The organism is Sphingomonas sp. (assembly GCF_013812825.1).
Classification (GTDB): Bacteria; Pseudomonadota; Alphaproteobacteria; order Sphingomonadales; family Sphingomonadaceae; genus Sphingomicrobium.
In genome coordinates, this window is sequence record NZ_JACCSU010000049.1 from 1 (window position 1) to 44,419 (window position 44,419).

General features: G+C 63.6%; 43 protein-coding genes, 1 tRNA gene and 2 pseudogenes. 27 read left to right on the forward strand and 19 right to left on the reverse strand.

Annotation, left to right across the window (positions count from 1 at the left end):
* Positions 1 to 149 (reverse strand): annotated as a pseudogene (locus H0T81_RS06635) (methylmalonate-semialdehyde dehydrogenase (CoA acylating)); the annotation flags it as partial.
* Positions 150 to 248: 99 nt separating this feature from the next.
* Here H0T81_RS06635 and H0T81_RS06640 point away from each other — a divergent pair.
* The 4 genes from H0T81_RS06640 (at position 249) to H0T81_RS06655 (ending at position 5,018) form a co-directional block, all read left to right on the forward strand.
* Positions 249 to 1,634: a M20/M25/M40 family metallo-hydrolase gene (locus H0T81_RS06640; RefSeq protein WP_294011160.1), complete on the forward strand. Its 1,386-nt coding sequence runs from the start codon at positions 249 to 251 to the stop codon at positions 1,632 to 1,634.
* A 138-nt stretch (positions 1,635 to 1,772) separates the two neighbouring features.
* Positions 1,773 to 2,078, forward strand: a complete 306-nt coding sequence (locus H0T81_RS06645) for a DUF559 domain-containing protein (protein ID WP_294011239.1) — start codon at positions 1,773 to 1,775, stop codon at positions 2,076 to 2,078.
* Positions 2,079 to 4,358, forward strand: coding sequence for a VacB/RNase II family 3'-5' exoribonuclease (locus tag H0T81_RS06650; protein WP_294011162.1), 2,280 nt, complete (start codon positions 2,079 to 2,081; stop codon positions 4,356 to 4,358). It begins immediately after the preceding gene.
* A gap of 33 nt (positions 4,359 to 4,391) precedes the next feature.
* Positions 4,392 to 5,018, forward strand: coding sequence for an NAD(P)H-dependent oxidoreductase (locus tag H0T81_RS06655; protein ID WP_294011163.1), 627 nt, complete (start codon positions 4,392 to 4,394; stop codon positions 5,016 to 5,018).
* On the opposite strand, the gene kynU is transcribed toward H0T81_RS06655, so the two are convergent.
* Positions 5,015 to 6,241 (reverse strand): kynureninase, encoded by a 1,227-nt coding sequence (gene kynU, locus H0T81_RS06660; protein WP_294011165.1) that lies wholly within the window; start codon positions 6,239 to 6,241, stop codon positions 5,015 to 5,017. The two genes, H0T81_RS06655 and kynU, sit on opposite strands and share 4 nt — an antisense overlap.
* A 1-nt stretch (position 6,242) precedes the next feature.
* The gene (gene dcd / locus H0T81_RS06665) at positions 6,243 to 6,797 is read right to left on the reverse strand and encodes a dCTP deaminase (protein WP_294011167.1); all 555 of its coding nucleotides are present in this window, start codon (positions 6,795 to 6,797) and stop codon (positions 6,243 to 6,245) included.
* A gap of 195 nt (positions 6,798 to 6,992) precedes the next feature.
* Between dcd and H0T81_RS06670 the strand changes: the two genes are divergently transcribed.
* Positions 6,993 to 8,507, forward strand: a complete 1,515-nt coding sequence (locus H0T81_RS06670) for a replicative DNA helicase (protein ID WP_294011168.1) — start codon at positions 6,993 to 6,995, stop codon at positions 8,505 to 8,507.
* A gap of 21 nt (positions 8,508 to 8,528) precedes the next feature.
* On the opposite strand, the gene H0T81_RS06675 is transcribed toward H0T81_RS06670, so the two are convergent.
* The 7 genes from H0T81_RS06675 to H0T81_RS06705 all read right to left on the reverse strand — a co-directional run bounded on the left by H0T81_RS06675 (position 8,529) and on the right by H0T81_RS06705 (position 17,028).
* Positions 8,529 to 10,037 (reverse strand): L,D-transpeptidase family protein, encoded by a 1,509-nt coding sequence (locus H0T81_RS06675; RefSeq protein WP_294011170.1) that lies wholly within the window; start codon positions 10,035 to 10,037, stop codon positions 8,529 to 8,531.
* A gap of 56 nt (positions 10,038 to 10,093) precedes the next feature.
* The gene (gene astD, locus H0T81_RS06680; protein WP_294011172.1) at positions 10,094 to 11,536 is read right to left on the reverse strand and encodes a succinylglutamate-semialdehyde dehydrogenase; all 1,443 of its coding nucleotides are present in this window, start codon (positions 11,534 to 11,536) and stop codon (positions 10,094 to 10,096) included.
* Between the two features lie 33 nt (positions 11,537 to 11,569).
* The gene (locus H0T81_RS06685; protein ID WP_294011174.1) at positions 11,570 to 12,982 is read right to left on the reverse strand and encodes a protein adenylyltransferase SelO family protein; all 1,413 of its coding nucleotides are present in this window, start codon (positions 12,980 to 12,982) and stop codon (positions 11,570 to 11,572) included.
* A gap of 54 nt (positions 12,983 to 13,036) precedes the next feature.
* Positions 13,037 to 13,471: a spore coat U domain-containing protein gene (locus tag H0T81_RS06690; RefSeq protein ID WP_294011176.1), complete on the reverse strand. Its 435-nt coding sequence runs from the start codon at positions 13,469 to 13,471 to the stop codon at positions 13,037 to 13,039.
* Positions 13,468 to 15,798 (reverse strand): fimbria/pilus outer membrane usher protein, encoded by a 2,331-nt coding sequence (locus H0T81_RS06695; RefSeq protein WP_294011178.1) that lies wholly within the window; start codon positions 15,796 to 15,798, stop codon positions 13,468 to 13,470. Before H0T81_RS06695 ends, H0T81_RS06690 begins: the two co-directional genes overlap by 4 nt.
* Positions 15,767 to 16,438: a fimbria/pilus periplasmic chaperone gene (locus H0T81_RS06700; protein WP_294011180.1), complete on the reverse strand. Its 672-nt coding sequence runs from the start codon at positions 16,436 to 16,438 to the stop codon at positions 15,767 to 15,769. Before H0T81_RS06700 ends, H0T81_RS06695 begins: the two co-directional genes overlap by 32 nt.
* Positions 16,439 to 16,506: 68 nt before the next feature.
* Positions 16,507 to 17,028, reverse strand: coding sequence for a spore coat U domain-containing protein (locus tag H0T81_RS06705; protein ID WP_294011182.1), 522 nt, complete (start codon positions 17,026 to 17,028; stop codon positions 16,507 to 16,509).
* A 576-nt stretch (positions 17,029 to 17,604) separates the two neighbouring features.
* On the opposite strand from H0T81_RS06705, the gene H0T81_RS06710 reads away from it, so the two are divergent.
* The 3 genes from H0T81_RS06710 to H0T81_RS06720 all read left to right on the forward strand — a co-directional run bounded on the left by H0T81_RS06710 (position 17,605) and on the right by H0T81_RS06720 (position 19,278).
* The gene (locus H0T81_RS06710; RefSeq protein ID WP_294011184.1) at positions 17,605 to 17,859 is read left to right on the forward strand and encodes an SWIB/MDM2 domain-containing protein; all 255 of its coding nucleotides are present in this window, start codon (positions 17,605 to 17,607) and stop codon (positions 17,857 to 17,859) included.
* 503 nt (positions 17,860 to 18,362) lie between these two features.
* Positions 18,363 to 18,773 (forward strand): hypothetical protein, encoded by a 411-nt coding sequence (locus H0T81_RS06715; protein WP_294011186.1) that lies wholly within the window; start codon positions 18,363 to 18,365, stop codon positions 18,771 to 18,773.
* 277 nt (positions 18,774 to 19,050) lie between these two features.
* Complete coding sequence (locus H0T81_RS06720) at positions 19,051 to 19,278, forward strand: hypothetical protein (RefSeq protein WP_294011188.1); 228 nt, start codon at positions 19,051 to 19,053, stop codon at positions 19,276 to 19,278.
* A gap of 394 nt (positions 19,279 to 19,672) precedes the next feature.
* Here the strand turns inward: H0T81_RS06720 and H0T81_RS06725 are convergent, their stop codons facing one another.
* Positions 19,673 to 20,062, reverse strand: a complete 390-nt coding sequence (locus H0T81_RS06725) for a WGxxGxxG family protein (protein ID WP_294011190.1) — start codon at positions 20,060 to 20,062, stop codon at positions 19,673 to 19,675.
* Positions 20,063 to 20,255: 193 nt separating this feature from the next.
* Between H0T81_RS06725 and H0T81_RS06730 the strand changes: the two genes are divergently transcribed.
* The 3 genes from H0T81_RS06730 (at position 20,256) to H0T81_RS06740 (ending at position 22,862) form a co-directional block, all read left to right on the forward strand.
* The gene (locus H0T81_RS06730; RefSeq protein ID WP_294011192.1) at positions 20,256 to 20,558 is read left to right on the forward strand and encodes a hypothetical protein; all 303 of its coding nucleotides are present in this window, start codon (positions 20,256 to 20,258) and stop codon (positions 20,556 to 20,558) included.
* Between the two features lie 117 nt (positions 20,559 to 20,675).
* A complete protein-coding gene (locus tag H0T81_RS06735) occupies positions 20,676 to 21,869 on the forward strand; it encodes an META domain-containing protein (RefSeq protein ID WP_294011194.1) in 1,194 nt (397 codons plus the stop codon).
* Positions 21,870 to 21,956: 87 nt separating this feature from the next.
* The gene (locus H0T81_RS06740) at positions 21,957 to 22,862 is read left to right on the forward strand and encodes a hypothetical protein (RefSeq protein ID WP_294011196.1); all 906 of its coding nucleotides are present in this window, start codon (positions 21,957 to 21,959) and stop codon (positions 22,860 to 22,862) included.
* 40 nt (positions 22,863 to 22,902) lie between these two features.
* Here H0T81_RS06740 and H0T81_RS06745 read toward each other — a convergent pair whose 3' ends face one another.
* Positions 22,903 to 23,187: a hypothetical protein gene (locus H0T81_RS06745; protein ID WP_294011198.1), complete on the reverse strand. Its 285-nt coding sequence runs from the start codon at positions 23,185 to 23,187 to the stop codon at positions 22,903 to 22,905.
* Between the two features lie 104 nt (positions 23,188 to 23,291).
* Complete coding sequence (locus H0T81_RS06750; RefSeq protein ID WP_294011200.1) at positions 23,292 to 23,903, reverse strand: tyrosine-type recombinase/integrase; 612 nt, start codon at positions 23,901 to 23,903, stop codon at positions 23,292 to 23,294.
* 329 nt (positions 23,904 to 24,232) lie between these two features.
* On the opposite strand from H0T81_RS06750, the gene H0T81_RS06755 reads away from it, so the two are divergent.
* From H0T81_RS06755 to H0T81_RS12765, 3 genes are read left to right on the forward strand one after another with little or no spacing between them, the layout of a single operon-like run.
* The gene (locus H0T81_RS06755; RefSeq protein WP_294011202.1) at positions 24,233 to 25,582 is read left to right on the forward strand and encodes a DNA methyltransferase; all 1,350 of its coding nucleotides are present in this window, start codon (positions 24,233 to 24,235) and stop codon (positions 25,580 to 25,582) included.
* Positions 25,579 to 26,019 (forward strand): DUF5681 domain-containing protein, encoded by a 441-nt coding sequence (locus H0T81_RS06760; protein WP_294011204.1) that lies wholly within the window; start codon positions 25,579 to 25,581, stop codon positions 26,017 to 26,019. The genes H0T81_RS06755 and H0T81_RS06760 overlap by 4 nt, the downstream gene beginning before the upstream one ends.
* 58 nt (positions 26,020 to 26,077) lie before the next feature.
* Positions 26,078 to 26,497 (forward strand): DUF5681 domain-containing protein, encoded by a 420-nt coding sequence (locus tag H0T81_RS12765; protein ID WP_366474094.1) that lies wholly within the window; start codon positions 26,078 to 26,080, stop codon positions 26,495 to 26,497.
* Here H0T81_RS12765 and H0T81_RS06765 read toward each other — a convergent pair.
* Positions 26,458 to 26,991 (reverse strand): hypothetical protein, encoded by a 534-nt coding sequence (locus H0T81_RS06765; protein WP_294011206.1) that lies wholly within the window; start codon positions 26,989 to 26,991, stop codon positions 26,458 to 26,460. The genes H0T81_RS12765 and H0T81_RS06765 overlap by 40 nt on opposite strands.
* A gap of 107 nt (positions 26,992 to 27,098) precedes the next feature.
* Between H0T81_RS06765 and H0T81_RS06770 the strand changes: the two genes are divergently transcribed.
* From H0T81_RS06770 to H0T81_RS06785, 4 genes are all read left to right on the forward strand, one after another.
* Complete coding sequence (locus H0T81_RS06770; RefSeq protein ID WP_366474093.1) at positions 27,099 to 27,299, forward strand: helix-turn-helix transcriptional regulator; 201 nt, start codon at positions 27,099 to 27,101, stop codon at positions 27,297 to 27,299.
* Between the two features lie 154 nt (positions 27,300 to 27,453).
* Complete coding sequence (locus H0T81_RS06775; RefSeq protein WP_294011209.1) at positions 27,454 to 27,705, forward strand: DUF3489 domain-containing protein; 252 nt, start codon at positions 27,454 to 27,456, stop codon at positions 27,703 to 27,705.
* Entirely contained in the window at positions 27,702 to 28,121 is a 420-nt protein-coding gene (locus H0T81_RS06780; RefSeq protein ID WP_294011211.1) for a DUF2924 domain-containing protein, read from the forward strand. Before H0T81_RS06775 ends, H0T81_RS06780 begins: the two co-directional genes overlap by 4 nt.
* A complete protein-coding gene (locus tag H0T81_RS06785; RefSeq protein ID WP_294011213.1) occupies positions 28,118 to 29,767 on the forward strand; it encodes a recombinase family protein in 1,650 nt (549 codons plus the stop codon). Before H0T81_RS06780 ends, H0T81_RS06785 begins: the two co-directional genes overlap by 4 nt.
* Before the next feature lie 86 nt (positions 29,768 to 29,853).
* Here H0T81_RS06785 and H0T81_RS06790 read toward each other — a convergent pair whose 3' ends face one another.
* Positions 29,854 to 30,306: a hypothetical protein gene (locus H0T81_RS06790; protein ID WP_294011215.1), complete on the reverse strand. Its 453-nt coding sequence runs from the start codon at positions 30,304 to 30,306 to the stop codon at positions 29,854 to 29,856.
* A gap of 188 nt (positions 30,307 to 30,494) precedes the next feature.
* Positions 30,495 to 30,638: a hypothetical protein gene (locus H0T81_RS06795; protein ID WP_294011217.1), complete on the reverse strand. Its 144-nt coding sequence runs from the start codon at positions 30,636 to 30,638 to the stop codon at positions 30,495 to 30,497.
* Positions 30,639 to 30,877: 239 nt separating this feature from the next.
* Between H0T81_RS06795 and H0T81_RS06800 the strand changes: the two genes are divergently transcribed.
* From H0T81_RS06800 to H0T81_RS06815, 4 genes are all read left to right on the forward strand, one after another.
* The gene (locus H0T81_RS06800) at positions 30,878 to 31,831 is read left to right on the forward strand and encodes an XRE family transcriptional regulator (protein ID WP_294011219.1); all 954 of its coding nucleotides are present in this window, start codon (positions 30,878 to 30,880) and stop codon (positions 31,829 to 31,831) included.
* Positions 31,832 to 31,882: 51 nt separating this feature from the next.
* A complete protein-coding gene (locus H0T81_RS06805; protein WP_294011221.1) occupies positions 31,883 to 32,716 on the forward strand; it encodes a DUF3800 domain-containing protein in 834 nt (277 codons plus the stop codon).
* Between the two features lie 476 nt (positions 32,717 to 33,192).
* Positions 33,193 to 33,330 carry a hypothetical protein gene (locus tag H0T81_RS06810; RefSeq protein ID WP_294011223.1) on the forward strand — a complete coding sequence of 46 codons (138 nt, stop codon included), beginning with the start codon at positions 33,193 to 33,195 and terminating at the stop codon, positions 33,328 to 33,330.
* A gap of 313 nt (positions 33,331 to 33,643) precedes the next feature.
* Positions 33,644 to 36,286: an AAA family ATPase gene (locus tag H0T81_RS06815; RefSeq protein WP_294011225.1), complete on the forward strand. Its 2,643-nt coding sequence runs from the start codon at positions 33,644 to 33,646 to the stop codon at positions 36,284 to 36,286.
* 282 nt (positions 36,287 to 36,568) lie between these two features.
* Here the strand turns inward: H0T81_RS06815 and H0T81_RS06820 are convergent.
* Positions 36,569 to 36,642: transfer RNA gene (locus H0T81_RS06820), tRNA-Cys, on the reverse strand.
* Positions 36,643 to 36,839: 197 nt separating this feature from the next.
* On the opposite strand from H0T81_RS06820, the gene H0T81_RS06825 reads away from it, so the two are divergent.
* The 4 genes from H0T81_RS06825 to H0T81_RS06840 are packed head-to-tail and all read left to right on the forward strand — an operon-like array spanning position 36,840 to position 42,201.
* A complete protein-coding gene (locus H0T81_RS06825) occupies positions 36,840 to 37,496 on the forward strand; it encodes a protein-L-isoaspartate O-methyltransferase (protein WP_294011227.1) in 657 nt (218 codons plus the stop codon).
* A 5-nt stretch (positions 37,497 to 37,501) separates the two neighbouring features.
* Positions 37,502 to 38,974, forward strand: a complete 1,473-nt coding sequence (locus H0T81_RS06830) for a TolC family outer membrane protein (RefSeq protein ID WP_294011229.1) — start codon at positions 37,502 to 37,504, stop codon at positions 38,972 to 38,974.
* A gap of 44 nt (positions 38,975 to 39,018) precedes the next feature.
* Positions 39,019 to 39,411, forward strand: coding sequence for a DUF2497 domain-containing protein (locus H0T81_RS06835; RefSeq protein WP_294011231.1), 393 nt, complete (start codon positions 39,019 to 39,021; stop codon positions 39,409 to 39,411).
* Between the two features lie 57 nt (positions 39,412 to 39,468).
* Positions 39,469 to 42,201, forward strand: coding sequence for a valine--tRNA ligase (locus H0T81_RS06840; RefSeq protein ID WP_294011233.1), 2,733 nt, complete (start codon positions 39,469 to 39,471; stop codon positions 42,199 to 42,201).
* On the opposite strand, the gene H0T81_RS06845 is transcribed toward H0T81_RS06840, so the two are convergent.
* Positions 42,184 to 43,107, reverse strand: a complete 924-nt coding sequence (locus tag H0T81_RS06845; RefSeq protein ID WP_294011235.1) for a YegS/Rv2252/BmrU family lipid kinase — start codon at positions 43,105 to 43,107, stop codon at positions 42,184 to 42,186. The two genes, H0T81_RS06840 and H0T81_RS06845, sit on opposite strands and share 18 nt — an antisense overlap.
* Positions 43,108 to 43,170: 63 nt before the next feature.
* Here H0T81_RS06845 and hemB point away from each other — a divergent pair, with 63 nt between their 5' ends.
* Positions 43,171 to 44,175 carry a porphobilinogen synthase gene (gene hemB, locus H0T81_RS06850; protein WP_294011237.1) on the forward strand — a complete coding sequence of 335 codons (1,005 nt, stop codon included), beginning with the start codon at positions 43,171 to 43,173 and terminating at the stop codon, positions 44,173 to 44,175.
* Positions 44,176 to 44,179: 4 nt separating this feature from the next.
* On the opposite strand, the pseudogene H0T81_RS06855 reads toward hemB, so the two are convergent.
* Positions 44,180 to 44,419 (reverse strand): annotated as a pseudogene (locus H0T81_RS06855) (hypothetical protein); the annotation flags it as partial.

A 44,419-nucleotide genomic window follows, 5' to 3' on the forward strand; every position in this document is an offset into this window, starting at 1 on the left:
CGCGCCGCCTCCATCGCCCGCTCGAGGTCGGCCGCGGTGCCAAGCCGGACCCGCGCCTGGACGGCGCCCTGGTTGGGGTCGAATACTTCGCCTTCACGCCCCTCGGACGAGTAGCTGGAGCCGCCGATAAAATGATCGATGTCACGCAACATAGGAAAGCGTCCTCAAGGGTGAGTCTGGATCGCCGCTCCACTAGACCCGAGCCGGCGCAAATGCCAGTTGGAGCAAAGCGGAAGAGGAGACGAGCGATGCGCACGCTAGCCTTGATTCCATGCCTGCTGCTGGTCGGCAGCGCGGCCATCGCCCAGCAGCCCGCTTCCCCCGATGCGAAGCTCAAGCGGATCATCGCTCCGGTCAGCGGCGCGCAGATGAAGCGCACCATCGAGCGGCTGGTCGGCTTCGGCACGCGCCACACCCTGTCGTCGCAAACCGACCCCAAGCGCGGGATCGGCGCCGCGGTGCGCTGGGCCGAGGCGGAGATGAAGCGATACGGCCTTCGGACGCTGCAGGCGTGCGATACGGTCACCGGCCGGCGCATCCCGGCCCCGACCAGGGTGTGCAACGCGGTCGCGATCCAGCGCGGCACCGAGCGGCCCAACGACGTGGTGATCATCACCGGCCACATCGACAGCCGAGTCACCGACGTGATGAATGCAACGGCCTTCGCGCCGGGGGCGAACGACGACGGCTCTGGAACGGCGGCGGTGATCGAGGCGGCGCGGGTGCTGTCGAAGCACAAGTTCCCCGGCACGATCGTCTACGCAGCGCTGTCGGGCGAGGAGCAGGGGCTCCACGGCGGCAAGATCATGGCCGATTACGCCAGGGCGCAGGGCTGGAACGTGGTCGCCAATCTGAACAACGACATCATCGGCAACAGCTGCGGCTCCGATGGAGTGTGCAACGCCCGGCAGGTGCGGGTCTTCTCGGAAGGACCGCGATGGCAGGGACGCGAGGAGCTGGCCGGCACAATCCGCAGCCGCGGCGGCGAGAATGACGCCCCGTCGCGCAACCTGTCGCGCTGGCTCGACACCCTGGCCGACCGGCTCAACATCGGCCTCGACGTGATGCAGATCTGGCGCAACGACCGCTTCGGCCGCGGCGGCGACCACACCGAGTTCCTCAACGCCGGCTATCCGGCGGTGCGCATGTCGGTCGCGGTCGAGAATTACAGTCACCAGCACCAGGACGTGCGGGCCGAAAACGGCATCGAATATGGCGACACCATCGACAAGATGGATTTTCCGTACCTCGAGAAGGTGACCAGGCTGAACGTCGCCGCGCTGGCCGCGCTCGCCAGCGCTCCGCCGCCGCCCGAGCCGACGGTCGAGGGGGCGGTGAGCACGGATACGAATTTGAAGTGGCCTCGGGTCGAAACCGCGGCAAAATACATCGTTAGGTGGAGGCGCACCGACGCGAACAATTGGGAGCAACGCAAGACCGTATCTGCTGCTGATGTCGAACACACATCGGCAGACACCGTGACGGGGTACGGAACAACGTTGAAAGGAATCCGTGTCGACGACTGGGTGTTTGGCGTTTCGTCTGAGAGCGCCGACGGCTTCGAAAGCCCGGTCGCATCGGCGGTGCCGGGCGGGGCGTTCAAGCCGTGGGTGGCGCCTGCGGGGGAAAAATGAGCCCCTCCCCTCGATGGGGAGGGGTTGGGGTGGGGTGATCTTCGTCGTAAGGCTCAGCGGTTGAAGCATCACCCACCATCAGGTGCGGTTCCACGGGCTCGCCGGCTCCGTCGCGACATGACTGACGCCGAGCAGGCCATGTGGCGGTTGTTGCGCGAACAATTTTCTGGCTTCCACTTCCGCCGTCAGGTTCCAATCCGCCACTTCATCGCGGACTTCGCCAGCCATCGGGCGAAGCTGATCATAGAAGTCGATGGCGGGCAGCACGAAACCGAGGCGGACGCTCCTCGTTCGGCGAGCATGGAAGCTGAGGGTTATCGGGTGATCCGATTCTGGAACAATGAGGTGCTTGGCAATCGCGAAGGTGTCTATCTCGCGATCGCTGCGGCATTGCGCGGAGATCACCCCCACCCAACCCTCCCCCATCAAGGGGGAGGGCTATAGGTGCCCCGCAAACGCTCCGCTGGACTGCCCTCGCACAAGCAGATCCTCGACTTCATCGCGACCTCGGACCAGCCGGCCGGAAAGCGCGAGATCGCTCGCGCGTTCGGGCTGTCCGGGCAGGACAAGATCGCGCTCAAGACGCTGCTCAAGGACATGGCCGACGAGGGGCTGATCGACTCGGCGCCGGGCCGCGCATTCCACAAGTCCGGCGGAGTGCCCAAGGTCACGGTGCTGAGAATCGTCGAGGCCGACGACAGCGGCAACGTCTGGGGCGTGCCCGAGCAATGGCAGGCGGAAAGCCCGCCGCCGAAGCTGCGGATCCTGGAGCGGGGGCGGCGGGGAGCGCTCGGCATCGGCGACCGGGTGCTGGCGCGGACCGAGGAGCGCGGGGCGGGCCTCATCGCCCACCCGATGAAGAAGCTCGCGAAATCGGCCGAGCTGGTCTTGGGAGTGATCCGCAAGGAGGGCGAGCGGTTCTGGCTGACCCCGGTCGAAAAGAAGGAGCGGCGCGAGCTTGCGGTCAGCGAATTGAAGGACGCCGAGCCCGGCGACCTGGTGCTGTGCGAACTGTCGGGCCGGCCGCCGCGAGTCACGGCGCGGGTCGACGCGGTGCTCGGCGACCCGTTCGCGCCGCGCAGCTTCAGCCTGATCGCGATCCACAAGCATGGCCTGCGCCACGAGTTCCGCGACGAGGCGATCCAGGAGGCGCACCGCGTCTCGAAACTGCCGCTCGGCGAGCGCGAGGACCTCACCCATCTGCCGATCGTCGCCATCGACCCGGCCGACGCGCGCGACCATGACGATGCGATCTGGGCGGCGCCGGATGTCGACCCGGGCAACTCCGGTGGCTGGAAGGCGATCGTCGCGATCGCCGACGTCAGCTTCTACGTTCGGCCGGCTTCCGAGCTCGACCGCGAGGCCCGGGCGCGCGGCAACAGCGTCTATTTCCCCGACCGGGTGGTGCCGATGCTGCCCGAGGAATTGTCGGCCGACATCTGTTCGCTGAAGGCCGGGAAGCCGCGCGCGGCGTTGGCCTGTCACCTGACAATTACGCGCGACGGAACGCTCAAAAGCTGGCGTTTCACGCGCGCGAAGATTTGTGTCGCGGCAAACATTGCCTATGAAGATGCGCAGGCCGCGATCGATGCCGCCGCGCCGGACCGGGTCGAGGTTTCCTCCCCGACCTGCGACATGCCCGAGGTGGGCGGCCCGGTCCCGAAGCAATTGGTCGAGACCGCGCTGATGCCGCTGTGGGCGTGCTGGCGGGCGCTGCTGGCCAGCCGCAACAAGCGTGAGCCGCTCGAGCTCGACATCCCCGAGCGCCGGGTGATGCTCGACGAAAAGGGCCGCATCCTGTCGGTCGCGCCGCGCGACCGGCTCGACGCCCACCGGCTGGTCGAGGACTATATGATCGCCGCCAACGTTGCCGCGGCGCGGGCGCTCGAGGCGAAGAAGGCGCCGGTGATGTACCGGGTCCACGAGCCCCCCGGGCGCGAGAAGCTGGTCGCCCTGAAGGAGAATCTGGCGACGTTCGGAGTCGAGTTCGCACTTGGCCAGGTGATCAAGCCGGCGACCTTCAACCGGATCATCGAGCGGGTCGGCGACGACGACGCCCGCACCGAGATCATGGAGATGGTCCTGCGCACCCAGATGCAGGCGCGCTACGGGCCCGAGCGTCTCGGCCATTTCGGCCTGGCGCTTTCGACCTACGCGCACTTCACTTCGCCCATCCGCCGCTACGCCGACCTGCTCGTCCACCGCTCGCTGGTCAGCGCCTATCGGCTCGGCGAGGGCGGGCTGCCGCCGGGCGAGGACGGCAAGTTCGTGGCGATCGGCGAGGCGATCTCGATGCTCGAGCGGCGCGCGATGGAGGCCGAGCGCGACACCATCGATCGCTACGTCGCGGCCTTTCTTGCCGACCGGGTCGGTCAATTGGTCGAATGCCGGATCACCGGCGTCCAGCCGTTCGGTTTCTTCGCCACCGTCACCGACCTGGGCGGCGACGGGCTGGTCCTCGCGCAGACTCTCGGCCAGGAATATTTCCGCTACGACGAAGCGGCGCGCCAGCTGGTCGGCGAGCACAGCGGCGAGACGTACCGCATCGGCCAGAAGCTGACGCTGCGGCTCGCGGAGGCCAACCCGGTGTCCGGATCGCTGCGTTTCGAGCTGCCCGAGGGGTCGTACGGCGGCGGCGCGCGGCAGCGATCGGACCGAGTGCGCGCCGGTCCTCGCCGAGGGCGCCCCGCCAACATCCGCCACCAGGGCCGAGGCAAGCGCTGAGCAACCTCGAGCGTGCTCGCGCATTGGGTTGTCATGACCCGCTACAGAATCGCCGTCGTCGTCGGCAGCATCCGCGAAGCCTCGCTGAACCGCAAGATCGCGCAGGCGATGTGCGCCGCGACTCCCGACAGCCTCGACTGCCGGATCGTCGAGATCGCCGACCTTCCGCTCTACGACCCCGATCTCGACGACAATCCGCCCGACGCCTGGATCCGCTTTCGCGACGACATCGCCTGCAGCCAGGGAGTGCTGTTCGTGACGCCGGAATACAACCGCTCGATGCCCGGTCCGCTCAAGAACGCGATCGACGTCGGCTCGCGGCCGTACGGTGAGAGCGTGTGGGCGAAAAAGCCGGCCGCGGTGGCGACGGCTTCGCCGGGCGGCATTGGCGGGTTTGGCGCCAACCACCATCTCCGTCAGTCGGCGGTGTTCCTCGACATGCCGATGATGCAGCAGCCCGAAGCCTATTTCGGCGGAGTTTCGGATGACAAGTTCGCCGACGACGGAAGCATAGCGGATGAAGGCCTGCGCAAGATCGCCGAGTCCTTCGGCCACGCATTCGCCGGCTGGATCGACCTGATCCACAAGGGCCGCCACCTGCTCGCCTGCGACCCGGCCGGAAGCGACGGCGAGCGCCCGGCGATCCCGCTCAGCAGTTAGGTTACGCGGCTCCGCTCGCGAAAGCGCGGCTGGTCCCAGCTGCCGTCCCGAAGAATCTCGGCCATCGTCTCGGCGGCGCGAAGCACGTCGACGAAGCCGTTATAGAGCGGCGCGAAGCCGAAGCGCATCAGGTCGGGGGCGCGGAAATCGCCGACCACGCCGCGCTCGATCAAGGCCTGGATCACCGCGTAGCCGGCCGGGTGGGCGAAGCTGACGTGGCTTCCGCGCCGGCTGGGCTCGCGCGGACTGGCGAGCTGGACTTCGCTGCCGCAGCGCGCCTCGACCTCCTCGATAAACCGTTGCGACAAGGCTGCGGCCTTCGCTTCGATCGCCGACATCGGGATCCCGGCGAAGCTGTCGAGACCCGCCTCGAGCGCCGCGATCGCCAGGATCGAGGGAGTGCCCGTGAGGAATTGCGCGATACCCTCGGCCGGCCGGAAAGCGGGCTCGAACGCGAACGGCTCGGCGTGCGCCATCCAGCCGGGGAGCGGAGAGCGAAGCCGGCCCTGCAAGTGCCCGGCGGCAAACAGAAAGGCCGGGGCGCCCGGGCCGCCGTTCAGATATTTGTACCCGCAGCCGACGGCGAGATCGCAGCCGTCTCGTTTGAGGTCGATTTCGATCGCTCCGGCGCTGTGCGACAGGTCCCACAGGGTGAGCGTACCCCGGGCACGGGCAGCGGCATTGATACTTGCCAGGTCGAGCCGCGCAGCGCTCCGGTAATCGACCTGGGTGAGCATCACGACCGCCGTGTCTTCGTCGATCGCGCTTTCGATTTCGCCTGCCGGCACCGTCCTCAGTCGGATGTGGGGCAGGAGCTCGGTGAGCCCTTGCGCGACATAAAGGTCGGTCGGGAAGTTGCCCTCTTGCGAGAGGATGGTCGAGCGGCCGGGCTGCGCCTGCACCGCGGCCGCGAGCAGCTTGAACAGGCACACCGACGTCGATTCGGCGATCAGCAACTCGTCCACATCGGCTCCGAGCAGAGGCGCGAGCTTGGCCGCGACGCGCCTTGGCGCATCGATCCAGCCGTGCCGGGTCCAGCTTGCGATCAAGTCCTCGCCCCATTGGTGCTCGACCGTTTGCACGAGACGCGCCGGCGTCGCCGCGGGCAGCGCTCCGAGCGAATTGCCGTCGAGGTAGATCGTGCCGTCGGGCAGCCGGAAGCGGTCGCGGGCATGCCGGAGCGGATCGGCCGCATCGAGCGCCTGCGCTTCCTCCAGGGTCATTTCACAGCTTCGGCAAGGTGACTCCGCGCTGGCCCATATATTTGCCGGCGCGGTCGGCGTAGCTGGTCTCGCACGGCTCGTTGCCCTTCAGGAACAGGAACTGGCACGCGCCCTCGTTGGCGTAGACCTTGGCCGGAAGCGGCGTGGTGTTGGAGAATTCCAGGGTCACGTGGCCCTCCCAGCCGGGCTCGAGAGGAGTGACGTTGACGATGATCCCGCAGCGCGCATAGGTCGACTTGCCCAGGCAAATCACCATCACGTCGCGCGGCACCCGGAAATATTCGACCGTGTGGGCGAGCGCGAAGCTGTTGGGCGGGATGATGCACACGTCGACCTCGCGGTCGACGAAGCTGTTGGCGGCAAAGTCCTTGGGGTCGACGGTCGCCGAGTCGACGTTGGTGAAGATCTTGAAGTGGTTGGAGACCCGCGCGTCGTAGCCGTAGGACGACAGGCCGTAGCTGATGCAGCCCTCGCGCCGCTGGGCCTCGACGAACGGTTCGATCATCGCGTGCTCAAGCGCCTGCTCGCGAATCCAGCGGTCCGATTGGATGGTCATGGGCGTGGGGTAACGGCCGCGTTGCTGCCCTTCAATCGGGCAGGAACGGCCCCCTTCTTTTTTATGTGGATGAAGGCATTGAGCCGGATTGCCGCTTTCGTCCCAACGGCGGAGCCATTCGGCTCACAGCCTATCCACAACCGTCCCCTTTCGTTCTCGTTTGGAGCAGCGCGGCAGTTGCCGTAGAACATTGCCATGGCCGACATCCTTCGAATTGCCGAGCCGGCAGCCACCGGCGGAAGCCCCGCTCTCCCCCAGAACGTCGAGGCCGAGGCGGCGCTGCTGGGCGCTCTGATGATCGACAATCGGCTGGTCGAGGACATTCAGACCCGGCTCCACCCGCATCATTTCTTCGAGCCGCTGCACGGCCGCATCTACGAGTCGATCCTGCGGCTCACCGACCGCAACATGATCGCCAACCCGGTGACGCTGCGGCCGCTGTTCGAGGCCGACGAGGGCATCAAGGAGGTCGGCGGCCCGGCCTATCTGGCGCAGCTCACGGGCTCGGGCGCGGCGGTCATCGGAGCGCGCGATTTCGCCGCTCAGATCTACGACCTGGCTTTGCTTCGGGCGCTGATCGGGGTCGGACGAGAGCTCGTCGAAAGCGCTCTCGACACCAGCGAGGAAGTCGCTCCGATCGCCCAGATCGAAAAGGCCGAGACCGAGCTTTACAAAGTCGCCGAGGAAGGCGGCGCCGAAGGCAAGGCGAAGTCGTTCGGCGAAGCCACCAAGCTGGCAATCGAAATGGCCGAGCGGGCGCTCAACAGCGGCGGCCATTTGTCCGGAATCACCACCGGGCTCGACACCTTGAACTCGAAAATCGGCGGCTTGCACGCGTCCGATCTCATCATCATCGCCGGGCGACCGGGCATGGGCAAGAGCTCGCTGGCCACCAACGTCGCCTTTGCCGCCGCGCAGCGCTTCCTGCGTGACGCCGAGGACGGGATCGAGCCCGGCAAGGGGGCGGGGGCCGCGGTCGCGCTGTTCAGCCTGGAAATGTCGGCCGACCAGCTGGCGACGAGGATCCTTGCCGAGCAGTCGGGCATCAGCTCCGAAAATCTGCGCATGGGGAAGATCAGCAAGCAGGAGTTCCGCCAGCTGGCGCGGGCCGCGGGCGAGCTTCAGAGCCTGCCGCTGTACATCGACGACACTCCCGGACTGACGATCGCCGCGCTTCGCGCCCGCGCCCGGCGGCTGAAGCGCCAGAAGGGCATCGGCATGGTGATCATCGATTACCTGCAATTGCTCCAGGGCACCGGCCGGAACAACAACGAGAACCGGGTTCAGGAAATCTCCGAAATCAGCCGCGGCCTCAAGCAATTGGCCAAGGAGCTCGACCTGCCGGTGGTCGGACTGTCGCAATTGAGCCGAGCAGTGGAGAGCCGAGAGGACAAGCGGCCGCAGCTGTCCGACCTGCGCGAATCGGGCTCGATCGAGCAGGACGCCGACATCGTGCTGTTCATCTACCGCGAGGATTATTACGTCGCGTCGCGCGAGCCCAAGCGGCCGGCCGAGGGCGACGATTCCAAGATCCACGAGGCGCACGAGGAATGGGCGCGCGACATGAACCGGGTCTATGGCCTGGCCGAGCTGATCGTCGCCAAGCAGCGCCACGGAGCGACCGGCAAGGTGCGCCTCAAGTTCGACAGCCGGATCACCAAGTTCAGCGACGCCGCCGACGATTCCTATCTGCCGGAGATCCGCAGCTAGGGCGGCGACACCATCGCAAATTTAAGGTCCGACATCGCCGGGCTGATGCTTGTGGACCGGCCGGGCCTTGACCCGCCCGAGCCCCAGCGCGCGGGCGACGTCGTCATCCCAGCCGTAGATGTCGGGCCGCAGCTGCACCCTGCCTCCGTCGAAGAAGGCGGTGTGATAGAGCAGCCGCACCGGGATTTGAGTCTTCAGCTTAACGAATGTCTCGTCGGCGCTGACCAGCGCCTCCTGGAACTTGGCTTGCACCCCGTCGTGGACGGCCAGCATCAGCGCAAAGCCGATCGCATCCTCGACCCGAACGCAGCCGTGGCTGCGGTGTCGCTCGGGCTGGCCGAACAGCGCCTTGGCGGGTGTATCGTGGAGATAGATCGCATGCTTGTTGTGCATGTCCAGCTTGACCTTGCCGAGCGCGTTCTTCGGTCCGGGCAGCTGGACCAGGCGCCCGTTCCGCCATTCCATATGCTGCTCGGCGAAGTAGCCCGGTCCCTTGGCCTCGAGTTCGTCCTCGTAGATGGAATCGGGCACCCGCCACATCGGATTGGCGACCAGCTGGAAGATCGGCGAGGCGAGCTGCGGCGTTTCCCAGCCGGGCTCGCCGACGACCACGTTGCGCCGGTCCGAGTGCCGCCCGTCGCGCCAATAGTCGAGGAAGGCGGCGCCGGTGTTGACGTCGATACGCGTCGGCGGCGGGTCGCGATCGAGCCAGCGCAGGCGCTCGAGCGCGACCGCAAGCTGGCGCGCGCGATCGCCGGGGCCGGTGTTCAGCGCATTCACCGTATCGATGCCGATCACGCCGTCGACCTTCAGCCCGTAATCGCCTTGCATCCGCTTGACCGCATCGACCACCGCACCGGAGTAGGTTGGCGGCGGCGGTCGCTGGTCATCCGCGCGCGGCAAATATCCATTTGCTTCCAGCGCGGCGACGATGGCCGGCAATCGAGCATCTCGGCCGCCGGGTTTGAGGGCTTTGCCGGGCGCGATCGGCGGCGGCAGCACCCGATTCTCCGCGGCGATCGCGAGGTAGTGAAGATAAGCCCGTGAGAGGGCCCGATACTCTTCCGTCGCTGGCGCGAGCGACTCCAGCCACGCTTCCAGCTGACCCTGCTCGACCGCTCGCGCAAGGGCTGCGGCGATATCGGGCTTCGGCCGGGGCAGGGTGTAGATCTTGCCGACCTTCGCCGGGTCGGCGTAGCCGCGGGCCAGCGCCGATGCATAGTCAATCGCCGCGCCGGTCAGCGCCGCCTCGCGCTCGGCGCGGTCCTTGGGCAGGGGTTCTTCCAGGAACATGTCCTGGCGCAATCCGTGCGCCGGCGCCTGCCTCAGCGCCTGGAGCAGCGTCTTCTGGGCGGCGCGGTCCCACGCCGCCTGCCAGTCGCGGGCTTCATAGAATGCCCGGGCGGCCGGCTCGCGAACCTCCGCCTGGAGCGCGTCGGGCGTGAATTCGCCGGAAGTTCCGCAACTCGCGAGTGGAACGCTGAACAGGGCAAGGCACACGGCCACGCCGCACCGGAAAAAAGCAGTCACGATGTTCCAACGCCGACGGCTCGCTTGCCGATCCATTTTGCGACCGGCGGCGGCGCTCAGTCCTCGATCAGATTGGGGTCCCGAAGCCCCTCGCCGATCGCCGCTCGGGCGACGGCGGCTTCGCTGCTGGTCACCGGGTAAGCGCAATAGTCGGCCGCATAATAGGCGCTCGGGCGGTGGTTGCCCGAGAGCCCGACGCCGCCGAACGGGGCATTCGACGGGGCGCCGTTGGTCGGCTTGTTCCAGTTGATCACGCCGGCGCGGATGTTTGCCCAGAAACGGTCGTAGAGGGCGGGGTCGCCGCCGACCAGGCTGGCGACGAGCCCGAAGCGAGTGTTGTTCGCCTCGTCGATCGCGGCGTCGAAATCCTTGACTCGGACGAGCTGCAGGACCGGGCCGAACAATTCCTCGTCCGGGCGATCGGCAATGTCGGTGACGTCGATCAGGGCGGGCGTCAGGTACGGCCGCTCTTCGACCGGGCGGTCGAGCCGCCGGACCGGCTTGCCGCCCTTCATCATCAGTCCGAGCCACGCTTCCTGCAGATGGTCGGCGGACTGGAGGTCGATCACCGGGCCCATGAACGGCTGCGGATCGGCGAAGGGCTCGTCGACGATGATCCGGTCGATCAGCCGCTGGATGGCCTCGATCAGCGCGCCTTCCTTGCCGTCTTCGACGATCAGCCGGCGGGCGGCGGTGCAGCGCTGGCCGGCCGACAGATAGGCCGACTGGACGACGATCGCCGCCGCCGCGTCGACGTCCTTGGCGCCCCACACCACGATCGGATTGTTGCCGCCGAGCTCGAGCGCGAGGATCTTGTGCGGAGCATCGGCGAACTGGCGGTGGAGCGCCTTGCCGGCGCGCGCCGAACCGGTGAACAGCAGCCCGTCGATTCCGGGCTCGGCGGCCAGCGCGCGGCCCTGGTCGGGGCCGCCGATCAGCAGCCGGACGACGCCTTCGGGGATCTTCGCCTGGTGATAGCATTCGACCAGCAGCTCGCCGGTCGCCGGAGTCTTCTCGGATGGCTTGAAGACGACCGCATTGCCGGCGATCAGCGCCGGCACGATGTGGCCATTGGGAAGGTGCGCCGGGAAGTTGAACGGTCCGAGCACCCCCAGCACCCCGTGCGGCTTGTGGCGCACGGCAATCTTGTTGCCGAGCGCCGCCTCCAGCTTGCGCTGCGGAGTGCGCTCCGAATAAGCGTCGATCGAAATCTGGACCTTGTTGATGACCGCCGCGACCTCGGTCCGGGCTTCCCAGAACGGCTTGCCGGTTTCGCGCGAAATCAGGGTCGCGAACTCTTCCTCGCGCTTGCGAACGACGTTGGCGAAGCGGCGGACGGCCTCGCTTCGATAAGCGAGAGAATGCGCAGCCCAGGCCGCCGCCGCGGCGCGTGCGGCAGCCACTTCGGCGGCCGCGTCGCCAACCGGACCGGACCAGATTTCGGCGCCGGTCGCCGGATCGCTCGACACCAGGCTTTCAGGCTTCTCGTTTCTCGCCATTGCGCCGGGCGCTCCACGAACTTGGGCGCGCCGTCAAGCGGGTGACGCCGTGTCCCCGGCCATCGCCTCGCCCATCCGGCGGACCGATGCGATCTTGGCCTCGAACGGTCCCCAGTCGTCGCGCTCGGCGATCGCCGCCCAGATCGCCTCGACTTCCTCGATGTGCATCGAGCAAGGCCCGTCATCGGACCAATAGGCATGCGTGACCGGCCGCTCGCGGCCGCGGAGCGCTTCGGCCAGCGCTCGGAACGGCTCGGACGGATAGCGGTCTTCACCCGGGTCGCGACCGCCGCGCCAGTCGAAGAAGATGCGGTCGATCTGGGCTTCGCGCGATTGGAGCGCGCGGACGAGCGCGGCGGCGAGCGCTCGGTCGTCCTCGGCGTTGCGCGGAGCAACTCCGAGCCGCTTGAGCAGCCCCTCGACCAGGGCGTCCTCGAATCGGTGGCCCCAGGCGGCGAGCGCCTCGGACAGCGGCGGGGCCTCGGCGACCAGGGTCAGGGAGCCGGCGAATTGGGCCAGGTCCCAATGGACCGCCTCGGGCTGGCGCCCGAACGCGTAGAGGCCATTGTAGTCGAAATAGGCGGCGGTGAAGGCCGGGTCCCAGTCGGGCGTGAAGCGCCACGGGCCATAATCGAAGCTCTCGCCGGTGATCGCGACATTGTCGCTGTTGAGGACCCCGTGGACGAAGCCCGCCGCCATGTAGCTGGCGGCGAGGCCGGCGGTCGCGGTGGAGACGAGGTCGAACAGCCGCAGCGCGTTGGCGGCGGTGTCGTTCGATGGCGGCTCGCCGTACAGGTGGGCGAGGCAATAGCGGACCAGCTTGTCGATGTTGTCCGCCTCTCCCAAGAAGGCGAACCGCTGGAAGCTGCCGATGCGGATGTGGCCGTGGCCGAGCCGGGTGAGGACCGACGAGCGGGTCGGCGAGGGCTCGTCGCCGCGGACCAGCTCCTCGCCGGTCTCGAACAAGGCAAAGCTCTTGGACGTGTTGACTCCCAGCGCCTCGAGCATCTCGGTGGCAAGCACCTCGCGGACTCCGCCCTTGAGGGTCAGCCGCCCGTCGGCGGTGCGGCTGTAGGGCGTCGTTCCCGAGCCCTTGGTGCCGAGGTCGAGCAGCCGGCTACCCCTTTCGGAAGCCGGGGCATCGCGCAGCTGGGCGAAAAGGAAGCCGCGGCCGTCGCCGATGTCCGGGTTGTACACTCGGAACTGATGGCCGTGGTAACGCAGCGCCAGCGGCTCCTGGAGGTTGTCGGGCAGCGGCTCGAAACGGCAGAAATGCGCCTCCCACTGCGGGCCGTCGAGGTCGCCGAGGCCGACGCGCCCGGCCCAGCGGCGGTTGAGGAAACGCGGAATGGCCGTGGGGAACGTCGCGGGCTCAACGGCATCGTAGAAATCCGCGCCGAGCTCGAGGATCCTGGGGTCGGCGCGATAGGAACTTGCGACTGTCATCAAGGCCTTGTGCCGACGCCGCCGCCCTTGCGCTAGTCGTGCCCAGCTTATCGATCAAAAGGTGACAGTGACCGTGAGGGAGTCGGCATACACATTGGCCTGGACATTCTGGGTTGCGGGTATCCGCCCGTAGACCGGCAGGTCGACGGTGGTTCCGACCGCGCCGAGGCCGTCGATCCCTTCGCCCCAGATGACAAGCCGGTTCGAGTCCTTGAACAGATTATAGGCGAGTTGCGCGGCGCCGCCTGTCATTCGCCGGTCCTGGACGGTGCCAGTCCCCGGGCCGATGGAGACCGTGAAGCTCGTTGGCGCATCGCAGCTGACATGGACATTGCCCACCCCATCGAGGGCGGACTGGGCCAGCGGGTCATAATTGCCGAAACTCACTCCCTGCGTACTGACGCTGCACGCGGCCATTGCAGCGCTCGACGCGGCAAGCATCAGGCAGGCCGCCGACAAGCGGATGCTCCATCGCGAGATCCGGCTCATTGGACAATTCTCGCGCATTTGACATCGCCCAAATGCGGCTGTGGGTCGGTCGTCTGGGCGAATCGAAACTGCAGTCGGCAGCTTCCGTCCGACCAGGATGCGGTCGCCCAATTTTCTGCGTCCAGGCCCGTCAGATAGACTTCGCCTCCAGGCGCGCTGACAAATTGCTCCGATCCTTGGTCCAGAATGACCATCGAGCCCGCCGGCAGCAACGAGCCGTCGGCAAGCACAATCCGGACGATTCCGGCGCGGGCCGGCTTCACCCCGAAGTCAACTTCGATCCCGTGCCGGTCATAGGGACGAACGGTCCGCTCCTCGCCGCTCAGTTCAGCGTTCATCGGCAGGTCGGCGACGTCGATCCGCAGGCTGTTGCGCTCGAACGGCCGCAGCCGCGGAATGACGACGCGGCCGTTCGCACCGGTTCGTCCGACCAGCTGGTTGTCAGCATAAACCCTGACGTTCGGATAGTCGCCGACGCGGACGGTCGCGAAGCTCTGGTCGAGTTTGCGCGATGCAAAGACCTCGCCGCCCACCGTTGCCAAACCGCCGGCGGTTGAAAGCCGAACACCTGTCCGCCCGTCCGTCCACGTAAGCTGGGCGTCATGGGCGCCAAAGCTCGTGTGAGCGGTGATTCGTCCGTCGATCCGAGTAAACTCGCCGGATGAAACGGTGAACTGATAGCCCAGCCCCTGACCCACCGGCACGTTCCTCTGGAGCGCGGCCTTGAACGTCAGCCTGTCGTTGAGCAGCGACGCTCCCGTAGAGCTGCTTGCGCCTCTGAAAGGCATTACGACGAGGAGGTCCGCGGAAAGGCCGCGGTCGCCCTTGAGGCTCTTGCGCCCCGCTAGGTGGAGGCTTCCAAGCCTGCCCAGCCGAAGCGAGGCGTTCGCGCTAACAAACTCCACGTTCGGCTCGGTGCGGCCATCGCGGCGAAGGTAGGAAACACCCAGCGACCCGAATTCCAGCGGAATCCCGGCAAAACCCCGGATGATCGCCGCTGGCGCCCTCCGTTCGGGAGTCCAGCCAAGCGATGCATAGTCGTCGCTGTTGAACTCGGCAGTGAGGCCGAACGAGGCGCCGCGCGTTCGCCGCTCAAAGGCAACTGCGGCGGACAAACCGGCGCCGGGCGCCGACCGGCTGCCCGCCATCGAAGCTTGGACATGGCCGACGCCGGTAATAACCAGGCCCGCAGCCAAACCCGCTGTCTGCACATCCTTGCTCGCTTCGACATGCGCCTCGGCCGTGAAACTGTTGGTGAAACCGTAACGGTGCGTCGCCGACAGCGCCAAGGGACCGTAGGCATGGCTCTTCTCGCCAAACGAGCGGCGCAGGAAGCCGATCTCGTACGAATAGTCATGGAGCCCGCGTCGGAGCAGACTCGGCGCGGCGTAATAGGCTTGGGTGAAAATCTGCTCCCGGCCGAGCAGATCGCGAACGATGAGCTGCACGTCGCCGCTGCCGGTGACCACTGGAACATCGGTGATCTCGAAAGGCCCGGGACGGACATTGCGGCTGTCGCGCAGCGCATCGTTTACGTAGATGTCGACGATCGACGGCACGGCGGCGGTTCCGCCCAGCGACGGGAGCGGAATGGTGACGAAGCCCGGCTGGACCGCGAATTTGCGGGCGAGTTGGATTCCGCCGAAGCGCAACGGGCCTCCGCCGACCCCGCCGCGGGTGATGCCGTCGCCCAAGCGAAGCGACCGCATCCCGATCGGGTCGTCGATGGTCCAGTGCGTGTCCAGGCGGACAAGCTCGGCGCCCGCGTTCTCCCAGCGTCCGAGGAAGCTTGCAATACCAACGCCAAACCTTGTGAAAATGCCTGCCTCGAAGGCGCCGCCGACCGACGTAACGCCGTCTGCCGCCTGAGCGCTGACATCGTAGTTCGCAAAGGCGCCGGTCCCGCCGACGACTTCGTCATCAATTTCGACCGGAGCATAGGAAAGGCGCGTGGGCCGGAAGGTCTCGGCCGGCACGGCAACTCTAAGTGTCTGGGTTGCCTCGTCCAACTGCAGCTTCACTCCCGAGATGCCATTCAGGAGATAATGCTGCTGGCCGCCATGGCTCACGGCTGGAAGCGTCCCATCGCCGAGGCGCCAGGTCGCGAGGAGTTCCGCTGAAACGTAGAACTGGTTCCCCGGCCGCCTCAACACCGGGACGGGCTCGCCCGCCGGTTCGCCGTTGACGCTAACCGAGAGCAGCGTCTCCTGCAGCTCGGCATCGGCTTGCGCGCGCTGGTTCTGCGGCGCCGCGCCAGCGTTCGGCGCGGTGAGCAGCAGCGTGAGCAGGCTTGCGCTATTCCAGAGTGATTTGGATCTGGGTTTCACCAGCCGGGCTCCGAACCTTCAGCGCCAAGGGCAGCCCGACCTTCAAGTGAGGAGCTTTGCCCATTTTCCAGCGTCTCGCGCTGCCGGGGAGCACCACGCCGATTTCCGTCGACCGCAGTTGCTCCGCGCCCTGCTGTGCCGAAAGCTCGGCGACCTGCCCGTAAAGCGATCCGGCGTTGCTGCCCTCAACCCACAGATCGCCGGCGGCATTGCGCCAGGCACGCCAGGAAATGTCGGTCTTGCCGCCCCTTCTGGGCAGGACGTACAAAGGAAGGTCCAGGCGCAAAGTGACCTGGATCTGGCCCGCGATGGGTATCTGACGCGGAATCTCCTCGAGGATGATTCGATAAGCGCGCGCGGCATCGCGATTCTTCAATCCGACTCGGAGGAGCTGCGCCTTGCCCGGCGCGATGGTGAAGATCGGCGGCGAGGCGATGACGTTGCTTGTGGCCTTGTGGACGTCGATTCCATTGACCTGCGTCCATTCGAGGGCGATGACCCTCACCGCCACCGCGACAGCGTCGCTGTTCGCAATCGTCAGCGACGCTGTCTGGCGGTCGGCGGGGAGGTTGATTCGCACCGGGTTGACGTTGAACGATCCCGCTAAGGCTGGATCGGCCAACGCCGCACCGGCAATCAACCACGCCAAGGCTGCTGCCCAAATGGTCCGGCGAGTGCCGAACCTGGCGCTTTTCCCCACTGACATCTTCAGGTGTAGCTGACTGTAACCGTGACCGTGTCGGCGTAGCTGCCGACCGGCTTCGTGGTCTGCCCCGACGGAATGCGGCCGTAGATCGTTGTCGCCTGAGCGTTTCCGCTGCCGGTTCCGGTGATCGTCGAGCCATTGCCGGTGGTGCCGTCACCCCAGATCGTCAGGCGACCCGAGTCGGTGTAGAGGGTGTAATCCAGCAGGTTGAGGCCGCTGGTCATCTTGCGCGAGCTGATCGTCGCGAGAGACCCGCTGCCGGCGTTCGCTTTCGCAGTCCAGGCCGTGCCGTTGGTGCAGGTGACGGAGATCCCGCCGGTACCATCGACATTCGCGTTCAACGTCACGTTCACGTTGCCGAACGCAACCGCCGTTGTGGTAACAGCGCAGTTCGACGTGACCGTCGCGGTCGCGGACAGACTGCCGGTCGCGTCAGCGGCGAGCGCCGGCTGCGCCGCAATCGCGGCAACGGCCGCTCCGGTGAGGGCAAGCATTCGCAAGGTGCGGGTGGTGGAATTCAACATCATGATTCTCCGTGTTCGTGGGGGCTTGTGATCACCGCATTCGAGCGGCGTCCTTGGCACTATGACGGCCGCAGCAACTCAACTTGGAGCGCTCGGGCTGACTTTCCTGCTGGAACTTTTTATTTATTCCCAAAGACCTAAGCCAGGCTTACCCGGCGGTCCGATACGGATGATTCAAAAGCGACGGGCGACACCGCCGGTTTCCCCGATTCGGGAAGCCTCGGCTTGGGAACGACAAAAAAGGGGTGGAGGTGCGCCCAGTCAGGAGTGCGCAAGTCTCTGCGGCAATTCCCTGAATAGCAGCGATTCTACAGGGTATTTCATCATTTTTGGAGGTTGTTTGGTGACTTCGCGCCTGTGGCAGGCGCAGTTTTGCGCCACTTCCGAGGCCGATTCCCTGCCGGACAAAACAGTGAAATGCCGCCACGCGAGCAGCGAAGGTTCGTTCCGGTAACAGTGATTCTGGATGTCAGATGCGAGCCCGATCAGCGAAGAACCCTAATGTCCGCTTTCGACCCTTTGCAGACGCTAAAAGCGCGTGCAAAGTGAGCTCGACAGCCAGCAAGGAGGTCCGACATGGCAAAAGCACGACAGAACGCGTTCATGAAGCCGGTGAAGCCATCCCGTGAGCTGGCAGCCATCACGGGCGACGCTCCGCTGCCGCGGACTGAGGTCGTCCGCAAAATCTGGAATCACATCAAAAAGAACAATCTTCAGAACCCCAAGAACAAGCGCGAGATCGTCGCCGACGACAAGCTTCGCCCCGTGTTCGGCAAAGAGCGCGTGACCATGTTCGAGATGAACAAGCATCTCTCGAAACACCTGAGCTGAGGTAGGAGCCACTGCCAATCCAATGTCTGCTTTCCACCCATTGCGGACGTTCGCGCACTCTAGCCGGTGAGTATCTCAATCCAGCGACGATGAACCCATCCCGAGCGACATGAAGGCGTCAGAGTGATGTCTAACCCGACATTTTCACGGCTCCCACAAGAAGCGCCGGGACGGCTGAATACGACCCCCAGCCACTCCCCGCGCCCGTCGCAGGTGTAGACACGCTCGCCCTCACGGAGCGCCTCTAACTGGCGGAAGCGCCGAGCCGGACCAGCGCGGACCCGCAAACGAAACGGACCCACTTCCCTAACAACCGCAAGATTGCAGACATTGCTTTTCACGCTGCTGGCTGGAGGCAAGCTACCGGACCAGACTGGGACACTCGGCTGGGTGCTGGCCCCGCCAAACAGCATCAGGATCGCAAGCGACAGCGCCACGAGAGCCTCCTAATCCTCTTTCTGCTCCGAACGGGTGGCTTCGGCAATGTCCGCTTTCGACCCAAAGTGGAAATTAGAACCGACAGTGAGGAATGGACTTCACCGTTCGCAGCACGCTACTTTTCCGGCATGGGAACTGTCGGGGGGAAGCTGGGCTGCGCTGCTGCCTTTTTGGTTGCCATCGTCGTCAGCTTCCCGCTTCTGTTCGCATTAGCGTGGTCGGGCGCTCACTGCGAACCTGTCCCCCAGTGTCAAAGAGCAAGCGAGCAGCACTTTGGGGCGATGCTCGCCGGTGTGGCAGCGGTCGCGGGCATGACCGGGCTTCTCCTCCGATCGGTCATAAATAGCCTTGCAGCGCACCGTGATGACGAGGGCACTTCAGCTGGCTTCGCGATTGCCGCCACGTTAGCGGCTCTCGTTGTCGCGGGGTTGGTCATCCTGGTCGCGTTCGCGGTTCTCGATCGCACCTACGGTTGAGTCCGCTTTCCACCCATTCCGGACATTAGCGAAATGTCCGCTTTCGACCCATTGCGGACATTAGCGCGGTCGGGGTACGACGCCCGTGAGGTCGCCGATGGAAGACGCACCGGAGCAACAGGTCCTGTTCTACATAGAAGGCCCTAACAGGGACGGCTGCGTTTACATCTGCTCGTCGGAATCCGGCCAATTGGTGCCATAATATGGGGCCGACCGATAAGGTGGGGGAGGTCCTGTCGCAGTGGCTTGCCTCACTGGACGATGCCGAGGACTCTTGATGCCTGCGCTGCGCAATCACGGCCGGCTTTGGTCAGCAAGTGACATTGCTGAGCTCAAGTCGATGGTCGCCCAGCAAATTGAGTTGAGGGAGATCGCAGCCCAACTGGGACGGACGGAGGAAGCCGTCGCGACGAAGCTCTACGGTCTCTACGGGCGGCACACCACGCGAGTGTCCGGGAAGCGCCAGCAGCGTCGCCGCAACGGCGCTTCGTTCTTTCTCAGCTAACTCATCGCATTTCAGTCTGAGGGCGTCCGGATGTAGGTGACCCGCTCAAGAGGAACGAAAAATAGAGCCCCACGTTTTTCCTTGGCGCGGCTTCTCTCTCTCTTCTGTGCCGTGCGAGGACCCTTCCTGGCCCGCCTACCAACCCTGGGGGGCGGGCCATTTTCGTTTAGACCCAGAACAAAAATATTGCGGCAGCTGCGACTAGCGCGCGCGCTATTCCTGGAGTTGAAGCATACCGCCCGGACTCATTGGCATCGAGTCGAGTTCCGATGGCCTCGCGACTGTTGAGAAAGGAAGGCCCACCCTCCCGGGTGGGCCAGGTGCTGCTTAGACCAGGAGAATAGTAGGTCCAAGCGCATACGTGGGTCGTGCAAGCCGGTTCCGGCCTTACGAGTTACAGGCGTCTGTCAGTGTCAGTACCCGTACCTGAACCTGTGGTGGTCCGGTTTGCCGTGGTCGAGCCGCGGTATTCGACGTGATCCCGATCCCGGCGCTTCAGGCCGAGCAGACCGGCCAGCCCGAGGAGACCCAAGAGGCCCCATGGGAAGTCATCGTCGTCGTCTGCATCGCGAGCCGTATCGCGTCCCGCATCGTCCCGAGCTGCCTCGGTATCGTCCGCAACGGTCGTGGTGAGCTGGTTAGCTTCGTCAGCAAGCTGGTTTGCCTGCTCGGAGACCTCGTTGGCTTGCTCGGTGACTGCTTCGTTCTGGGCCAGCGCAGTCGCCGGGAGCGTCAGCAGAGCCGTGGCCATGAGGGCTTGTTTGTATTTGGAGATCGAGGACATTTTAACCTCTCCCTGTTTAGCCTGCGTCCGAGTGCAGTTGGCAGCAAACGTGTGAGCGGGCGGGAGGGTTGCGGTAGGTTTGAGCTTGTGGGTGGGAATGTCCGCTTTCCACCCATTGCGGACGTTGGCAGGTTAGTTATGTCCTGATGGGGTGGGTCGATATAGAAAGCCGCTTGCAGCCAGTTACACCGGCTTGACGCTTCTCGGGGCCACAGGTGGTGCTGCGCTCGCGCTCCTGAGCGCGGCCATGTTTCTCTTCCGTAGCGAATGTGAGCCGATACTGAGGTTCGTGCTTCGTGCGTTTTCGAAAGTGCGCCACTACACTCCCGAGACCTACTACTTCTGGGCTGGGTCTGTTGGGCTGCTGGCGGTTCTATGGCTGGCGCTTTTCCTTGGCGCGATAACAAAAAAACCTGCCGAAGACCGGCATGTGGACGCGGCCCTCCGGCGAAGGCTCAAGCCGACCATTCGGGGCGCACCAATTGAAGACGAGTAGATGTCCGCTTTCCCCGCATTGCGCACGTTAGCGGCTTATGTCCGCTTTCCACCCAAATCGGACATGCGGAACTACACGGCAGGCGGAGCCAACCACATCTGTCGGCGTTGCCCACGCATGGACCGCATTCTGTGGTTGATCGCGATTCTCGCGGCGGGGTCCTGTGAGGCTTCCAATACTCCTGTGCTGCCGGTAACCCCTCCACTCGCGACCGCGGGCGCAGCGGACGACGGCACCTTTCTTCAACGCATCGACCCTTTGGGTGGGCAATGGTCGGTCGAGCGAATCGGCGGAGAAGACTTCCAACGCTTCAAGGCGTGGATAAACTTCAGCGCCGGGGGCTTCCTCAATCATGGGGCGGGTTGCAGCGGCGCTTACCCAGCCTTTTACCGGCTCCACGGACGGCGGCTCACAATCATCCGGCGGGAGGATGTCCGGGTCGGGAAATGCGGCTCGGGCGCGCCGGCAACCGCGGCTGCGGCAGCCGCAAGCGAGCGGCGACTAGCCGAAGTCCTGGACCATGCGACGGCCTGGGAAAAGCCGAATGATCGGACGCTGATTCTCACCGCAGAGGACGGCACCCGCGCTGTGCTTACCCGGCCTGTCGAACCGCATCCCGACCTCGCTGGCCGCTGGATCATAGAGACCATTAGCGGCGAGGCTTTCGTGACCGGACGGCGTCCGCCGATCCTGACCATATCCATGAGATCGATCGGTGTCGTTGCAGATTGCAACAGGATCGGAGCCCGGTTCACTACCCCAGCGCCGGGCCGGATCGCAGTCACCACACCCGCCGTGGGGACAGAAAAAGGCTGCGATCCGGAGGACAGTGCCGAAGACGCGCTGATGACGAAGGCGATGATTTCCGCAACCGCTTACCGTTTCAAGAGCGGCCGTCTTATCTTCATCGGTGGTCCGGGAATGGTTTTGCGCCGACCGTCGGCGCCTAATCGCCGGCTTGCGGGTGAGTATGAATCGTGTGGGAACACGCTGCTCGGCGCCTATCACGAAGGGCCAATCACTCTCGCGATCAATGAGCGCACGATGCGCGACAACGCCGGTTGCACGGCCGAATACAGTGCTGAAGGTCCAGAACTGAACCTCCGACTGGCGAACAACCCAGCCTGTGCTGCGAAAGCACCTCCATTCGTCCCGGGTGAACCCGTCTCGGTGGGCGGCATGATCTCGACGCTTGCCGTGACCCGTCCGGACGGTTTCGGTTTCAACGATGAAGGCCAGCTGATCCTGCGAACGAACCGCGGCCTGCTAATGATGTGCCGCAAGGGCTCGCCAACGCCGTTCGGTGGTTGAACGACTTTGTCTGGCATAATGTCTGCTTTCCACCCATTGCGGGACACGGGGCGCGCGTGCGAACCTGACCTCAGTAGGACGGTGCAAGTGGACTCCTCCTTACGACGTTTCGCCTGCACGCAATGCGGCAAATGCTGCAACCGTTCGCCCGAGGTCGAGCTATCGGAAGCGGCGGGGCTCGCCGACGTCTTCGTATTCAGGCTGATGTTCCGGATGTACTGGCTGCCAGATCAGCTGCGCGACTACCTCCCGGACGGCCCCGCCGCAGGTAATCCGAGCGCCGCATTCTACGAGAAGAAGCGCCTGCTCCGCGCCTTCGCTGCGCGCAAGACCGCGGCGAAGCTGTCGCGCGACGGCAAGACCATCGAATACACAAAATACCTGATGATCTCCGCCCTCGCGCTCGACACTAGCCCCGGGGCGTGCGCCGCACTGAATGGCACGCATTGCGGCATCCATGATCGGCGGCCGTTGAGCTGCCGTTCGGTTCCATTCCACTATTCGCGCGTAGAGGCTTTGGCAGAATCTGGCCTCGCCGCATTCGTCGCAACTGCCGGCTATCGATGCGACACGAGCGAAACTGCGGACGTTGTTCTGGTGGACGGCAGGATCGTCGCTCCGGAGTTTAACGCGGCCCGAGCTCAAGCTGTCGTGCTTGCCGAACGTGACCGTACCTGGACTGCGGCCATTCTCCGCCGGATGAAAGCGGGGTCCTCCGCCACACGGTCCCTCCCTGCGCTGCAGGAGGTTGAGGCCAACGCCCAGTTCTCAGCCGTGACAACGTCGATGCGCGTGGCCTGGCAGATTGCCGCCGATGTTGGGCTCATCGGTCCCGACGAGCGGGACAGGCTGACCCAGCTTCAGCTACACGCCATCGGTCAAGAGCTTGCAACCGATAGGTGCTCGCGAGATGCACGCGAAACGCTGATCGAGATGCGAGCGGAATATCGCCACCACCTGAACAGCGGTCGTGCCATTGCTGTGAATGGCTAGCGTCCGATTTCCACCCCAAGGAGACATTTGCCAGTTGCGGCTAGAACTTGATCTTGAGCCCAACCATCAATCGATTGGAGGGGAACCCATTTATGACAGCCTGCTCTGTTTCAGCGGCGACGCTAACGCCCTCGGCCAGCTGCAGCTGGGCCTTTGGGATCACCGGCTGTTCCGCAGCCGGTTGGTGGATTCGATAAGGACTTAAACCCTTCTGGCCAGGGGCGCAGACGATAATCTCATCATTAGACGAGCGTCGCGCTTCGCACGGCTGTGGAATGGTCAAATCAATTTTCTCGGGAGGAGCCGAGCTTACTGCTTGAGCCATGAGCAGGAGAAGCAAAGACAATTCGTTACCTCGACATTTCCGTCTGTCTGGGCTGAAAAGACTCGATGTTCAATGTCCGCTTTCCACCCAAAGCAGACGCTAGGTCACAGCTCCAGGGCCTCTGAGAGCTCCAGTGCATCATCCACTTCAACTCCGAGGTATCGGACGGTACTCTCTAGCTTGGTATGGCCCAGCAGAAGCTGGCAGGCTCGCAAGTTGCCAGTCTTCTTGTAGAGTAGCGCCACTTTGGTGCGGCGCATGCTGTGAGTACCGTAGGCGGCCGGATCGAGGCCCAGGAGGCACACCCACTTGTCGACCAAGCGGGCGTACTGGCGAGTGCTCAGGTGACACCCTGGCTTCATTCGGCTCGGGAACAGCCAATCGTCATATGCTAGCCCCTTCAACTGCAGCCACGCTGCAATCGAGCGACGAGCCTGCTCGGTGACCTCAAACTGCACTGGCCGGCCGGTTTTGCGCTGTAGAATGACGACTCGGTGCTTCACCCCGGTGGGCGAGAGGAGATCTGAGACTCGCAGCCGCACCAGGTCACAGCCGCGCAGCTTGCTGTCGAGTGCCACGTCGAAGAGGGCGAGGTCTCGGGCCCGGCTCGCCACCTGGAGGCGGACGCGGATGCCCCACACGTGCACTGGCTTCAGAGCGAGCTTAGCTCCAGTCGGTTTGCGAGCGTTGAATTGAGTCGAGGGGGTGTAGAGCATGACGGGCCTCCAGTGTGCTGGAGGCCTACGGCTTGGCCCGCCCTAAGGTCCGCTTTGGGTGGAAAGCGGACATTAGCCAGGATGAGAGCGGCAAGGGATCTTGTGTGAAGCGGCGGAGTCCGGAACCAGAGCTTCACATTTCAGAAATTGACATGACTTCTCATTTGCCTCAGATTTGAGTCTCGGCCCCAATGGGGTTCAGGGCGAAACTCGCCTTGCGGCAATGCCGCCATGCCGCGGTCAATGACTGCCCCTCCACCCACGCAATGCGTAGGCGCGAGATTTCCTCACATCGCGACTTTTGGTCGCCAGCCTCCCGGAGATCGCACATGTTTGCGCCGTCGAAGATCCAGAAACTCGCCATTGCGGAGCTTGAGCCTCGCCCACAAAACGCGAGGACCCACAGTCCGAAACAAATCCGCAAGATCGCGGAGTCATTACGCCACTTTGGGTTCGTCAATCCGGTACTGATTGACGAGCGCCGATGCATCATCGCTGGGCATGGCAGAGTCGAAGCTGCAAAGGTGCTAGGACTTTCGACGGTTCCAACGATCACTCTCACTCATCTCAGCAAGGCAGAAGTTCGGGCCTACGTGCTCGCCGATAATCAGTTGGCCACGCTGGCCGGGTGGGACCGGGAGCTGCTCGCGATTGAAATTGCGACCTTGGCTGAAACCGTACCGGAACTCGACCTGACGATTACGGGCTTCGATGCGGAGGAGATCGAGCTCCTCTGCGATCTCAAAGAGGGCGATGACAATGAGGAGGTGATTCTCCCTCGGGCCATCGCTTCAGAACATCAGCCTAGTGTAACCAGGCCCGGGGATTTGTGGCGCATCGGCCGGCACCGACTGCTATGCGGAAATGCACTCGATCCAAATTCATATCGGGAGCTGCTTGGGGCCGAGCGGGCGGATATGGTGATCACTGATCCACCGTATAACGTACCGATCGTCGGTCACGTCTCCGGACTCGGCGTCGTTCAGCACCGCGAATTCTCCATGGCGTCTGGAGAAATGACCCGCACCGAATTCCGGCGCTTCCTGTCAGACGCCTGCTCGCTGCTGGCGCGATTCAGCCGTTCGGGCTCGCTCCACTTTATCTTCATGGACTGGCGCTCGATCGCCGATCTCGTTGCGGCCGGCGAGCAGAATTACGACGAGCTTCTCAACATCATCGTCTGGATGAAGAACAATGCCGGGATGGGAAGCCTCTATCGGTCGCGCCATGAACTTGTTGCCTTGTTCAAGAAGGGGCGGCGATCTCACGTAAACAATGTCGAGCTTGGAAAGCACGGCCGCTACCGCACGAACGTCTGGGAATATCCGGGCGCGAACAGCTTCGGGACGGATCGAAGCACGGACCTTGCGCTTCACCCAACGGTGAAAAACGTCCGAATGATCGCTGATGCGATCAAGGACGTGACCGACCCTGGGGCTATCGTGCTCGATCCCTTTGCCGGTTCGGGAACAACATTGGCTGCGGCGGAGCGTAGCCGTCGAACCTCAAGACTGATGGAATTGGATCCGCTTTATTGCGACATCATCGTCCGTCGGGGTTGCTCGATCGGTCTTCATGCCGAGCTCGAGGGCGAGGGCACGCCGTTCGAGGAGGTAGGGCGAGCACGCACTGGCGATTTTGCCGGCTTGTGCAAGCTGGAACAGGAGCCCGCGTCGTGAGCGGCGATAATGACGTAGGCTATCGCAAGCCACCAATGAATCATCAGTTCCGGCCCGGCAAGTCCGGCAATCCTAAGGGGCGACCGAAGCGTGAGCGCATCGACGTCGCTGAGCGGTTGTCCGAGCGGATTCGCTTTTCAATCAACGGCAAGGAGGAATCGAAGACGCCTTTCGAGGCAGGCCTTTTGAGCAGCGTCGGCCGAGCACTCAAGGGGGACATGCGCGCTGCCAGACGGTTTCTCGGGTACTGCAATTCTGCAGGACTGTTTGAGCGAGCGGAGCCAATCGACGATCATCAATACGTTTTGCGGATCCCTAAAGACTGGGACGATAAAGAATGGATGGCGATGTACGAACAGTTCGGCGCGCCACCGTGGAAGGGTGAACGAGACGGCTTGCCGAAGACTCCGCCGTGGGCACCCATTGGTGGTTGGTGAATTGGAATCAGATGGCAGCGAGCCCACGGCTCGGCATGCCGACGGATCGGCATACGAGGTGGGCTACGGACGGCCACCCTTGCATAGTCGGTTTCGACCAGGTTACTCCGGAAATCCGGCTGGTCGACGGAAAGGGAGCGAAGACCATTCGAAGATTATTCGCAGAGTAGCCCTCCGGCGTGTCCTCATCGATGGAAGGCTCACTCAGAAGCGAAATATCGACCTCCTACTGGAGGTGGTGCGTCGTGCCGCTGCCAAGGGAGACTTCGTCGCCTTGTCCCTGGTCAGGAAGTACACCGGCTTTGTCGAAACTGAGGAGTCCCCCATTCCGAAGGGCATTCTAATCGTCGGCGAGAAGCTCACTCAAGAAGAGTGGAAGGCTGAGTATGGGCACCTTGGCCGGCCACCGGCTTCTGCGGCCCCTGAAGCCACGAAGCGTTACGAAGATGAGCGCCCTTGCGGCGAACCGACCGCATGAAGCTGAGCTGCAACATGTTCTATCGCTTTTGCTAGTTCGTCGATCGGACACGCACTGGCGAGATTGGCAAGGCTTCGAAGGCCAATTCTCTTCCCACCGGGGAGCATCTCTGTCGGAACGACAAAGAAGCGCCATTGGCTCGGATCACAATGGTCTGCCGTCTCATCGATCACTGGATGGTGAGCAAAGACATAGAGATGGGCACTGCGACCAGGCTCGGCGAACCAATCCGCGCCCTCGTACCGCCCGACGCGGCTCCTGATATCAAATGAGCAAGCACTGGGCTTGCCATTGCTCCGGGCCCAAGTCTGTTTGGACGCAGATTGCTTAACCTCCAGTCGAACCCCATCGCTGCGCTCGAAGTCCCAAGCCGCATAATCAGCCGAGCACCATCTCCATTCCGGAGGCAGTACTGACCTGACGATTGCCTCAGCAATCAGCCCGCGAAAGTTGTTGGTGATCAGGGCGCCGCCGAATGCTGCCTTGCATGCCATTTGCCGAATGTGCGCCGGAGATGGAGGTACAACGGGGTCTGGCGAGGAATACACACTATAGTTGATAAACTGCGGTCTCTTAGATCGCCAATGCTTTGTGCATGGATATGCGCAAGCTCGTTGGCCGGAATGCTGCGAGAATTCGACGCGAGAAGGGCATGACACAGGAGCAGCTGGCTGAGCGCTCTGGCCTTAGCCAGCAGTATCTCAGCGGTCTCGAAAGTGGCCGACGCAATCCCACGATTGTGACGCTCTACGAGATTGCGACCGCGTTAGGCGTGTCCCACGTGGATCTCCTGAGGCCTTAGATCCGATTTCCACTGGACTTGGGCTGCATTTGAAGCATTGCTCATCTGTAAATCGCGGCCGGCCAATGCACCGGCTGCTGCCCTGGCCGGCTGACCGGCGGGGCTGTGGGTGGTGGGAAGGCGAGGGCGCCTTCCCCATGAAAGGACCACCCACATGACGAAGACCAAAAAGACGGAATCCTCACTCAAAGCGACCGCCGCGAAGGCCAGCAACAAGGACAAGCTGCTGGAGCTGCTCCGCCGAGCTGGCGGGGCCAGCCTTGTAGAAATCACTGAAGTCACCGGTTGGCTGCCGCACAGCGCTCGCGCGATGCTGACCGGCCTTCGCAAGAAGAGCTTTGTCATTGGCAAGGAAAAGGTCGAGGGCACCACCCGCTACTCGATCGCGAATGAGCCCGCCGCGTGAAGAAAGCGGATCGGGTTACGGAGGAGATTCGGGCGCTGGCAGCGCTCGGCCTCGCCGGTCTGCGGGATGTCTGGCGCCGGCACGGCTACGGCGAGCCGCCGAAGATGCGTTCGAAGGAGCTGCTGGCCCGCCTGCTTGCGTGGAAGATCCAGGCCGATGCATTCGGCGGGCTGGATGCGGCGACGATCCGGTTGTTGACGAGCGACCGGTTGCCGCGGCCGCGGGTGTTACTCGCGCCGGGCGCTCGGCTGGTTCGGCAGTGGCAGGGACGGCGCCACGAGGTTGACGTCTTGGAGGGCGGCTTTCAGCATAACGGAACGACCTACGGCAGCTTGTCTGAAGTCGCCCGCGCCATAACCGGCACCCGCTGGAATGGGCCGCGCTTCTTCGGCTTGCGCGAGGCCGGCGGCAAATGAGCGGGGGCGGCGAGCGCATTCGCTGCGCGATCTACACCCGCAAGTCGACCGAAGAAGGGCTCGATCAGGTCTTCAATACGCTCGATGCGCAGCGCGAGGCCTGTGAAGCCTACATCAAGTCACAGGCAGGAGAGGGGTGGCGGGCCCTACCGGAGCACTACGACGACGGTGGCTTCTCGGGTGGCAACATGGACCGGCCCGCCGTGCGGCGGCTGCTCGCCGATATCGACGCCGGAAAGGTCGACGTGATCGTCGTCTACAAGGTCGATCGACTGACACGCTCACTGATGGACTTTGCCCGAATCGTTGAGCGGCTGGAGGCTCGCGGCGTGTCGTTCGTGAGCGTCACCCAAGCATTCAACACCACCACCAGCATGGGGCGCCTGACGCTCAATGTGCTGCTCTCATTTGCCCAGTTCGAGCGGGAGGTCACCGGCGAGCGGATCCGCGACAAGATTGCAGCGTCCAAAGCCAAAGGCATCTGGATGGGCGGCAATATTCCGCTCGGATACGACCTTCAGGATCGCAAGCTCGTCATCAACCCGCGTGAAGCCGAGCAGGTGCGGCACATCTTCACGCGCTATCTGGCACTCAGATCAGGCGTTGACCTGATGCGGGAGCTTGCGGCTGACGGCATTGTCTCCAAGCGCTGCACGTCGCGGTCCGGAAAGGAGCGGGGTGGGCGGCCGTTTGGATGCGGGGCGCTGTATTATCTGCTCCAGAACCGCATTTATTGCGGAGAAATCGTCCACCGTGGGGTTAGTCATGGAGGCGAACATGACCCAATTGTTGGCAATGATCTGTTCGAAGCCGTTCAAAAGCGGCTTGCAAGCAATCGGCGGGAGCGCGGAAAGCGCCCGGCTCGAGCAATGGCCTGCCCCTTGGCGGGCGTCGTGTTCGACGCCGGTGGTCGGCTGCTGACCACAAGCTTCAGCTATGGCCGTGGTGGAAAGGCCTATCGCTACTATGTATCGCCACCGCACTCCCCGATGAAAGGCGCGAGCGGAAATGGGCGGGAGCTGCGAGTGCCGGCTGACGGCCTCGAGACGCTGGTGACCCAGTTTGTCAGGCAGGTTCTGGGGAAAGACTCATCGTGGGAAGAGTTGCGCATGCTGGTGCAACGCGTTGAAGTGAGGGATCGGAGCATCCAGCTCGTAATTTCGCCGGGTCCCCTGCTTGAGCCGCATGAGCCGCTGACGTCCGCGGTAGATCGCCTTCGAAGACATAGAGGCGAGGGCCGGGTTGAACTCGGCACAGACGGGATGCTGCGCCTTATCCTGGACCGCGGCCCGAAGTTCCGGGGTGGTTCTACCGACTCCCAGTGCCCAGAATCGCGCATCGTTGGGCCGGACGCGAAGCTCGTGTCTCGGCTGAAAGTCGGGCACCAGCTTCTCGAACGCTTCCGAATGTCGCCAATGAATCCGAATTGCCATGGCTTCGCGGAAGCTCCACGGGACCAGCGCGATCGCCGACTGATGCACCTCGGCCTGATCGCTCCCAGATTGCAAAAGCAGATGCTCGAGGGCCGATACCTAGAAGCTGGCCACCAATTTTTTAGTGGCGAATTTCCGCTCGCGTGGGCGGATCAGTTGCGACTGGCGCAAGTTCAAAACCCGTCTCATGACAATTGTGCGAAAATGTCATGAGTGGAAGAGATTGGATGTCCACTTTCGACCCATTGCGGACATTGCGCTGTGATCGGGTTGGCGCCTAGCTGCAGTCCCCATGACCATCACCGTTTGGATAGTATCTCTCGGAGAGGCTCGTGCACCTCTCGCATCTTCGGCAGCTCGCCCCTGCCGCCGACAAAATCGACGATCGGCGCGGGCGGAGCGCGGTCCCGGATGCCGCGACCGCCATTGCGCGCCTCGAAGTCCGCCTTCAGTTTGAAAACGTCGTGCTTGAGGTCGTTAGGCCTACAGCAGCTGCCGTAGCGCGCGAAGGGAATGCCGCAGGTGCAAAGCTCATCGGGCTTGACCTCGGCGAGCCGATAATAGGGGTGCGGCAATGCGTAATGCTTGCCCGGCCAGCGACCGATCACTTCATTGTGCAAGTGCCGCATCGCCCAAACCGAATAGAGGTCGATCAGCGTTGCGAGGCTTCCGCCCTCAGACCATGCGTCATCCTCCGTGGGCGAGAACGCACAGATCGAACCGTCGAAAAAATTCGTATGTCGGTCACCCATCCACCTAAAGCCCGCGGGTGTATTCCAGAACGCCCAAGCTCGCGGACCAACTCCTTTGCGGAAAGGTAAGGCTACGAGGAATGTGGCGTCCGCGTTTAGGCCCTCAATAAGGGCGCTATGCACGAGGAGCCACACTCCGTCGTCGTCGGGGAACTCACGTAGCGTCGGGTAGGCTTCTTCAAGCTCACCTAGCTGTTCTTCGTAAGCGGCCCGCAAGCTGCGGACCCGTGGCCGGGCACGGGACGCCCGTGATCGATCGGCCTGCCCTTGTCGTCCGGCGGACCCTTGCCGTGGTCGGGCTGCGGGTCTTCGCGGTCCTTGTCGTTGCTCATGGTAAGTCTCCTGGACCGCTGGTTCTGGGTCGTCGCCGTCGAAGCAAACAATGCCGCGATTGCGCACCCGAACAGCCCGGTAGCGGTCCATTGCCTCGCCGAACTGTTGCAGCACGGCTTGCCCTTCGGGAGAGAGGAGGGCTTCCAATTCCCCCGGAAGTGTGCGACTCTGTGCCAACGACACGGAAAATGGGGCAAAGGGGGGTCTGTGTCAATGCGTGTGAATCGCACAGGATCGTATGAAATCGTTTGAAACGCGGCTCGTTGAAGCCGTTCGCCGGAAGCGCGAGGGCAAGGGCTTGAGCCTCCGCGCTCTTTCAGCTGTTGTGGGTATTAGCTTCTCGACCCTCGCTCGGATCGAGCGAAGGGACGGCGTGCCTGATAACAACTCAAAAATTCGATTGCTGGAATGGCTCGGCTCGGACGCGGAAAAAGCGGGTCTGAGCTTTGAGAATGTGGCCCTCGTTCATTTCCGCGCCGGGAAGAATGCGCGATCATCAACGGTCCAGGCACTTCTAACCGCTGCTGAGTGCATCAAAAAAAGCCGTCCTCTAGAAGCGTCGGACGCAAGGGCGGGCGCCGATGATGAGGACGATGAGGACGATGATCACAAGCCATTATCGCTTTCCAAGGAAGAGCTTGAGCGAACCGCCGAGCAATTCCGCAAGGATCTAAAGCTTGCCTACAGCCACGCCTTAGACTCGCTGAAGCTGGACGTCGAAGGCATTGAAATCATCAGATTGAGAGAGACCAACTGCTTGGACGCCGCGACCGTAAGGCGCCTCAGTACCGAAGCTTGCGATGAATGGTCTGCAATGAGTGTTCCCTTGAATGAGATCCAAGATCAATGGGCCGTTCTATTGAATGATTGTCACACGCCCGAGCGGCAAAGGGTCACTCTGCTCGAAGAGGTTTGGCACATTCTCTTAGGCCACAAGCTCGTGAAGATAGCCAAGGTGGCGGAGTCATTTGGGCGAACCTACGACACAGTTGAGGAGCATGACGCTTACTACTTAGCGTCCGCCACGCTTCTACCACGCAAGGCGGTCGCCGAGGCGGTTGAGAAGCGTGAATCGTCTGACGATATCGCTAGTCGATTTGGTACATCGCCAGAACTGGTCGAATACCGAATCAAGCGACTTGGCCTTTGGCGTGACTACATCGGAAAGCGCGTAGCGCTCACATCCATGTAGCATTGGCAATTAGGCCGAGCCTCAGCACTTCCCAAACGACAGGCTCTCGGCATGAAGTTCGCATACGTAGACGAGAGCGGCGACCCAGGCCAATCTGACGTTTTCGTAATGGTGGGTCTCTTAGTTGATGCCTATCGGCTCCGCCGCATTACTTCTGACTTTGACCAACTGCTGCGTAACTTCTTGGCGCAGCATCCAGGCCACCCCAACGAGCTGAAGACCAAGAACCTCATCAATGGGCAGGGTGGCTGGAACAACGTCCAGGCGGAGGCCCGCAAGGGTTTCCTGCGTTCCGTGTGCGAACTGGCGGCGCGCGATGGAAGGCTGTTCGTGAGTGCGATTTCATTCGATCGGTTCAACGCCAATCTGCCTGAGGGTCCTCATCCTACACGGCGATCTTACTGGCACGCTGGCGGCATGTATGTGGCGGGCCTAGTCCAGAAAAAGCACCAGGACGAAAAGGCGAACAAGGGCCTCACAGTGCTCGTCATGGACGATAACAAGATGGGGATGGCGAACCTATCGGACTCGATCTACGCGCCCGACCCTTGGTTCGATTGCCTGTATCAACGACGAAAGTTGAAGAAGGGAAAGGTGACTTGGGTAGTGCGAAACGCAGCGAACCGTCTCGATCACATCGTGAACACCGCGTTCGCGATCAAGTCGACCCATTCGTCGCTGGTGCAGGTGTCCGATGCCTTGTCGTATGTCTTCCGCAGGCATCTTGAACTGAAGACAGAAGACGAAGCTTACGCTGGCGAGGCGGCGTATTATCTCGGGCTTGCGAATGTGCTGAACCCAAGGCGAGAAAAGCTCGGGCAGGGTCCCGAAGGCGACGCCCGTGACTTCTACCGCGCAATTGCACCCGATGACTGGGATCTTTGAGACTCAAGGGTCGGACGTTAGTCGCGTGGGTCACTCACTTCCCCGCCGTCCGGCAGTAGCTGGCGCTCATGAGGTCAAGCCCGGTCCGCATCCACTGATCGCGGCGAACGGATCACCCTTGTAGTTCTGCGCGATGTCGTGCGCGGCATAGAGGGAAGCCGCGGCAGCTTTGCACGTTCCCATCTCGAATTCCGCCAGTCGGTTGAAGGCCACAATCGGCTATTCAACTCATAACAATTCCGTGTTTTTGTCACCAGGACGCTCTACCTGACTCGTGCTAACCTGGTCGGTATGAGTAACGATCAAGAGATTGGCGCGATGTTTGCCACCGCTTGGCAAGCTCGAGCGAGACTGAGCGGCAGCTCCGTTTTCGGAGATGACCAAACCCTACTTCCCACCCAGAACCACGGGCGCATCCTTCATTCCTTCAACAAGTGAACACGCTCCGTCCCGGCGTGATCGTGTCGATGGACCGAATGGCTGAAGCCGCGTGTGACGCATGGGCACTGCAGGAAGCGGCGGTCGTGAAACACTGGTACTACACCCGGAAGCGCGACGCACACGCAGAGCGCACCATTACGCTGAAGGCGATGTCCGCCAACCGTAACTCATGACATTTCTGTACATTTGTCATGAGTGCTGAAGAATCCGCACCTGCGTTGACATCCATGGGGCCGCAAGTTCAATCTTCGCCGCGCGCACCATTTTTTCGCTTCAAGAACGTTTGGAAACTCAAGTGAATGCTACGCCTAACGCCACGACTCGTCGCCCAGGGAGGCGCCTCATTGGCCACGGCAAGTCAGCGAACAGCGCGGCGGAGTAATGCAAGACGGCCACAGTGACTGATTGCCGATGCGGTAATTCTCGTTAAAATCGCACGACCTCGCGATGCTCGGCGGGAGGGAACCGACTGACGGAGAGGTTCCAATGAGTTCGCCTGCTTCTCAAATCTTGGCCTGGTCTAAGTCACAGCAGCCGTGGCGCCAGTGCGCACTTCGGCGCTTGATCACCTGTTCTTTCACTAAGTCGGACGAGGACGAGCTTCTCACTCTACTGAAGGCCGATCACGGCCTGGTTGAAACGAGCATAAAGCCAGTGCCACTCACGGAGGAGCATATTCCAGACGCGACGGTTACTGATGCGTTGGTAGCTCTCGTAGAAATTACGGGCGTCCAGCGAGTTAACCAGCTCTCGACGCAGAGCGAACTTGAGTTCGGGACAAGCGGCCTCACCGTGATCTATGGTGATAATGGAAGTGGCAAATCCGGCTTCGTCCGGATCTTGAAATCAGCTTGCCGGTCCAAGGGAGCTGACGCCGTTCTCCCAAATGTTTTTGCGCAGGCGCTGACGACAGAACCGTCAAGAGCCAAGATTAGCTATCGAATGGCGAATGAGGAGAAACCGCGACAGGCACAGTGGGAGTCGGGACAAGCAACCGACGAGGAACTATCGCAAGTGAGCGTTTTCGATAGCAAGTGCGCGTCTATCTACGTTGACAATTTCAATGAATTGAAAGCCGTCCCATACTCTCTCGATTGTTTTGAGCGGCTTGCGGCGCTGTGTGACGCACTCAAGTCGCGACTTGAGCTTGAGCGAAGCGCACTGGCCGCGGCAACTGCACTACCGGTAGTGAACTTGGATGAAGGCACAGCCGCCAAATCATTCCTGGACGCGTTGGCAACGAAGTCCAAGGACCAAGTTGAGGCCTTCGCGACGCACACCGAGGCGGACGAGGAAAGGCTTACGGAACTTGAAAAGATCGTGGGCGATCCACAAGCAAGATTGGCGGAACTGAAGCTCGTTCTGCAGTCCGCCTACGAGCTCGACAAACTACTCAATCGCCTACAGCGGCACCTATCGCCGGAGGGGCTTCAAGCCCTGCACAAGGCCGCTGCCAACGCCAGCGCTGGTCATAAGGCCGCAGAGCTCGCGGCAAAGCAAGGAGCCGACGATGGATCGCTTTTGCCAGGCGTCGGATCCGCACTCTGGGGAATCCTCTACGAGGCAGCTCAGCGATATTCGGAACAAGAAGCGTATCCTGGAAAGCCATTTCCTGTGACAGATGGGGCAGCGCAGTGCGTTCTTTGTCAGCAGGCGCTCGACGACGCTGCGAAGAACCGCTTCGTCACTTTCAAATCGCTCGTGGACGACGAAGCAAGCAAAGCGGCGGATGCGGCCGATAAGGCGTTCAGCGCCAAGCTTCAAGAGCTGAAGGAGGCCACGGAAGAACTCTCAAAAATCGAGGTGCATGTTCAAGCGATCACCAAGGAGAACGCGGCGGTTGGCGGAACGCTGTCGCAGTTCGTTACCGACGCAAAAGTCTGCGCGGTCGCCATTCAGTCGCATTTTGCGGGAGCAGATCTGCCTGAGGATTTCTCTTTTCCACCGTTCCCTACGGCCCGACTGGATACCTTCCAGACGGCCGGGAAGCTCATAAAGGCAGAGGTCGAAAGCGCGATCCAAGCTGACGATACGGCCACCACAAAATCGGAACTCTCATCCCTAAAAGCAAAGAAGCTCCTTGCAGAGAATAAGGCGCAGGTCCTGGCGCGGCTGGGCCAGCTCGGCTCCCTGAAAAAACTCGATAAAGCGATAGGCGCCTGCGGAACACACGGGATTTCACAACAGGGGCGTCAGCTGCTTCAACAATACGTCACGAAAGCGCTCAACGACGTGCTTACTGAGGAGCGCAAGGCGCTTCGGATGCAGCACATACCGCTGTCGCTTCTATCTGAGGGCAAAAAGGGCGCGGAGAGACATAAGCTCAAGTTAAAGAGTGAGAGCTTCACGGGCCAGATGTCGCAAGTTTTGAGCGAGGGTGAGCATCGCGCCATGGCATTGGCTCTTTTCCTCGCGGAGCTGCGCGTGCTTGGCACGACCACACCCGTAGTGGTTGATGATCCTGTGTCGTCTCTGGACCATATCCGCGCAGAGCGCGTGGCCGCACGGCTTGTTGAGGAGGCCAAGAGCCGACAGGCAATCGTCTTTACCCACGACCTTTTCTTTTACACGACAGTGCAAACTCAGTGCGCCCATCAGCAGGTTCCGCTGCGCCGATTGGCTATCATAAAAACTCCGATCTCGACCGGTGTCATTGACCCGTCGGGCGACCCTTGGGCGGCGAAATCGGTCCCCCAACGAGTGGACTGGCTGAACAACAAGCTTTCACATGCTAAGAAGGCGTTTGAAGCTGGCAACCAAGAGGAGTTCGCCGGCCAGTCCCGCGATTTTTATTTTGGCCTCCGACCCACATGGGAGCGCCTCGTCGAGGAGTTGCTTCTCAAGAGCGTTGTGGTTCGGTTCAGGCTAAGCGTTGAGACTACGCGGCTTGCGGAGGTCGTAGTTGATGATGACCTCTTTCTAATGGTGAGCAACGGCATGTCGGAGACGTCAGCGCTAGCGGCGCACGACCAGGCGGCAATTCCTAACGCGCCTTGGCCTGAGCCTGATGAGATGGAGGCCCATTTGCGGACCCTTACGGGGTGCATCGCGGCTGTCGACGCCAAATCCAAGGCTACAAAGAAGGTGCGCGAAGCGCTGCTGAAGCCTCCTAAGGTAACTACGCATTGAACTCCACGCTCGCCGCAACTTGGACCCGAACTAGGCCCCGCGCGGACCGGAATGAGCCAACCACGCCACCACTCCTGACTTTTCCGTGCTTTTGTCTTGAATCAACTTTCGCTCGTCGTCGGAAACCGTGCACCGAAATTTCCCTTCAGAGATTGAGGCGTCGATTCGGCCGAGTTCGTCTGGTTCGGACAGTCTCTGGACACTGATGCGAGGCCGAGGACCCGCAGAACTACGCTATTCTCAGGGCCAATCAGTGGAGAGACTCGAGGGTCTGAATGTGGGTGGAGGCCCGAGCCGGAATCGAACCGGCGTGCAAGGATTTGCAGTCCTCTGCGTAACCACTCCGCCATCGGGCCGAGGCGAGCCATGTCGGTGGGATCGCGGCCGCCGTCAAGCATCAACCGGCGCGCCAATTCAACCCGTTGCCCGCACCGGGCGCGCCCGGCGAATTGACCGAAGCCGCTCATCGTTCGACCAACGGCGGTTGGCGCGACTGCAACCTGTCAGTAAGAGCAGCCTTGCATCGAAGGTGTGTTAGCGGCATATAACAGCTATGACGGTCCAGCTCCCAATCCCCGACTTCGCGGCGGCTCGCCGGGCGATGATCGAGAACCAGCTGCGCCCGGTCGGAGTAACCGATCCCGCGGTGCTCCAGGCGATGGGCTCGGTCGCTCGCGAGCAGTTCGTGCCGGAGGACAATCGGCCGCTCGCCTATGCCGACCGGTCGGTTCCGATCGGCGGCGGGCGATATTTGGCGGCGCCCGCGGTGCTCGGCCAGCTGCTGACCCAGATGGCGCCGAAGAAGGGCGAGCGAGCGCTCGTCGTCGGCGCCGGCACCGGCTACGCGGCGGCGGTGCTGGCCGCGGTCGGCTGCGACGTGACCGCGCTCGAAAGCTCGTCCGCACTGGCCGCCCGCGCTCGCGAGATCGGGATCAACACGGTCGAAGGACCGCTCGAGGAGGGCCATTCGGCCGGCGTGCCTTATGATCTGATCGTCATCGACGGCGCGGTCGAATTCATTCCAGACGCGATCATCCAGCAGCTGGTCGACGGCGGCCGGCTCGGCGCCGCGCTTGCCGAGGGCGGGGTCACTCGGCTGATCGTTGGCCAGAAGGTCGCCGGCGCATTCGGCTATCTGTCGATCTCCGACGCCGCAGTCGCCGCACTGCCGGGATTCAGCCGGCCCCGGGGATTCAGGTTCGAAAGGTGAGCAAGGTGTTGCGTAAACTTGCACTAGGGACTCTGGCGGCGGCGCTGATGGCCGGAACGGCGTCGGCCGACACGCTGCGCGAGGCGCTGCTGTCGACCTACCGGACCAACCCGACCATCACCGGCCAGCGCGAGGCGCTTCGGGCGACCGACGCCAACGTGGCGATCGCGCGGGCCGCCGGGCGGCCGCAGGTCAGCGCGACCGCGGGCATCAACCGCGACCTGACCCGAAGCGGGATTCTCGATACCGGCGGCAAGGGTCCCGACCTGTCGGTGGGGCTGGACCTCAGCTACCCTTTGTTCAACGGCGGCAGCGTCCGTAACAGCGTCCGCGCCGCCCAGACACGGGTGGAAGCGGGTCGCGCGACTCTCCGGGCGGTCGAGGGCGACGTGTTCACCGAGGCGGTGGCCGCCTACATGGACGTGATCCGCGACCGGGCGATCGTCGAATTGAACGCCAACAACGTCCGGGTGCTCGGAACCAACCTCGAGGCGACTCGCGACCGGTTCGAGATCGGCGATCTGACCCGCACCGACGTCGCCCAGTCCGAGGCGCGGCTGCAGCTCGGCCGGGCGAACCTCGCCACCGCGCAGGGGCGGCTGACGTCGAGCGAGGAGAATTACCGGCGGGTGATCGGCAAGCGCCCGGAAGCGCTGGCGCCGCCGCCGCCGCTGCCGCCGCTGCCGTCGACCCCGGACGAAGCGGTGCGCATCGCGCTTGCCAACAACCCCGACCTGATCGCGGTCACCCGCCAGGCTTCGGCCGCCGGGTTCGACGTCAGCGTCGCCCGAGCGGGCCGGCTGCCGACGGTGTCGAGCGTGGTCAGCGGCACCTACATCAATGCCCTGGGCGGCAATCCGGGCCCGCTTCCGAGCACTGGCACGCAGACCAGCGCCGGCCTCAACGCGCGCATCCCGCTCTACCAGGGTGGGCTCCCGGCGGCCCGGATTCGAGCCGCCCAGGCGCTCGAGGGCCAGTTCCTCGAGCAGATGATCGCTACCGAGCGGGCGGTGGTCTCCAACACCCGGTCGGCGTTCGCCAGCTACCAGGCGGCGCAGAACGCGATCGCGTCGAACGTGGTGGCGGTCAACGCCAACGAGCTGGCGCTCGAAGGCGCCCGCGCCGAGCAGAGCGTCGGCACCCGGACCGTGCTCGACGTGCTCAACGCCGAGCAGGAGCTCTTGAATGCCCAGGTCGCGCTGGTGACCGCGCGGCGCGACGCCTATGTCGCCGGCTTCCAGCTCTTGAACGCGATGGGCCAGGCGGAGGCCGACGATCTGGGGCTCGAAGGCGGGCCGCTTTACGACCCGCTCGGCAATTACCGCCGAGTCTCCAGCAACTGGAACGACTGGGCCAACGATCGCCGCCACGACCCCGTCGCGACCCGCACCGTGACCCCCAGTGAGGTACCGGTGCCTCTGGGGCGGGTGCTGACCGAGCCGGTCACCACGTCCGGGGTGACACAGCCGCCGCAATAAGCGATAGAATTTTCGCGATGCAGTCCCCCGGCCGCGAACCTTCGATGGAAGACATCCTGGCGTCGATCAAGAAGGTGATCGCCGATGAGAAGGACCTGCGCACGGCTGCCCCGCGCGATCCGGAACCGACCGAAGAGGCGCATTCCGAAGGCAGCGAGGACGACGTGCTCGAGCTCGACAAGCCGCTGGCGCCGCCGGTGGATCTGGGCCCGCCGCTGGTCGACGAGGGGATCGCCGAGACCAGCCGCCATTCGCTCGAGACGCTGTCGACCATCGCCGCCAGCGTTCCAGCGCCGCCGCCGGTCAATCCGCTCGAGGACATGATCCGCGAGATGCTCCGGCCGATCCTCAAGCAATGGCTCGACGATCATCTGCCGGGCATTGTCGACGAGCATGTGAAGCGTGAGATCACTCGGATTACCGGGCGTCCGCTTTAGAGCTTCCAATCGCCACCGCGGTTGATGCTGCGCTGCAGCGCGGTTAGGCGCGGGCCGATGACCTCGCTTGCCAAGACCTTCGAGCCCGGCCCGATCGAGCAACGCTGGTACGAGCATTGGGAGACGCGCGGGCTGTTCCGGCCCGACCGCGGCGATGCCGAGCCGTGGACCATCGTCATGCCGCCGCCCAACGTCACCGGCTCGCTGCACATCGGTCATGCGCTCGACAACACGCTGCAGGACATCCTGACCCGGCATGCGCGGATGCGGGGCAGGGATGCGCGCTGGGTGGTCGGCATGGACCATGCCGGGATCGCCACCCAGATGGTCGTCGAGCGCCAGCTCGAGGAGCGGCAGGACAAGCGCACCAATTACACGCGCGACGAGTTCGTCTCCAAGGTGTGGGAGTGGAAGGAAGAAAGCGGCGGCCAGATCACCCGCCAGCTGCGGCGATTGGGCGCGTCGTGCGACTGGGCCCACGAGCGCTTCACCATGGACGACGGCTTTCGCCGCGCGGTCACGCATGCGTTCGTCGAGCTGTATCGGCGCGGGCTCGCCTATCGCGACAAGCGGCTGGTCAACTGGGACCCCAAGTTCCAGAGTGCGATCAGCGACCTCGAGGTCGAGACGCGCGAGGTCCACGGCCATTTCTGGCACCTCAAATACCCGCTCGCCGAGGGCGATGGGCACGTGTCGGTCGCGACGACGCGACCCGAGACGATGCTCGCCGACATGGCGGTCGCGGTGCACCCGGACGACGAGCGCTACCGGGCGCTGGTCGGCAAGGCGATCCGGCACCCGATCACCGGCCGGCTGATCCCGATCATCGCCGACGAGCATGCCGATCCGGAGCTTGGAAGCGGCGCGGTCAAGATCACTCCGGGGCACGACTTCAACGATTTCGAAGTCGGCAAGCGGGCCGGGTTCAAGCCGGCCGAGATGCTCAACATGTTCGATGCCGAGGCTCGGCTGGTGCAGACCGCCGACGGGCTGATTCCCGGGGATCTGATCGGTCTCGACCGCTTCGAGGCGCGCAAACGCGTCGTGGCGATGCTGGAGTCGGAAGGCGTGCTCGAGAAGGTCGAGGAGCGGGTGATCCCGACTCCTTTCGGTGACCGGTCGGGGGCGGTGATTGAGCCGTGGCTGACCGACCAATGGTATGTCGATGCCGCCAAGCTGGCCGCGCCGGTGCTCGAAGCAACGCGCTCGGGTGCGATCAAGATCGTGCCGAAAACCTGGGAAAAAACCTGGTTCAACTGGCTCGAGAATATCCAGCCCTGGTGCGTGTCGCGCCAACTATGGTGGGGCCACCGGATTCCGGCCTGGTTCGATGAGGACGGCAAGGTGTTTGTCGCCGAAACCGAGGAGGAAGCGCAGCGCGAGGCCGACGACAAGACGCTCCAGCAGGACGACGACGTGCTCGACACCTGGTTCAGCTCCGCGTTGTGGCCATTCGCGACTTTGGGCTGGCCGGACGAGACCGATGAGCTCAAGCGCCACTACCCCAACGACGTGCTGATCTCGGGTTTCGACATCCTGTTCTTCTGGGATGCGCGGATGGCGATGCAGGGCCTCGAGTTCATGAATGAAGTGCCGTGGCGCACGCTGTACCTGCACGGGCTGGTCCGCGATGCGGTCGGCCAGAAGATGTCCAAGTCGAAGGGCAACACGGTCGACCCGCTGGGGTTGATCGACCGCTACGGCGCCGACGCGCTGCGCTTCACTCTGGCGGCGATGGAAAGCCAGGGCCGCGACATCAAGCTCGAGGAGAAGCGGGTCGAGGGCTATCGAAACTTCGCGACCAAGCTGTGGAACGCGGCGCGCTTCCTGCAGATGAACGGCGTCGGCGCGAGCCAGAGCATCGCCGCGCCGCAGGCCCGGCTGCCGGTCAACCGCTGGATCATCGGCGAAGTGGTCGAGACATTGGCGAAGCTCGACCGGGCGTTCGACGAACTGCGTTTCGACGACATGGCCGACTCGATCTACCACTTCACCTGGGGGACCTTCTGCGACTGGTACGTCGAGCTGGTGAAGGGCGCGTTCGACGACGAGACGCGCGCGGTCGCCGCCTGGGCATTCGACCAGATCCTGGTGATGCTCCACCCGTTCATGCCCTTCGTCACCGAGGAGCTGTGGCACGCGATGCCTCGAGACGGGGACTCGCGGCCCTACGAGCTGATCCTGGCCAAATGGCCGGCGCCGGAAGCCGTCATTGATCGAGATGCAATGTCGGAGATCGATTGGTTGATCACGCTCGTTTCGGAAACGAGAAGTGCGCGAATGAGCATCAACGTCCCTCCCGCGGCGAGGACTGACTTGTGGGTGCTCGCGGAATACCAAGCATCGGAGGGCCCCCGCCACACCGCTCCTCCAACGGCCGAACTTGTGGGAAGAGTAGAGCGCAATAGAGCTACTTTAGCTCGCATGGCCCGACTGAATTACGTAACTTTTTTCAACACGGGAGTTCAGTTTGATCTGCGCTCCGGGGAGCGATTTGACAGGACCACATCGGAACGCCCGATAGCGGATCCTGGCATTCAAGTAGTGGCTGCAGGCAATACATATTTCCTTCCCTTGCAAGGGTTAGTCGATTTCGACGCTGAGCGAACTCGTTTAGCTGATTCACTCGCCGCGACCGAGAAAGAGCGCGACAGCCTCGCGGCTCGCCTCGACAACCCGGCGTTCACCGAGCGCGCCAAGCCCGAGGCGGTCGAGAAAGCGCGCTCCGACCACGCCGAGCGCGCGGCGGAGGCGGAGCGGCTGGCGGCGGCCCTAGCTCGCCTGGGTTGAATCGGCCATTTGCTCGGGGCGCGGCGCCGCGACCAGGATAGCGGCTCGCGCGACCCGCACGACCACCGGAGTCTCGGCCAGCAGCTCGCCGTCGATCGAGATCTTCTGCGGCGGCCGGGCCACGATCCTGAGCTCGGGGGCGTGGAACTCGCTCACCGTCTGCTCGCGGCCGCGCAGCTTGAACAAGGTCGCGAACCAGCTCCAGGCGAGGCCCCAAAGGCTTCGGCCGGTGACCGCCTGCACGACAATTCTGCCGCTGGTCAGCTCGGCATTCTCGACCAGCTCGACGCCGCCGTGGAAGCTGCCGTTGGCGATCCGCGCCTCGGTCGCCCACATCCGGTGAACCCGGTCGCCCTCGTAGACGTGCAGCCGGAACGGACGGAATTTGAAGGCGACCCGGATCGCCCAGATCAGATAACCGAGCATCCCCAGGTAGCGCTTGAGCTTGCTCGGGACGCTCTCGGCGATCAGCGGGGACATGCCCATTGCCGCCGCATTGGCGAAATAGTCGCCGTCGATCGAGCCGAGGTCGATGCGCTTCTTGCGCCCGTGAGCGATCACGTCGATCGCCCCGTCCAGGTCGAGCGGCAGGCCGAGCGTGCGGGCGAAGCTGTTCGCCGTGCCGAGCGGCAGCACCGCGAACACGGTGTCGTGGCCGAGGAAATCGTCGACCACCGTCGAGAGCGACCCGTCGCCGCCTCCGATGATGATCATCGGCGCCTTGTTGGCGATCGCTTCGCGAACGATCGGCCGCATCTCATCGGGATCGTCGACCGCATGCTCGGCGAGCACCTCGACGCCCGCCGCCTTCAATTTCGAGCAGGAATCTTCGAAGGCCTTCTGTCCGCGGCGGCTGTGGACGTTGACGACCACAACGACCTGTTTGGGAAGCGCGTCGGTCGACATTGCGGCTGAATGCGCGAGCCGCACCTTTCTTTCCAACCGGATCACGCGCTAGACGCGCGGCGAATGACCGAGCCAAGCTTCCCTGCGATGCGCATGCGGCGCGGCCGAGCCAGTCCGTGGATGCGCGACATGCTCGCCGAGCACCGGCTGCACCCGAGCGACCTGATCCTGCCGATGTTCATCTGCGAAGGGCGGGGCTGCGAGGAACCGATCGACTCGCTGCGCGGGGTCAGTCGCTGGAGCGTCGACCGGCTTGCGGAGCGGGCGAGGCAAGCGGCCGACCTCGGCATCCCGTGCGTCGCCTTGTTCCCCAACACGGCCGAGGCCCTGCGCACCGACGATGCCCGCGAAGCGCTCAACCCGGGCAATCTCATCTGCCGCGCGATCGAAACGATCAAGAGCGCGGTGCCCCAAATCGGCGTGCTGACCGACGTCGCGCTCGACCCCTACACGAGCCACGGCCACGACGGCGTGATCGACGAGTGCGGCTGCGTCCGCAACGACGAGACCGTCGCGATCCTCGCCCAGCAGGCGCTGGTGCAGGCGGCCGCGGGAGCGGACATCATCGCCCCGTCCGACATGATGGACGGCCGCGTCGGGGCGATCCGCCAGGGCCTCGAAACCGCCGGCTATAGCGACGTCGCGATCATGGCCTACGCGGCCAAATATGCGTCGGCCCTCTACGGGCCGTTCCGCGACGCGGTCGGCTCGGCGGGGCGGCTGAAGGGCGACAAGCGCGCCTATCAGATGGACCCGGCCAACAGCGCCGAGGCGCTGCGCGAGGTGGCGCTCGATATCGCCGAGGGGGCGGACATGGTGATGGTCAAGCCCGGGCTGCCCTATCTGGACGTCATCGCCCGGGTGAAGGAGCGGTTCGGAGTGCCCACCTTCGCTTACCAGGTATCGGGCGAGTACGCGATGATCGAGGCCGCGGCGGCGGCCGGGGCCGGCGACCGCGACGCGCTGCTGCTCGAGACGCTGATCGCCTTCAAGCGCGCGGGGGCGACCGGAATCCTCACCTATCACGCTCTGGACGCGGCCAGATTGCTGAACAACAGGGACGTTTGACCGGCTAGCCGCCGAGGCGGGCCTGGAGAGCGTCGATCGTTTGCGAGTGGCGGCGGTCGAGCGCCCCGACCTGGGCCGCGGCGGCTTCGATCGCGGCGAGGTCGGCGGGGGCGATCCCGCCCTGTCTGGCCAGAGCGGACGCGGCGAGCGCGTCGATGTCACCAAGCGCCCGGGTCGTGGGTCCCCGCGCGGCGACCGCCGCCGACAGGGCTTGCTGCGCGACCACCCAGCTTTCGCTCTGACG

What these genes read in the sequence shown, in the direction of transcription:
- H0T81_RS06640 (WP_294011160.1), top strand. Translation starts at nt 249, where the DNA reads ATGCGCACGCTAGCCTTGATTCCATGCCTGCTGCTGGTCGGCAGCGCG.
- H0T81_RS06645 (WP_294011239.1), top strand. Translation starts at nt 1,773, where the DNA reads ATGTGGCGGTTGTTGCGCGAACAATTTTCTGGCTTCCACTTCCGCCGT.
- H0T81_RS06655 (WP_294011163.1), top strand. Translation starts at nt 4,392, where the DNA reads ATGACCCGCTACAGAATCGCCGTCGTCGTCGGCAGCATCCGCGAAGCC.
- kynU (WP_294011165.1), bottom strand. Translation starts at nt 6,241, where the DNA reads ATGACCCTGGAGGAAGCGCAGGCGCTCGATGCGGCCGATCCGCTCCGG.
- dcd (WP_294011167.1), bottom strand. Translation starts at nt 6,797, where the DNA reads ATGACCATCCAATCGGACCGCTGGATTCGCGAGCAGGCGCTTGAGCAC.
- H0T81_RS06670 (WP_294011168.1), top strand. Translation starts at nt 6,993, where the DNA reads ATGGCCGACATCCTTCGAATTGCCGAGCCGGCAGCCACCGGCGGAAGC.
- astD (WP_294011172.1), bottom strand. Translation starts at nt 11,536, where the DNA reads ATGGCGAGAAACGAGAAGCCTGAAAGCCTGGTGTCGAGCGATCCGGCG.
- H0T81_RS06685 (WP_294011174.1), bottom strand. Translation starts at nt 12,982, where the DNA reads ATGACAGTCGCAAGTTCCTATCGCGCCGACCCCAGGATCCTCGAGCTC.
- H0T81_RS06690 (WP_294011176.1), bottom strand. Translation starts at nt 13,471, where the DNA reads ATGAGCCGGATCTCGCGATGGAGCATCCGCTTGTCGGCGGCCTGCCTG.
- H0T81_RS06705 (WP_294011182.1), bottom strand. Translation starts at nt 17,028, where the DNA reads ATGTTGAATTCCACCACCCGCACCTTGCGAATGCTTGCCCTCACCGGA.
- H0T81_RS06710 (WP_294011184.1), top strand. Translation starts at nt 17,605, where the DNA reads ATGGCAAAAGCACGACAGAACGCGTTCATGAAGCCGGTGAAGCCATCC.
- H0T81_RS06720 (WP_294011188.1), top strand. Translation starts at nt 19,051, where the DNA reads ATGCCTGCGCTGCGCAATCACGGCCGGCTTTGGTCAGCAAGTGACATT.
- H0T81_RS06725 (WP_294011190.1), bottom strand. Translation starts at nt 20,062, where the DNA reads ATGTCCTCGATCTCCAAATACAAACAAGCCCTCATGGCCACGGCTCTG.
- H0T81_RS06735 (WP_294011194.1), top strand. Translation starts at nt 20,676, where the DNA reads ATGGACCGCATTCTGTGGTTGATCGCGATTCTCGCGGCGGGGTCCTGT.
- H0T81_RS06745 (WP_294011198.1), bottom strand. Translation starts at nt 23,187, where the DNA reads ATGGCTCAAGCAGTAAGCTCGGCTCCTCCCGAGAAAATTGATTTGACC.
- H0T81_RS06750 (WP_294011200.1), bottom strand. Translation starts at nt 23,903, where the DNA reads ATGCTCTACACCCCCTCGACTCAATTCAACGCTCGCAAACCGACTGGA.
- H0T81_RS06755 (WP_294011202.1), top strand. Translation starts at nt 24,233, where the DNA reads ATGTTTGCGCCGTCGAAGATCCAGAAACTCGCCATTGCGGAGCTTGAG.
- H0T81_RS06765 (WP_294011206.1), bottom strand. Translation starts at nt 26,991, where the DNA reads ATGGCATGCAAGGCAGCATTCGGCGGCGCCCTGATCACCAACAACTTT.
- H0T81_RS06770 (WP_366474093.1), top strand. Translation starts at nt 27,099, where the DNA reads ATGCGCAAGCTCGTTGGCCGGAATGCTGCGAGAATTCGACGCGAGAAG.
- H0T81_RS06775 (WP_294011209.1), top strand. Translation starts at nt 27,454, where the DNA reads ATGACGAAGACCAAAAAGACGGAATCCTCACTCAAAGCGACCGCCGCG.
- H0T81_RS06785 (WP_294011213.1), top strand. Translation starts at nt 28,118, where the DNA reads ATGAGCGGGGGCGGCGAGCGCATTCGCTGCGCGATCTACACCCGCAAG.
- H0T81_RS06790 (WP_294011215.1), bottom strand. Translation starts at nt 30,306, where the DNA reads ATGGGTGACCGACATACGAATTTTTTCGACGGTTCGATCTGTGCGTTC.
- H0T81_RS06795 (WP_294011217.1), bottom strand. Translation starts at nt 30,638, where the DNA reads ATGAGCAACGACAAGGACCGCGAAGACCCGCAGCCCGACCACGGCAAG.
- H0T81_RS06800 (WP_294011219.1), top strand. Translation starts at nt 30,878, where the DNA reads ATGAAATCGTTTGAAACGCGGCTCGTTGAAGCCGTTCGCCGGAAGCGC.
- H0T81_RS06805 (WP_294011221.1), top strand. Translation starts at nt 31,883, where the DNA reads ATGAAGTTCGCATACGTAGACGAGAGCGGCGACCCAGGCCAATCTGAC.
- H0T81_RS06810 (WP_294011223.1), top strand. Translation starts at nt 33,193, where the DNA reads ATGGCTGAAGCCGCGTGTGACGCATGGGCACTGCAGGAAGCGGCGGTC.
- H0T81_RS06815 (WP_294011225.1), top strand. Translation starts at nt 33,644, where the DNA reads ATGAGTTCGCCTGCTTCTCAAATCTTGGCCTGGTCTAAGTCACAGCAG.
- H0T81_RS06825 (WP_294011227.1), top strand. Translation starts at nt 36,840, where the DNA reads ATGACGGTCCAGCTCCCAATCCCCGACTTCGCGGCGGCTCGCCGGGCG.
- H0T81_RS06835 (WP_294011231.1), top strand. Translation starts at nt 39,019, where the DNA reads ATGGAAGACATCCTGGCGTCGATCAAGAAGGTGATCGCCGATGAGAAG.
- H0T81_RS06840 (WP_294011233.1), top strand. Translation starts at nt 39,469, where the DNA reads ATGACCTCGCTTGCCAAGACCTTCGAGCCCGGCCCGATCGAGCAACGC.
- H0T81_RS06845 (WP_294011235.1), bottom strand. Translation starts at nt 43,107, where the DNA reads ATGTCGACCGACGCGCTTCCCAAACAGGTCGTTGTGGTCGTCAACGTC.
- hemB (WP_294011237.1), top strand. Translation starts at nt 43,171, where the DNA reads ATGACCGAGCCAAGCTTCCCTGCGATGCGCATGCGGCGCGGCCGAGCC.